The organism is Arenimonas fontis, from assembly GCF_008386465.1.
Taxonomy (GTDB): Bacteria; Pseudomonadota; Gammaproteobacteria; order Xanthomonadales; family Xanthomonadaceae; genus Arenimonas; species Arenimonas fontis.
Genome location: NZ_VUOD01000005.1, coordinates 167,575 through 224,206 on the forward strand (window position 1 = coordinate 167,575; position 56,632 = coordinate 224,206).

General features: G+C 69.0%; 46 protein-coding genes and 2 pseudogenes (2 of these 48 running past the window's edge). 18 read left to right on the forward strand and 30 right to left on the reverse strand.

The genetic code is table 11. From position 1 onward, the window contains the following. From F0415_RS08420 to acs, 4 genes are all read right to left on the reverse strand, one after another. Nucleotides 1-89, reverse strand: the beginning of a protein-coding gene (locus F0415_RS08420; RefSeq protein ID WP_149860771.1) for an ArsR/SmtB family transcription factor. Its footprint begins 295 nt before the window's first position; only the first 89 of its 384 coding nucleotides appear in the window; it begins with the start codon at nt 87-89; the stop codon falls past the left edge of the window. Nucleotides 90-264: 175 nt separating this feature from the next. Further along, on the reverse strand, nt 265-1,461 hold the full coding sequence (locus tag F0415_RS08425; RefSeq protein WP_188310340.1) for a S1 family peptidase: 1,197 nt from the start codon (nt 1,459-1,461) through the stop codon (nt 265-267). 175 nt (nt 1,462-1,636) lie between these two features. Further along, nucleotides 1,637-2,305, reverse strand: coding sequence for a response regulator (locus F0415_RS08430; protein WP_149860773.1), 669 nt, complete (start codon nt 2,303-2,305; stop codon nt 1,637-1,639). A gap of 2 nt (nt 2,306-2,307) precedes the next feature. Next, the gene (gene acs / locus F0415_RS08435) at nt 2,308-4,269 is read right to left on the reverse strand and encodes an acetate--CoA ligase (protein ID WP_149860774.1); all 1,962 of its coding nucleotides are present in this window, start codon (nt 4,267-4,269) and stop codon (nt 2,308-2,310) included. Between the two features lie 201 nt (nt 4,270-4,470). Between acs and F0415_RS08440 the strand changes: the two genes are divergently transcribed. The 4 genes from F0415_RS08440 to F0415_RS08455 all read left to right on the forward strand — a co-directional run bounded on the left by F0415_RS08440 (nt 4,471) and on the right by F0415_RS08455 (nt 8,260). Continuing rightward, nucleotides 4,471-5,805: a DcaP family trimeric outer membrane transporter gene (locus F0415_RS08440; RefSeq protein ID WP_149860775.1), complete on the forward strand. Its 1,335-nt coding sequence runs from the start codon at nt 4,471-4,473 to the stop codon at nt 5,803-5,805. A 13-nt stretch (nt 5,806-5,818) separates the two neighbouring features. Next, nucleotides 5,819-6,088: a DUF4212 domain-containing protein gene (locus tag F0415_RS08445; RefSeq protein WP_149860776.1), complete on the forward strand. Its 270-nt coding sequence runs from the start codon at nt 5,819-5,821 to the stop codon at nt 6,086-6,088. Nucleotides 6,089-6,091: 3 nt separating this feature from the next. Beyond that, nucleotides 6,092-7,861, forward strand: a complete 1,770-nt coding sequence (locus F0415_RS08450) for a sodium:solute symporter family protein (RefSeq protein ID WP_210244174.1) — start codon at nt 6,092-6,094, stop codon at nt 7,859-7,861. Between the two features lie 96 nt (nt 7,862-7,957). Continuing rightward, nucleotides 7,958-8,260, forward strand: coding sequence for a hypothetical protein (locus F0415_RS08455; protein WP_149860777.1), 303 nt, complete (start codon nt 7,958-7,960; stop codon nt 8,258-8,260). A gap of 28 nt (nt 8,261-8,288) precedes the next feature. Here the strand turns inward: F0415_RS08455 and F0415_RS08460 are convergent, their stop codons facing one another. Then, the gene (locus F0415_RS08460; RefSeq protein WP_149860778.1) at nt 8,289-9,473 is read right to left on the reverse strand and encodes a DesA family fatty acid desaturase; all 1,185 of its coding nucleotides are present in this window, start codon (nt 9,471-9,473) and stop codon (nt 8,289-8,291) included. A 161-nt stretch (nt 9,474-9,634) separates the two neighbouring features. On the opposite strand from F0415_RS08460, the gene mutM reads away from it, so the two are divergent. Further along, complete coding sequence (gene mutM / locus F0415_RS08465; RefSeq protein ID WP_149860843.1) at nt 9,635-10,447, forward strand: bifunctional DNA-formamidopyrimidine glycosylase/DNA-(apurinic or apyrimidinic site) lyase; 813 nt, start codon at nt 9,635-9,637, stop codon at nt 10,445-10,447. Between the two features lie 245 nt (nt 10,448-10,692). On the opposite strand, the pseudogene F0415_RS12700 reads toward mutM, so the two are convergent. Next, nucleotides 10,693-12,008, reverse strand: a pseudogene (locus tag F0415_RS12700) (IS3 family transposase); the annotation flags it as partial. 497 nt (nt 12,009-12,505) lie between these two features. On the opposite strand from F0415_RS12700, the pseudogene F0415_RS08480 reads away from it, so the two are divergent. Then, a pseudogene (locus F0415_RS08480) lies at nt 12,506-13,659 on the forward strand (IS3 family transposase); the annotation flags it as partial. A gap of 298 nt (nt 13,660-13,957) precedes the next feature. Here F0415_RS08480 and F0415_RS08485 read toward each other — a convergent pair. Both F0415_RS08485 and F0415_RS08490 read right to left on the reverse strand, forming a co-directional pair. Beyond that, entirely contained in the window at nt 13,958-14,395 is a 438-nt protein-coding gene (locus tag F0415_RS08485) for a hypothetical protein (protein WP_149860781.1), read from the reverse strand. Continuing rightward, nucleotides 14,392-19,167 (reverse strand): RHS repeat domain-containing protein, encoded by a 4,776-nt coding sequence (locus tag F0415_RS08490; RefSeq protein ID WP_149860782.1) that lies wholly within the window; start codon nt 19,165-19,167, stop codon nt 14,392-14,394. The genes F0415_RS08485 and F0415_RS08490 overlap by 4 nt, the downstream gene beginning before the upstream one ends. A gap of 279 nt (nt 19,168-19,446) precedes the next feature. Here F0415_RS08490 and F0415_RS08495 point away from each other — a divergent pair, with 279 nt between their 5' ends. Next, nucleotides 19,447-20,010 (forward strand): ECF-type sigma factor, encoded by a 564-nt coding sequence (locus F0415_RS08495; RefSeq protein ID WP_149860783.1) that lies wholly within the window; start codon nt 19,447-19,449, stop codon nt 20,008-20,010. A gap of 16 nt (nt 20,011-20,026) precedes the next feature. Next, the gene (locus F0415_RS08500) at nt 20,027-22,831 is read left to right on the forward strand and encodes a serine/threonine-protein kinase (protein ID WP_149860784.1); all 2,805 of its coding nucleotides are present in this window, start codon (nt 20,027-20,029) and stop codon (nt 22,829-22,831) included. A 9-nt stretch (nt 22,832-22,840) separates the two neighbouring features. Here the strand turns inward: F0415_RS08500 and F0415_RS08505 are convergent, their stop codons facing one another. The 8 genes from F0415_RS08505 to F0415_RS08540 form a co-directional block, all read right to left on the reverse strand. Further along, nucleotides 22,841-23,485 (reverse strand): thymidine kinase, encoded by a 645-nt coding sequence (locus F0415_RS08505; RefSeq protein ID WP_149860785.1) that lies wholly within the window; start codon nt 23,483-23,485, stop codon nt 22,841-22,843. A gap of 92 nt (nt 23,486-23,577) precedes the next feature. After that, nucleotides 23,578-24,390, reverse strand: coding sequence for an SEL1-like repeat protein (locus F0415_RS08510; RefSeq protein WP_149860786.1), 813 nt, complete (start codon nt 24,388-24,390; stop codon nt 23,578-23,580). Nucleotides 24,391-24,461: 71 nt separating this feature from the next. Beyond that, nucleotides 24,462-25,190 carry a pseudouridine synthase gene (locus tag F0415_RS08515; RefSeq protein WP_246149924.1) on the reverse strand — a complete coding sequence of 243 codons (729 nt, stop codon included), beginning with the start codon at nt 25,188-25,190 and terminating at the stop codon, nt 24,462-24,464. Between the two features lie 17 nt (nt 25,191-25,207). After that, nucleotides 25,208-26,860: a ubiquinone biosynthesis regulatory protein kinase UbiB gene (gene ubiB, locus F0415_RS08520; RefSeq protein ID WP_149860845.1), complete on the reverse strand. Its 1,653-nt coding sequence runs from the start codon at nt 26,858-26,860 to the stop codon at nt 25,208-25,210. Nucleotides 26,861-26,865: 5 nt separating this feature from the next. Continuing rightward, entirely contained in the window at nt 26,866-27,501 is a 636-nt protein-coding gene (locus tag F0415_RS08525) for a ubiquinone biosynthesis accessory factor UbiJ (RefSeq protein ID WP_149860787.1), read from the reverse strand. 87 nt (nt 27,502-27,588) lie between these two features. Beyond that, on the reverse strand, nt 27,589-28,590 hold the full coding sequence (oleD, locus tag F0415_RS08530; protein WP_149860788.1) for a 2-alkyl-3-oxoalkanoate reductase: 1,002 nt from the start codon (nt 28,588-28,590) through the stop codon (nt 27,589-27,591). Further along, nucleotides 28,587-30,248: an olefin beta-lactone synthetase gene (oleC, locus tag F0415_RS08535; protein ID WP_149860789.1), complete on the reverse strand. Its 1,662-nt coding sequence runs from the start codon at nt 30,246-30,248 to the stop codon at nt 28,587-28,589. Before oleC ends, oleD begins: the two co-directional genes overlap by 4 nt. A gap of 32 nt (nt 30,249-30,280) precedes the next feature. Beyond that, complete coding sequence (locus F0415_RS08540; RefSeq protein WP_149860790.1) at nt 30,281-31,210, reverse strand: alpha/beta fold hydrolase; 930 nt, start codon at nt 31,208-31,210, stop codon at nt 30,281-30,283. A gap of 225 nt (nt 31,211-31,435) precedes the next feature. Between F0415_RS08540 and F0415_RS08545 the strand changes: the two genes are divergently transcribed. After that, entirely contained in the window at nt 31,436-32,203 is a 768-nt protein-coding gene (locus tag F0415_RS08545; protein ID WP_149860791.1) for a nuclease-related domain-containing protein, read from the forward strand. Here the strand turns inward: F0415_RS08545 and F0415_RS08550 are convergent. The 6 genes from F0415_RS08550 to F0415_RS08575 form a co-directional block, all read right to left on the reverse strand. After that, entirely contained in the window at nt 32,200-33,900 is a 1,701-nt protein-coding gene (locus F0415_RS08550) for a DUF262 domain-containing protein (protein ID WP_149860792.1), read from the reverse strand. The genes F0415_RS08545 and F0415_RS08550 overlap by 4 nt on opposite strands. A 2-nt stretch (nt 33,901-33,902) precedes the next feature. Next, nucleotides 33,903-36,698 carry a class I SAM-dependent DNA methyltransferase gene (locus F0415_RS08555; protein ID WP_149860793.1) on the reverse strand — a complete coding sequence of 932 codons (2,796 nt, stop codon included), beginning with the start codon at nt 36,696-36,698 and terminating at the stop codon, nt 33,903-33,905. A 54-nt stretch (nt 36,699-36,752) separates the two neighbouring features. After that, nucleotides 36,753-37,913, reverse strand: a complete 1,161-nt coding sequence (locus F0415_RS08560) for a Fic family protein (protein WP_149860794.1) — start codon at nt 37,911-37,913, stop codon at nt 36,753-36,755. Between the two features lie 273 nt (nt 37,914-38,186). After that, nucleotides 38,187-39,203, reverse strand: a complete 1,017-nt coding sequence (locus tag F0415_RS08565; protein ID WP_149860795.1) for a 3-oxoacyl-ACP synthase III — start codon at nt 39,201-39,203, stop codon at nt 38,187-38,189. 100 nt (nt 39,204-39,303) lie between these two features. Then, a complete protein-coding gene (locus F0415_RS08570; RefSeq protein ID WP_149860796.1) occupies nt 39,304-39,702 on the reverse strand; it encodes a DUF4156 domain-containing protein in 399 nt (132 codons plus the stop codon). A 79-nt stretch (nt 39,703-39,781) separates the two neighbouring features. Continuing rightward, nucleotides 39,782-42,652 (reverse strand): M16 family metallopeptidase, encoded by a 2,871-nt coding sequence (locus F0415_RS08575; RefSeq protein WP_149860797.1) that lies wholly within the window; start codon nt 42,650-42,652, stop codon nt 39,782-39,784. A gap of 260 nt (nt 42,653-42,912) precedes the next feature. Between F0415_RS08575 and F0415_RS08580 the strand changes: the two genes are divergently transcribed. The 3 genes from F0415_RS08580 to F0415_RS08590 all read left to right on the forward strand — a co-directional run bounded on the left by F0415_RS08580 (nt 42,913) and on the right by F0415_RS08590 (nt 44,379). Then, a complete protein-coding gene (locus tag F0415_RS08580) occupies nt 42,913-43,137 on the forward strand; it encodes a hypothetical protein (RefSeq protein WP_149860798.1) in 225 nt (74 codons plus the stop codon). Between the two features lie 109 nt (nt 43,138-43,246). Beyond that, nucleotides 43,247-43,720 (forward strand): tRNA (cytidine(34)-2'-O)-methyltransferase, encoded by a 474-nt coding sequence (locus tag F0415_RS08585; RefSeq protein WP_149860799.1) that lies wholly within the window; start codon nt 43,247-43,249, stop codon nt 43,718-43,720. Between the two features lie 110 nt (nt 43,721-43,830). Beyond that, nucleotides 43,831-44,379: a porin gene (locus tag F0415_RS08590; protein ID WP_149860800.1), complete on the forward strand. Its 549-nt coding sequence runs from the start codon at nt 43,831-43,833 to the stop codon at nt 44,377-44,379. 138 nt (nt 44,380-44,517) lie between these two features. Here F0415_RS08590 and F0415_RS08595 read toward each other — a convergent pair whose 3' ends face one another. From F0415_RS08595 to F0415_RS08615, 5 genes are all read right to left on the reverse strand, one after another. After that, nucleotides 44,518-45,543, reverse strand: coding sequence for an NAD(P)H-dependent glycerol-3-phosphate dehydrogenase (locus F0415_RS08595; RefSeq protein WP_149860801.1), 1,026 nt, complete (start codon nt 45,541-45,543; stop codon nt 44,518-44,520). Between the two features lie 12 nt (nt 45,544-45,555). Further along, complete coding sequence (secB, locus tag F0415_RS08600) at nt 45,556-46,053, reverse strand: protein-export chaperone SecB (protein WP_149860802.1); 498 nt, start codon at nt 46,051-46,053, stop codon at nt 45,556-45,558. 58 nt (nt 46,054-46,111) lie between these two features. After that, nucleotides 46,112-46,543, reverse strand: coding sequence for a rhodanese-like domain-containing protein (locus tag F0415_RS08605; RefSeq protein ID WP_149860803.1), 432 nt, complete (start codon nt 46,541-46,543; stop codon nt 46,112-46,114). Nucleotides 46,544-46,606: 63 nt separating this feature from the next. Then, nucleotides 46,607-47,029 (reverse strand): hypothetical protein, encoded by a 423-nt coding sequence (locus F0415_RS08610; protein WP_149860804.1) that lies wholly within the window; start codon nt 47,027-47,029, stop codon nt 46,607-46,609. Between the two features lie 150 nt (nt 47,030-47,179). Continuing rightward, nucleotides 47,180-47,629 (reverse strand): YiiD C-terminal domain-containing protein, encoded by a 450-nt coding sequence (locus F0415_RS08615; protein WP_149860805.1) that lies wholly within the window; start codon nt 47,627-47,629, stop codon nt 47,180-47,182. A 38-nt stretch (nt 47,630-47,667) separates the two neighbouring features. On the opposite strand from F0415_RS08615, the gene F0415_RS08620 reads away from it, so the two are divergent. Genes F0415_RS08620 through F0415_RS08630 form a run of 3 tightly spaced genes read left to right on the forward strand, consistent with a single transcriptional unit; the run spans nt 47,668 to nt 50,735 of the window. Continuing rightward, nucleotides 47,668-48,447 (forward strand): uroporphyrinogen-III synthase, encoded by a 780-nt coding sequence (locus F0415_RS08620; RefSeq protein ID WP_149860806.1) that lies wholly within the window; start codon nt 47,668-47,670, stop codon nt 48,445-48,447. Between the two features lie 33 nt (nt 48,448-48,480). Next, nucleotides 48,481-49,491: a uroporphyrinogen-III C-methyltransferase gene (locus tag F0415_RS08625; protein ID WP_149860807.1), complete on the forward strand. Its 1,011-nt coding sequence runs from the start codon at nt 48,481-48,483 to the stop codon at nt 49,489-49,491. Further along, complete coding sequence (locus tag F0415_RS08630) at nt 49,488-50,735, forward strand: heme biosynthesis protein HemY (protein ID WP_149860808.1); 1,248 nt, start codon at nt 49,488-49,490, stop codon at nt 50,733-50,735. The genes F0415_RS08625 and F0415_RS08630 overlap by 4 nt, the downstream gene beginning before the upstream one ends. Nucleotides 50,736-50,873: 138 nt before the next feature. Here the strand turns inward: F0415_RS08630 and F0415_RS08635 are convergent, their stop codons facing one another. After that, complete coding sequence (locus F0415_RS08635; RefSeq protein WP_149860809.1) at nt 50,874-52,151, reverse strand: acetyl-CoA C-acetyltransferase; 1,278 nt, start codon at nt 52,149-52,151, stop codon at nt 50,874-50,876. A gap of 101 nt (nt 52,152-52,252) precedes the next feature. Here F0415_RS08635 and F0415_RS08640 point away from each other — a divergent pair, with 101 nt between their 5' ends. The 3 genes from F0415_RS08640 (at nt 52,253) to F0415_RS08650 (ending at nt 55,080) form a co-directional block, all read left to right on the forward strand. Beyond that, nucleotides 52,253-53,128, forward strand: coding sequence for a hypothetical protein (locus F0415_RS08640; RefSeq protein ID WP_149860810.1), 876 nt, complete (start codon nt 52,253-52,255; stop codon nt 53,126-53,128). Between the two features lie 102 nt (nt 53,129-53,230). Then, on the forward strand, nt 53,231-54,046 hold the full coding sequence (locus tag F0415_RS08645; protein WP_149860811.1) for a glycosyltransferase family 2 protein: 816 nt from the start codon (nt 53,231-53,233) through the stop codon (nt 54,044-54,046). Beyond that, a complete protein-coding gene (locus F0415_RS08650) occupies nt 54,046-55,080 on the forward strand; it encodes a CDP-glycerol glycerophosphotransferase family protein (protein WP_149860812.1) in 1,035 nt (344 codons plus the stop codon). Before F0415_RS08645 ends, F0415_RS08650 begins: the two co-directional genes overlap by 1 nt. A gap of 16 nt (nt 55,081-55,096) precedes the next feature. Here F0415_RS08650 and F0415_RS08655 read toward each other — a convergent pair whose 3' ends face one another. Then, a complete protein-coding gene (locus tag F0415_RS08655) occupies nt 55,097-55,558 on the reverse strand; it encodes a GNAT family N-acetyltransferase (protein ID WP_149860813.1) in 462 nt (153 codons plus the stop codon). Between the two features lie 129 nt (nt 55,559-55,687). After that, nucleotides 55,688-56,632: the 3' portion of a nitrogen regulation protein NR(I) gene (gene ntrC / locus F0415_RS08660; protein WP_149860814.1), read on the reverse strand. The gene runs 471 nt beyond the window's last position; 945 of the gene's 1,416 nt are visible here — the last part of the coding sequence; its start codon lies off the right edge, out of view; it ends in the stop codon at nt 55,688-55,690.

A 56,632-nucleotide genomic window follows, 5' to 3' on the forward strand; every position in this document is an offset into this window, starting at 1 on the left:
TCGCCGCGGGCCAGGCGGGCCAGGATCTGCCGACGGGTGGGGTCGGCCAGGGCGGCGAAAGCGGCATCGAGCGGGGCGGCGCGGGACATGCGCCTTATTTAACTACATGGTTAAACAATGTCAAACCGCCCCTTGGCTGGGCTCCGGCCCGGTCACGGGACGGGCGATGCGCAGGCGTGCGGTGGTGTGGCCAGCTCGCCCCCCCCCCCGAAAACAAACGCCCCGGGGTGGCCGGGGCGTTCGCCTGTCGCGGAAGGGTGCCGGTCAGGGGCTGAGCTTCAGACTCAGCCCATAGGCCTGCAGCAAGGGGTTGAGCGGCTGGAAATAGCTGGTGGCCAGCTTGGCCTGCTTGCCCTTGCAGCTGTAGTTGCCGCCGGAAAGCACGCCCTGGGCCTGGCCGGGCGTGGTGATGAAGGACCCGCCGGAATCTCCGCCCTCTGCGCAGACCTTCACCTGGGTAAGGCCGTTCACGGTGGCGTCCGGGTATTGCACGGTGACGTTCTTGGCCTCGATCACGCCGCAATGCAGGCCGGTGGTACGGCCGGAACGGCACACCGCGGCGCCGATCGGCGCCTCGGTATTGCCGCGCACCGGAATGTCGCCGTCGCCGTAGCCGTTCACCACGGGCTGCAGGGTATGGCCATTGTCCACCTGCACCCAGGCGCGATCGGCACCAGGGAAGTCCGAGGCGGCGAAGGCGCCGATCTGGCTGACGGTGCGGCGCCGCACCAGCACGAAGGCGCCGTCGCCGGCCGCTCCGCAATGGCCGGCCGTGGCGAAGCCCTGGGCGCCGTTGCGGGTCACCGCGAAGCCGACCGAACAGTAGTAGTAGTTGCTGCCGTCGCTGGAAAGGTACTCGCTGCCGCCCATCAGGGTCGCCAGCGGCCTGGGCGCCGAGGCCATGGTGCGCAGGCGGATGGTGTCGGAATCGGCGCCGCTGGCGGCGATGAAGTCGATGGCCGCCTTGCGCGCGCCCGGGGCCACGTTGATGGTGACGCTGTTTTCGCGCACGTCCACGAACCAGCCGTACACGCCTTCGGGCACCCTGGCGCCGCGCGCCACCATGTCGTCCATGTCCTGCTTGGCCGCTTCGAGCCGGGCAAGGCTGTGCCGGACGTTCCTGATCTCGGTCCCGGCCGGCCCGCGCTGCGGCCGAATGGATGTGGTGGCGACGACGAGCTGGTACTGGCCGTCGGGCTTGCGCTCCAGCCAGCTGCCCGCGAAGCGGTCGCCCTGCGCCTTGGCCAGACGCTGGCCCTGCTGCGCGGCCAGGCGCTCGATCTTCAGGTACTGGCTCAGCTGGGCCGGCGACAGGCCGAGGTCGCGCTGCATGGCCGCCCGCATGGCAGGAGCGACATCGCGGTCGGACGGTCCGGCGGCGGAGACCGCCAAGGCCACGAAGAAGACAAGGGGGGAAACAGCCAGCAGGCCACGTTTGGCCCAGTTCACGAACTTGCGCATCTGCATTCTCCTGTCGGATGGACGTGGATGGCGCAGGCCTGCCGTGGGGGGCACGGACAGCAGGCGGGGCGGGCCCGGCGCGCCGATACTGGCACAGGCCCCCGTCGAGGTCGAACCCGGCGCCGCAATCGGCGCTGCGGCGCAACAGCCTGGGGCCGGACGCCGCGCCTTGGCCTCACCCGCGGGCGCTTGCGTCGGTGCCCGGATCCACCGCCAGCTTCCCCGCCATCAGCACCGCCTGGGTGCGGTTGCTGGCGCCGAGCTTGCGCAGGATGGCGGTCATGTGCGCCTTCACGGTGGCCTCGGACACGCCCAGGGCGTGGGCGATCTGCTTGTTGAGCAGGCCGCTGGAAAGCATGGAGAGCACGCGGAACTGCTGCGGCGTCAGCTCGCGCAGGCGGGCGGCGATCTCGGCCTCGTCCGGGCGCAGGCCCTCGCCGGCCTCGGCCTGGGGCGGCGCCCAGGTGTCGCCGGCAAGTACGGTGCTGATGGCCTCGCCGATGGTGGCCGGGTCGGCCGATTTGGGAATGAAGCCGGCGGCGCCGTAGTCCAATGCCCGGCGCACCACGCCGGGCTCCTCGCGGGCCGAGACCACCACCACCGGCAGCTGCGGCTGGCTGCCGCGCAGGTGCACCAGGGCGCTGAAGCCGTGCGCGCCGGGCATGTTCAGGTCCAACAGCAGCAGGTCGGCGTCGGGGTTGGCCTCGGCGGCGGCGAACAGGGCGTCGGCGCTGTCGGCCTCGACCAGACGGGCGGCCGGCAGCAGCCGGCCGACGGCGCCCTTCAGGGCTTCGCGGAACAGCGGATGGTCGTCCGCGACCAGGATGGTGGGCGCGGCCGTCACGCTCAGCGCGCCTGCCGTTCCCGCACCAGGCTGTCCACCACCGCCGGGTCGGCCAGGGTGGAGGTGTCGCCCAGCGAACTGCGGTCCACGCCCTCGGGGCCGGCCTCGGCGATCTTGCGCAGGATGCGGCGCATGATCTTGCCGCTGCGGGTCTTGGGCAGGCCCGGCGCCCACTGCAGCCAGTCGGGCGCGGCGATGGGGCCTATCTCCTTGCGCACGTGCGCGACGAGCTCCTTGCGCAGCGCCTCGCTGGGTTCGACCCCCGCCTTCAGCGTCACGTAGGCATAGATGCCCTGGCCCTTGATGTCGTGCGGCGCGCCCACCACCGCCGCCTCGGCCACGGCCGGGTGCGCCACCAGGGCGCTCTCGACCTCGGCGGTGCCCATGCGATGGCCGGAGACATTGATCACATCGTCCACCCGGCCGGTGATCCAGTAATAGCCGTCGGCGTCGCGGCGGCAGCCGTCGCCGGTGAAGTACATGCCCGGGTAGGTCTTGAAATAGGTGTCGATGAAGCGCTGGTGGTCGCCGAAGACGCTGCGCATCTGCCCCGGCCAGGAATCCAGCAGCACCAGATTGCCTTCGGCGGCGCCCTCGAGCAGGCGGCCTTCCGCGTCCACCAGGGCCGGTCGCACGCCGGGCAGCGGCCGGGTGGCCGAGCCGGGCTTGGTCGGGGTGGCGCCGGGGATGGGCGAGATCAGGATGCCGCCGGTCTCGGTCTGCCACCAGGTGTCCACGATCGGGCAGCGGCCCTCGCCGACCACGCGGTGGTACCACTCCCAGGCCTCGGGATTGATCGGCTCGCCGACGGTGCCCAGCAGGCGCAGGCTGCGCCGCGAGTGTTTCCGCACCGGCGCCTCGCCCTCGCGCATCAGGGCGCGGATGGCGGTGGGCGCGGTGTAGAACACGGTGACGCCGTGGCGGTCGCAGACCTGCCAGAAGCGGCCCGGGTCCGGATAGGTCGGCACGCCCTCGAACATCAGCGAGGTGGCGCCGTTGGCCAGCGGCCCGTAGACCACGTAGCTGTGGCCGGTGACCCAGCCGACGTCGGCGGTGCACCAGTAGATGTCGCCGGGCTTGAGGTCGAACACCAGCTCGTGCGTGTAGGCGGCCCAGACCAGGTAGCCGCCGGTGGTGTGCAGCACGCCCTTGGGCTTGCCGGTGCTGCCGGAGGTGTAAAGGATGAACAGCGGATCCTCCGCGTCCATCGGCACCGCCTCGTGCGTGTCCGGCTGGCTGTCGACCACGGCGTCGAACCAGCGGTCGCGCGGCATCTGCATGGGCACGCCGGCGCCGGTGTGGCGCACCACCAGCACGGTCTCGACGCTGTGGGTGCCGGGCTTCTTCAGCGCCTCGTCGACATTGGCCTTCAGCGGGATGGCCTTGCCGCCGCGCAGGCCCTCGTCGGCGGTGATCACCAGCTTGCTGCTGCAGTCGGCGATGCGGTTGGCGATGGAATCCGGCGAAAAGCCGCCGAACACCACCGAGTGGATGGCGCCGATGCGGGCGCAGGCCAGCATGGCCACCGCCGCCTCGGGAATCATCGGCAGGTAGATGGTGACGCGGTCGCCCTTGACCACGCCCAGCGAGGTCAGCGCATTGGCCAGCTGGCAAACGCGGGCGTGCAGCTGCCGGTAGGTGATGCGGCGCGGCTCGGCGTTCGGATCATCCGGCTCCCAGATGATGGCGACCTGGTCGCCGCGCTCGGCCAGGTGCCGGTCCAGGCAGTTGACGCTGGCATTGAGCTGACCGTCGGCGTACCAGCGGATGTGGAAGTCCTCCAGCCGGTAGCTGGTGTCCTTGGCCCGGGTGTAGGGCCGCGACCAGAGCAGGCGCTGGCCCAGGCGGGCGAAGAAGGCCTCGGGATCACGCACGGACTCGTCGTAGTCGCGCTCGTAGTCGGCGGCCCGGTAGTTGGCGGCGGCCTCGAAATCGGCTGGAACGGGATGGATGCGGTCGGACATGGCAACTCCTGCGGGCCGGCGTGTCGGCCGGCCGGTCCGCGAAGATTAACCCCGCTGCCGAGCGATGCGGCCCCGCTCCGGCCATTAGACATTGGTCTAGCCGCGCGCCGGTTTCGACCAATTGGGAATGGCCGCCCGCGCACGGCCCTCCACAGACTCGGCCGGCCGCTTTGGCCATGGCCCGAATTCCGGGAGGGGAACATGAAGCAGACGAAAACCACGCAGCGCCGGCCGCTGGCCCTGTGCCTGGCGCTGGCCCTGGCCGCGCCGGGCGTCGCGCCGGCCCAGGAAACCGCGGATGGCGACGCCGGCCTCGAGGCCCGCATCGCCCAGCTGGAACGGATGGTGGCCGCCCTGAAGGGCGAGCTGGAGGCGCAAAAGGCCGCCCAGGCCGAGCAGGCCGCCAAGGCGCCCGATCCGGCCAAGGGCATCCAGCAGACGCCGATCATGCCCGCCGCCAACCCGGGCACCCGCTTCAGCTTCGGCGGCTTCATCAAGCTCGACAGCCTGTACACCCGCAGCAACGGCGGCGAGATCCCGGACGGCAGCGCCGGCCGGCTGTTCTACCTGCCCGGCGCGATTCCGGTGGGCGGCGCCGACGAAGGCACCGACCTGGACGTGCACGCGCAGTTCTCGCGCCTGTGGTTCGGCGCCGACACCGACCTGGACGGGTACAAGCTGCGCGCCTACCTGGAGATGGACCTGTTCGGCGGCGCCCTGGGCAACGAGATAGCCACGAACACCTATGGCGTGACCATCCGTCATGCCTACGTGGCCTGGGACAAGTGGCTGGCCGGCCAGACCTGGTCGAACTTCCAGGACGTGGCGGCGCTGCCCGACGCCGTGGACTTCATCGGCCCGACCGAGGGCACGATCTTCGTCCGCCAGGCCCAGCTGCGCTACAGCAACGGACCCTGGTCGGTATCGCTGGAGAACCCCGAAACCACCTTCACCGGCCATCTCAACGGCGTGCGCGGCAACAGCGACGACAACAACGTGCCCGACCTGAGCCTGCGCTACACCCACAAGGCCGACTGGGGCCACTTCGGCATCGCCGGCCTGGTCCGCCAGCTGAAGGTGGAGACGCCAGCGGCCAGCGAGTCGGAAACCGCCTTCGGCCTGAGCCTGTCGGGCAAGGTCAACATCGGCCGCAACGACGACCTGCGCTTCATGCTCAGCGGCGGCAGCGGCCTGGGCCGCTACCTCGGCCTGGGCCTGGGCCCGGACGCCATGGTCGCCGCCGACGGCTCGCTGGAGGCGCTGGATGCCTACGGCGGCTTCATCGCCTGGCGGCACGTGTTCTCGCCGAAGCTGCGCGGCAACCTGTTCTACTCGGCCGCCAGCTACGACAACGACACCGCCCTCACCGGCCTGGGCGTCACCAAGTCCTCGCAGTCCATCCACGCCAACCTGATCTGGACGGTGCTGCCCAAGCTGGAGATCGGCGCCGAGCTGATCCACGGCACCCGCGAGCTCGAAAGCGGCGCCGAGGGCGACCTCGACCGCCTGCACATGCACGTCAAGTACAGCTTCTGACCGGGGAGGTCACATGAGCGCACCTGTCACCGAAGAGCGGCGCAAGGAGTACTGGCGCCGCACCCTGCGGATCACGGCAATCCTGCTGGCGATCTGGTTCCTCGTCACCTACGTGGTGATCTTCTTCGCGGTACCGCTGAACCAGATCACTTTCCTGGGCTTCCCGTTCGCCTTCTACATGGGCGCACAGGGAGCACTGATCGTCTATGTCGCCCTGATCGTGTTCTACGCCAGGTACATGAACAAGCTGGACCGCGAGTTCGGCGTGGCGGAGGAGGGCTGAGCCATGAGCGATTTCGTCAGCCGTCTTCCCAAGATCTACGGGATGTACACCGGAGGCTTCATCGCCTTCGTGGTCATCCTGGCCATCGCCGAGCAGATGGGGCTTCCCAACGTCTGGATCGGCTACGTCTTCATGGCGGCCACCATCGGCCTGTACGCCATGATCGGCATCATGAGCCGCACCGCCGAGACCGACGAGTACTACGTCGCCGGCCGGCGCGTGCCGGCGGTGTTCAACGGCATGGCCACCGGCGCCGACTGGATGAGCGCGGCCAGCTTCATCGGCATGGCCGGCACCCTGTACGCGCAGGGTTACGACGGCCTGGCCTTCGTGATGGGCTGGACCGGCGGTTACGTGCTGGTGGCGCTGTTCCTGGCGCCCTACCTGCGCAAGTTCGGCCAGTACACCATCCCCGACTTCCTGGGCACCCGCTACGGCGGCAACCTGCCGCGCAGCATCGGCATCATCTGCGCCATCACCGCCAGCTTCACCTACGTGATCGCGCAGATCTACGGCGCCGGCATCATCACCAGCCGCTTCCTCGGCATAGACCTGGCCACCGGCGTCTGGGTCGGCCTGGCCGGCGTGCTGGTGTGTTCGCTGCTCGGCGGCATGCGGGCGGTGACCTGGACCCAGGTGGCGCAGTACATCGTGCTGATCATCGCCTACCTGGTACCGGTGGTCTGGCTGTCCATCAAGGTGACCGGCAATCCGGTGCCGCAGATCGCCTACGGCGAGGTGCTGCAGCAGATCGGCGGCCTGGAGCAGCAGCTTGGCGTGACCGCCGGACATGCCACGCCGTTCGTCAAGAACGACATGGTGAACTTCATCGCCCTGACCTTCTGCCTGATGGTGGGCACGGCGGCGCTGCCGCACATCCTGATGCGCTTCTTCACCACCCCCAGCGTGAAGGAGGCGCGCAAGTCGGTGGGCTGGAGCCTGTTCTTCATCTTCCTGCTGTACTTCACCGCGCCGGCCTACGCGGCCTTCGCCAAGTTCGAGGTCTACAGCAACGTGATCGGGCAGTCGATCGCCACGCTGCCGGCCTGGGTGGCGTCCTGGTCGAAGGTGGGGCTGGTGTCGGTGTGCGACGCCGTCAACGCCATGGAGACGGTGAAAGGCTGCGCCGCCAACGGCAACGGCGACGGCATCCTGCAGCTGACCGAGCTGGTGCTCAATGCCGACGCGATCGTGCTGGCGACGCCGGAGATCGCCGGCCTGCCCTACGTGATCGCCGGCCTGGTGGCCGCCGGCGGCCTGGCGGCGGCGCTGTCCACCGCCGACGGCCTGCTGCTGACCATCTCCAACGCGCTTTCGCACGACATGTACTACAAGATGATCAACCCGAACGCTTCGACGAAGAAGCGCCTGATCGTCGCTCGTGTCATCCTGCTGGGCGTGGCGGCGGTGGCGGCCTACGCGGCATCGCACGCGCCGGCCACCATACTGGCCATCGTCGCCTGGGCCTTCTCGATCGCGGCGGCCGCCTTCTTCCCTGCCCTGGTGCTGGGCATCTTCTGGAAGCGGGCGAACAAGGCCGGCGCGGTCGCGGGCATGATCGTGGGCTTCGGCATCACGCTGTACTACCTGATCAACGTGAAGTTCTTCGGGATGCAGCCCTGGTTCGGCATCAAGGACGTGTCGGCCGGCATCTTCGGCATCCCGCTGGGCTTCCTGACGATCTGGATCGTCAGCCTGATGACCAGGGAGCCGGCGCAGGAGATCAAGGACCTGGTCGAGGACCTGCGCTACCCGCGGCTGGTGCGCAGCTAGTCTCTCTCCGCCGCGGCCCGGCGCTCCCCGGGCCGCGGTCTCCCCGACGCCGATGTGCGAACATCGGCGTCTTCTTTTGGGTGCCGGTAACCGACCATGCTGACGGCTTACACCATCATCCAGTTCGTGCTGGCAGTGCTGATGTGGACCCTGGTGGGGCGCGGCGTGCTGCGCCTGCTGATCCCGGGCGACCCGATGGCCAACCCGGTCTACCGGATCTTCACCTGGGTGCTGTGGCCGGTGCTGGCGCCGCTGAAGGCGACGCTGGGGCGGCTGGTGCCGCACTCGCACCTGGGCTGGTACGCGCTGTTCCTGCTGCTGACGCTGCGCGTGGGGCTGTACATGCTGTTCTACAGCCAGGGCTGGCTGGTGCTGCCAGCCCCTGTCGCCGGCGCCTGAGCGGCGCCGGCCCTGCTGCCGGCCGGGCTCAGGCCCTGGCCGGCGCCATCGCGTAGCCCTTGAGGCAGGCCGAGAACTCTTCCAGGGCGCGGATGCCCGAAGCCTCGGCCTCGGCGCACCAGGCGCGCAGGGCTTCCAGCTTGGCCTCGGCCTCGGCGCTGCGCAGCTCGTAGATCGCCAGCAGGCGCTGGCGGAACTCGATCAGGCGGTGGATCTGCGGCCGCTCGTTGATCCAGGCGGTGAAACGGGCGCGCTGCTCCTCGCTCAGCCAGCGGCCCTCGCTGCGGAAGGCGCGGCGCAGGCGACCCGGCAGGTCACGCGCCTCGGCCTGCAGGTGCGGCTTGAGCACCATGCGGTAGTAGTCGGTGGCCACCTGCCAGCGGTGCGCCATCATGGCCTTGAGGGTCTCGGCATCGGGCACCTGGATGTTCGGGCGCAGGTCCAGCTCCGGGGCCACGCGCAGCACCTTGGCCAGGCCGACCGCCTGCAGGCCGCGGATCATTGCCCAGCCGATGTCGAACTCGTAGCGGCGCAGGGCGAAGCGGGCCGAGCTCGGGAAGGCGTGGTGGTTGTTGTGCAGCTCCTCGCCACCGATCCACACGCCCCAGGGGGTGAGGTTGGTGGAGGTGTCGGCGGTGTCGAAGTTGCGGTAACCCCACCAGTGGCCCAGGCCGTTGACGACGCCGGCGGCCCAGAACGGGATCCAGGCCATCTGCAGGGCCCAGATCGCCACGCCCGGGATGCCGAACAGGGCGAGGTTGATGAACAGCATCAGCACCGGGCCCATGGTGGCGTGCGGGGTGTAAACGTGGCGCTCGATCCAGTCGTCGGGCGTGCCCTTGCCGTACTTCTCCAGCATGTCCTTGTCCAGGCGCGCCTGCTGGTAGAGCTCGACACCGCGCCAGAGCACCCGGTTGATGCCGGCGAAGCGCGGGCTGTGCGGGTCTTCCTCGGTCTCACACTTGGCGTGGTGCTTGCGGTGCACTGCCGTCCACTCCTTGGTGACCATGGCGGTGGTCAGCCAGGCCCAGAAGCGGAAGAAATGGGTCAGCACCGGGTGGAAGTCGACGCCACGATGGGCCGCGCTGCGATGCAGGTAGAGGGTGACGGTGAAGATGGTGGTCTGCACCACCACCAGGAAATAGACGGCCATCTGCCAATAGCTGGCCTGCGTCAGGCCGCGGGACAGCCAATCGTAGAGCGCGGGGGACATGGTGACTCCGGAGCGGGCGCGGGGCCCGGTGTTGCGTTGGGGAAGCCGCATCATGCCCCCCGGCGGGCCCCCCGTCACCCTGCGAGGGGGTACGGAATGGGGCCGGGATTCAGGTTCGGCGGGTGATTGAGCCCATCGCACGGGCGGGCGACACTGCCGCCATGCCCGAACTGCCCGAAGTCGAAACCACCCGCCGCGGCATCGCCCCGCACCTGGAAGGCCGGAAGATTGCCGGCGTGACCCTGCGCCGGCCGGACCTGCGCTGGCCCATCCCGCCCGAGATCCGCCGCCTGTTGCCCGGCCAGCGCCTGTTGGCGGTGCGGCGGCGGGCCAAGTATCTGCTGCTGGACACCGAGCCCGGCGCCGCCCTGGTGCACTTGGGCATGAGCGGCGTGCTGCGGGTGCTGCCCGGACGCACCCCGCCGGCTGCCCACGACCACGTGGACATCCGCCTGGATTCCGGCCGGGTGCTGCGCTTCACCGACCCGCGCCGCTTCGGCTGCCTGCTCTGGCAGCCGGCCGGCGAGACGCACGAGCTGCTGGCCGGCCTCGGCCCCGAGCCGCTGTCGGACGCCTTCGACGGCGACTACCTGTTCGAGCTCAGCCGCGGCCGCAAGGCGCCGGTCAAGACCTTCCTGATGGACCAGGCCGTGGTGGTGGGCGTGGGCAACATCTACGCCGCCGAGAGCCTGTTCGAGGCCGGCATCGCCCCGCACCGGGCGGCGGGCTCGATCAGCCGCGAACGCTACGCGCGGCTGGCGGCGGCGGTGAAGCGGATCCTCGGGCACGCGATCACGCGTGGCGGCACCACCCTGCGCGACTTCCTGTCACCGGATGGGCTGCCGGGGTATTTCGAGCAGGAGCTGCGAGTGTATGGGCGGGAGGGCGAGCCCTGCCTGGTGTGCGGGCGGAAGATTCGCGAGAGCCGGCTTGGTGGAAGGGCTACGGCGTGGTGTGGAGGGTGTCAGAGGTAGCTGAATCGCCCGGGCTTCCCGGAGGCGATCGGTTCAAGCTGATCGTGGCGCTGCCGCTGGCGAAGCGGCGCGCCACCGCTCAGGAACTTGGCTCGGTGATCACGGCACATCACTAGCGCCGTCCTGCTTGAGCACGGCAATGATCCGGTCGCGGTAAACCTCGACTTCTTCATGCAACCTCCTGGCGGGGAAAAGATGCCAGAAAGTTCCACTTATCGGCTGTCTACCGACCGGGGAAGCTTACGGTTGTACCAGTCGACGAACGCCCGCGCCCAGCGCCGCGCCTGATCGAGGTCGGCAAATCCCTTGGCCGGAAAGCCCGGGCGGTACTTGGCGGTGCGGAACAGCGATTCGACAAAGGCGTTGTCGTCACTCACCCGTGGGCGCGAATAGGACGGGGTCACGCCCAGCCACTGCAGCATCGCCAGCACCGTGGTGGCCTTGAGCGTCTGCCCGTTGTCGCCATGCAGCACTGGTTTGGTCGGGGTCGCATGAAGGCCCTCGGCCAGCGCGGTGCGCTTGAGCAGATGGGCCGCGTGCTCGCCGGTGTCGGACGCGTGCACCTCGTAACCGACAATCTTGCGGCTGTAGAGGTCGAGGATCAGGTAGAGATAGAACCACTGCCCGCTGACCGTCCGCGGCAGCCAGGTCACGTCCCAGCACCAGACCTGGCCCGGCGCCTGGGCGACATGGGTGGTCGGTGCACGCCCCGCCTCGGGCGCCTTGGCGCGTCCGCGGTGCGCTACCTGCGCGGCCGCGTGCATGACCCGGTAGAACGTCCGCTCGCTGGCCAGATACACCCCTTCATCGGCCAGGCGCGGCACGATCTGGGCCGGCGGCAACGCAGCAAACCGGTCCTCGTTGACCACGCGCAGGATCGCGGCGCGCTCGGCCTCGCTCAGGGCGTGGGCCGACCGGGGGCGAACGGCCTGGGGGCGGCGATCCGCCCGGATCCCGCCGGCCTCGTCCTGCCAGCGCTGAACGGTGCGGGGGTCGATGCCGACCACCTCGCAGGCCGGTGCCAGCCGGGCGCCTTTGGTACGGGCTTGTTCGATGTCGCGGACCAGTGCCTGGCGATCTTCCAGCGCAATCATGCGTCCGCGTCCTTTCGGAAGATCGCCTCGGCTTTTTTTGCCAGCACCAGGAGCGCCGCCGCTTCCGCCAGCGCCTTGTCCTTGCGCCGCAGCTCGCGCTCCAGCTCACGCACACGGCGCCGCTCTGCCTTGGCATCGGACGCGACAGCGGCACCCGCAGGATCCGCCAGCGCACCAACGGCGGCCTCGCGCCACTCATCCAGCTCGCTCGGGAACAACCCGTGCGCGCGGCACCAGGCGTTGCGATCCTCCGCACTCATCGAGGCCGTCGTCAGCACCGCCTCGAACCGGGCCGCCGCCGTCCAGCCGCCAGGCTTCGGCCCGGACGCCAGAGCCGCCGCGCGCCAACGCTCCAGCGTCGCCACCGACACACCCATCTCCCGCGACACCACCGCCAGATCGGCACTCTCAGGCGGCAACAGCCTGGCTACCGCCTTGTCCTTGAACGCTTGTCCGTATCGAGCCACTTGCCATTTCCTCTCGCCCCCAAACATGGTCCTATCGGGGCGGCAACTAGTCTGACACTGGGGGCACCGGCCAAGGCAATGCTGACCAAGCCGTTCCTGGAAATGTCCACGCTCTCGACACGTCTCCCGATAGCATTGAGCAATAGCCTCGGGAAGTCCGGATCGCCGAACACCGCGTTCGATTTGGCATCGGTCGCATGAGCCTTCCCAAGCAGCCGCAAGACCGGGCCATCAAAACTTAGCTCGATGTAATCCCGAACAAAGCAAACACCGCTCACCTCTTCTCCTACGATGCTTTCAATCGCAGATCCTGAAGAAGACGAAGAAATCATGGCTTTTTATCCAAGTAGTGGTGTGCCGCAGGATCATTGTTGGAGACAGTGCGCCCAGTTGCAGGGTTGACGGTCTGCCGCCCCTCGTTCATGTAAACCGCCCTGGCACCTTGGAGTTGACCCGGTTTAGTGGACACCTCATCGTTGGATTTGGAGGAGTTCACCATGGCAGACAAGACGGTTCGATACGCGCCGGAGTTTAGGCGGCAGATGGTGGCGTTGGTCGGCACGGGCCGGACGCCGGCATCGCTGTCCAAGGAGTTCGGGCCTTCGGCCTGGACGATTGGGCTTTGGGTCAAGCAAGCCCAGCGTGATGCGGGCAGCGGCGACGGCGGGCTGACGAGCGCTGAGCGCGAAGAGCTGCAGCGCTTGCGGCGCGAGAATCGGCGGCTGAAGGAGGAGCGCGACATCCTCTCAAAAGCCGCGGCCTGGGTCGCCACGGAGAACGGCCCCTCGAAGCGCTCTTCGGGTTCGTGAAGGCGAATCAGGCCACCCATTCGGTCGAGGTCATGTGCCGATTGCTTGGCGTGTCCAGGAGCGGGTTTTACGCCTGGTTGAAACGCCCGATGTGCCAGCGGCAGCGGCGGGATCTGGAACTGACGGGCACGATCTGCGCGATCCACCGCCGCTCGCGGGAGACCTACGGGGCCCCGAGCATCCACGCCGAGCTGGCGGACGATCACGGCATTCACATCGGCCGCAAGCGCGTGGCCCGGCTGATGCGCCAGAACGGCCTGCGGGGCGCCACGCTGCGCAAGTACGTGGTGACCACGCAGAGCGATCCGGAGGCGGCCAAGCCCATCGATCTGGTGGAGCGCCGGTTCTTCGCCGACGCGCCCGACCAGCTGTGGGTGGCGGACATGACCTATGTCCCGACTTGGTCGGGCTGGCTGTATCTGGCGATGGTGCTGGACGTGTACTCGCGCAAAGTCGTCGGCTGGGCCATGGACACGAACATGCGCACCGAGCTGATCCTCGACGCGCTGCAGATGGCGGTGACGCAGCGTCAGCCGAGCGGCGTCATCCACCATTCGGACCGGGGGTCCCAGTACACGAGCTATGCTTTCGGCAAGCGCTGCCGGGAAGCCGGCATCATGCCGTCGATGGGCTCGGTGGGCGATGCCTACGACAACGCGATGGCCGAGAGCTTCTTCGCCACGCTCGAACGCGAGGTGCTCAACCGTCGGCGGTTCAAAAGCCAGGCCGAAGCCAGGATGGCGATCTTCGAGTGGATCGAGGGCTGGTACAACCCGCATCGTCGTCACTCGGGTCTGGGTTACCGATCGCCGGTCAACTACGAGCGCGCACATCACCAAGCAAGGGTCCGGATGGCAGAGCTTCCGCCACCTGCAGCAGCGGAACCGACGTCGGGTAAGATCCCGGAGGCAGCATGAAGGAAAGAGCGCAGGACTGAGACATCAACCTGTCCACGAAAGCGGGTCAACTCCAGAACACCCGATCAGGCGCTGCGCGAAGCGCTGCAGATCAACGCGCTGCCGCCCATCGTTCCCGACCTCGAGGAGACAACCGAAACCCAAGCTGAGAAACTCGTCGCCTGACCGCCGCTACCAGTGGCCCAGTGTCGGGTAATTACCCAACTTGTACACGATAGTGCAATCAGTCAGCGAAGGAGTAATGGCAAACTTCTTCAAGATCCAAGACAAACTCGCCGGACATCAAACTAATTGTGCCTAGCACCTCAACATCCGCTGATATGTTGCACAAGTAGTTGGCACCTCGTTCTGAGCAGATCTTCTTTCGTTCAGCATAAAACTTCGCTACAGATTCGGAAGTGCCACGCCTGCCAATGTCGATTATGCGGCGCCCTCCGACGCATGATGCGTCCTCGACAACTTCCTCGTGCTTTCCATCAGACACATAACGCGCGCTGAGTTTGACCTTAGCGCCATGGTACAGCTGAAGATTCCAGGCAACCTCGCAAAATGAAGGTTGCTTTGCTTCAACGTCTCTTACGTTGACAGACGTTGACGAGACACAGCCTGCCAAAAAGAAGGCCACGTAAAAAGCTGCTAATCGCTGCGGACGCGTAGTCACTTCTTCTCCTCCGGCGGCTTTTGTCGAGCTTCCCAATTCCTTACCGATCCTTCTACGCCTTTTGCTTGCTCTTGCTTGCTAATGTTGACCCCAAGCCCTTTACCAATAATTGCTTCAGTAGCATATGCCCTAGTTTCAGTGGCTCGCACCTCATCGCTCGTATTCGCTGGTCGCCCCCTAGCCTGAGCATCCATGTCATGACTGGCCTCATGACCGATAACCATGGCGCCAGTCGTAGAGTTATCCACCTTGCTGATATCGATAGTGGTAGTCCCTCTCTGGTCTGTATGGGCGACCGTGTCGCCCTTCAATTCACCAGGCTTATAGTGCGGCCCGCCCGATCCTTCAGTGCCGATATATTTCAATACCTGATCTACGCGCCTTCGCTCGTGCCGAGCTTCAAGACTGTTGCGTGATTCTCGCATAGCTGCAACGTATGTCTTAATGGCAGCGCAGACCGAAACGTCACAGCTATATCTCCCGTCGGGATCAGTGAAGCGATATGAGTTGTTGTTGCCGTACCAATAGCGGTTGAAGTTGGTGCCGTTGACTGAGCTGGCCGCCACCGGATCCACCGACAGGAACCGCCCGGTCACCGGATCGTAGTACCGCTGCTGCATGTACACCAGCCGGCTGGCCGCATCCATCCGGTGCCCCGTGAAACCCGGGCCGTTGATCCAGGTGCCGTCCGCCGGCTCGCCCCAGGCCGTCAGCCGCTCGCGGCGCACCACCTGACCGGACTCATCCGTCTCCGCCACCGGACTGCCCAGGGCGTCGGTGTGCTGGTAGCGGATGTAGCTGGTGGCGCCATCGAACGAGACCGTCCGCATCGCCACCAGGCTGCCACCCAGGTAGATGTGGTTGTGCCGCAACTGGGTCTTGACGTCGTTGGTGTATAGCAGCTTGCCGTCCTGACTGTACTGGAAGTAGGTTGACTCCCCGGTCACTTCCCGCACGCGACGGCCCAAGCCGTCATAGACATAGGTGCTGGACAGGCCACCGACCGTACTGGCCGTCAGCCGGTTGGCGCGGTCAAAGGTGAAGGTATCAGTCGGACCGCCCGCCCACTGGCGCTGGACCAGGTTGCCGCGGGTGTCGTAGGCCTGGGTGAACACCGTGGCCCCGGCGTCATTCCTGACCTGGTGGTTGCGGTTGGCCGCGTCATACTCCATCCGGTAATCCCGGCTGCCCTGGGCCAGCCGGCGGATGTTGTCGAGCGCGTCATAGGCAAAGGTGCCGTTGCCGCCCTGGGCGCTGCCCGCAGTCACCGACAGCAGGCGGTCCAGGGCGTCGTAGCTCATGTCCCGGTTGCCCGGCTGGCCGGTCAGGCCGTCGGAGATGGCCAGGACATTGCCGTTCTTGTCGTAGTCATAGCTGTCGTCCAGTACCACTGTCGCGCCCAGCGCATCCCGGCTGCGCTCCGGCAGGCCGCGGGCGTTCTGGGTCAGGGTGTGGACAATGCCGTTTCCGTAGGTGAACTGCTTGATTGCCCCGTTCGGATGGTAGGTAACGCCCGTGGCATAGGTGCCCGCCTGGGTCGGCTGGCCCAAGGCATTGGGTGCGTAGCTCACCTGATGGCCGTCTCGGTAGGTCAGGGTCGCCAGGTGACCCAGCGGCGTGTAGCCATACTGGGTCAGCCAGTTCAAGCTCCCGTATTGCAGTCGCTCGCTGGTCAGTAGGCCCAGGCGGTTGTAGCCATAGGTCAGCGTGACGTCCCCCGAGATCACCTTATGCACGGCGCCATCGGGGTGATAGCTGGTGCTCACATCCGGCGTACTGTCCGGATAATCCACGAGGATCAGGCGGTTGCGGGCGTCATAGCTGTGCAGCACCTTGTCGGCAGCGGCCACGCTGCCACGGTTGCAGCTCAACGTCGTCAGGTTCGTACCCTCGGCACTCCAGGCCAGGTTGCCGGCGGCGTCGTAGGCGAACAAGGTGGCGCCCGTCTCCGGCTCGATCCGCTTGCACAGCCGCTGCTGGGCGTCATACACGTACTGCCGCACCACCGACTGGGCGCTGCCGTCGTAGCTGCCCGAGCGGGTGAGGCGGGTCGGGTGGCCGAAGGCATTGCGGGCGATCTCCGTCGTTTGCTGCACGGCCTGGCCCTCGGCCTGCACGATCCTCACCGGCCAGTCGGTACCGGGCGTGTCCCAGGCCAGGTACTCGGTCAGGGTCGTGAAGCCGCGCGGATGGGTGACCCGGGTCCTGAACCCGCTCAGGTAGGCCGTGCTGGTCACCAGGGGGCCCAGCTCGCTGTCCTGGCTGACCCGGGTCACCCGGCCCAGGGCGTCGTAGGTAGTGCCCACGCCCTCGGTAAAGGAGGCGATGCTGCTGGCACTGGCCCGCGGGTAGCCCTCGAACACCACCCGCCCGTAGGCGTCGTGCCGCCAGCCGCGGAAGTGCTGCGTGCCCGTCGGGTCGGCCGCGTCGTACTCCCGCGCGATCACCGGCCGCCACAGGCCGTCGTAATAGGTCGCCTTGCGGTAGTCCCCCCGGCTCTCCACCACCCGCCAGTGCCCGGCCGCAAGGCCGTACTCGCTGCTGGCCACCTGCGCGTAGGCATAGCCGGTCGGCGCCCAGGCGCTGGCATCGCACACCCCCGCCTGGCTCCCCGACGGCCAGGTCACCCCGCTCACCCGGCCCATCCCGTCATAGCCGTAGCAGGTCCGCGACCCCCGCTCGTCCTCCCGCCAGACGATCCAGCCCTGATCGTTCACCCCCGCCTTCACCACCGTCCCGTCCGCCTGGCCGATCGTCTGCGGAATGCCCCGCTTCCAGTCCGTCAGCGTCGTCGCCTGGCCCCGCCCGTCCGTCACCGTCCGCACCGTGCCGTCGGCGTGGTAGGACAGCGATTGCTCGAGCAGACCGAAGGCTTTTCGCCAGACTGGCCGCGCCAGGCTGTCGAAACCCACTTCCCGCACCACCACTCCCGCCACGGTTTCCGACGCCAGCTGGCCCAGCACCCACAAGGGCAAATGGTCGTGGTAGGCGTACTGCTCGCTCCGCTGGTAGCCCAGAGTGCTCGAGCGGGTGACCGCCGTCGGCCGGGCAAAGGCGTCGAACGCGGTGATGTCCCGGCTGAACGTCACGCCGTCCTGGACAATCCGCAGCCGCCGCAGCGGCCGCAGCCGCTCGTTCCAGAACACGTCGCTGTACCAGCTCGGGTCCACCCCCACCCGGTCCGGGAAGGGCTGACCGGTCGGGTCCGAAACGTACTCGTGCACCTCCTGCCGCACCCGCACGTCCCCGAACCAGGTCTCCTGCGACAGCAACTGTCCCTCGTCCCGCTCGTAGCGGTTGCCGAAGGTATATACCTCCCGGATCCCTTCCGGCCCGGCGACCGTCACCGACCGCGTCTGCGGACCATAATCGCCCGCCGCCACCGGCCCGTTGCCGTAACTGAACGTCCACTGCGCAACCGGCAGGCCCGGACCGCTGACCTGCTTGCCCACGATCCCCACCACGTCGAAGCTGCGCGGCGTCCAGCTCTCGAAATCCCAGGGCTGATCCGGCTCCCCGGTGGTGTTGGGCATGCCCGACGGCGCCGTGATCGTGCCGTAGCTGCAATGCGAATCCGGCACTCCTGCCCGGACATGACGCAGCCAGCGGAACGTGAACGTGGCGGTCGCGCCGGCCGGATGGGTGATGCTGCCCGTCGCCGTCTGCGGCGACAGCACGCGGCGGAATCCGCACCAGGGCGACGCCCAGTCCCAATCGTCGCCCGACCCGTCACCCCCCCAATGCGGCGGGTAGATGCCCGCCATCTGCAGCGTCCACTTCGATCCGTCCGGCAACGTGACCGTGGACAGCTCGCCGCCACCGCCGTAGCCATAAGCCACCGTCCGGCCCCCGCTGGACACACTCGCCACCCGACCGTCCGCGCGCCACGACACCGCAATCGCGCGGCCGTCGCTGGCCGTGATGCCGGTCAGCCGCGAGCCCGACCAGTGATAGCTCACCCAGTTGCCGAAGCGGTCCTCGACCCGCGTGGCGTAAAGGCGGGCCCGCGAGCGCGGTTCGTAAAACCACACCCACCGCCCGTTGCCCCACTGCTCCTGATTCAGCTCGCTTCGGCCAATGGTCTTCTCCGGCATCAGCACCAGCCAGTCGAACCAGTACTTCGTGCCATCCGGCGCCACCGCCAGAAACCCTTCGCCTCCTTGCCCGCTGGCCAGGGATGGCAGGCAGCCGACCTGCCAGAAATCCTTGGTCAGCCACGGATACGGACCTCCTGCCGGAGTCGGCAGAGCCGCTTCCCGAAACAACAGCTGCCGACCGCCTTCACCCGGCACGAACAGTTCAAACCCCCGCCAGTAGTGGTAAGCCATGAACCCGTTGTATCCGGGCGGCGCCGCCTCCAGCCGTGTCTGCGGTGAACTGCAGCGGGCCATCGGATTGGACGTGCTGACCTTCCAGCCGACATCCGCCAGCACGCTGGCCCCGATGTGCGGCACCTCCAGATCCCAGTCGCCGAAGGCGAAACCGCGGGGCGATCCCTTCTCTCCCTCCACATCCAGCCGGCGGGATATGGCCACCGTCAGTCCGCTGTTGCCCGGGATGCTCAGATCGGTATGGCGGAATGCCGTCGTGCCCTTGTACAGGTTGACCTGCTCGCCGAACGCCTCGTCACCAATGCTGCCGACCACGCTGGCCGACTGGATACGCTTGTGGTGGTCATCGGCGTAGTACTGTCCCCACCCTGCCTGCGGCGCCAACAGCGCCAGCAGCGCCACGGCCATCACCCGAATGCCTGTCATCCGCATCGTCTCCATGCCTGGAATCGCCCCGGGGCGTCGGATTCCCGCCGTCTCCCCACCCTCCGATCCACGGCGGCACGGGCCCGCACAGGACAGGAAAAATGTGACGAGCGTCACGAATCAGACTCTCGGTCGGCATCGCCCGCCCCTACACCCCCGCCGCCCGCCACCAGAGCCCCCGCACCACCGGCGGCAGCCGGCCGGCCAGGCCCAGCCCGTACCCGCCCCGGCCCCGGCCGGGGGGACTTTGGCTATAGTGTCGCCAGCCCGCGCCAAGACGGGCCCCGGGGAACCATGAACGAGTCCGCAGAAATCACCCAGTGGCTGGCCGCCGCCCGGCAAGGGGACAAATCGGCGCTGGACCGCGTGCTGGCCACCCTGTACCGGGAGCTGCACGGCATGGCCCGGCGCCAGCTGGGCGGCCAGCAGCAGGGCCATACCCTGGACACCACCGCCCTGGTGCACGAGGCCTACCTGAAGCTGGCCGGCCGCGCCGAGGCCGAGTTCGAGGACCGCGCCCACTTCTTCGCCTACGCCGCCAGCGCCATGCGCTCGGTGGTGGTGGACTACGCCCGCCAGCGCATGGCGGTGAAGCGTGGCGGCGATCTGCACCGGGTCACCGACCTGCCCGAGGACGCCGGCGGCGGCATGCGCCTGGACGAGGACATGCTGGGCCTGGACGTGGCCCTGAACAAGCTGCACGCCCTGGACCCGCGCCTGGCCCAGGTGGTGGAGATGCGTTATTTCGCCGGCCTGTCGGAGAGCGAGATCGCCGGCCTGCTCAAGCGCTCGGAACGCAGCGTGCGGCGCGACTGGCAGAAGGCGCGCATGTTCCTGCTGGCCGCCCTGCAGGGCTGAGCCCGGGAGTCCCGGCATGGACTCCGAACGCTGGGCCACCCTGTCCCCCCTGCTGGACGAGCTGCTGGAGCTCGACCCCGAATTCCGCCCGCGCCGCCTGGCCGAGATCCGCGCCGCCGATGCCGCCATGGCCGACGAGCTCGAGCGCCTGCTGGCCCTGGAGGACCAACGCCCGGATTTCCTCAGCGGATCGGTGGTGGACGCCGCCGTGTTCGCGCCCCAGCCCGGCCAGGTCATCGGCCCCTACAAGCTGGAACGGCTGCTGGGCGAAGGCGGCATGGGCCAGGTGTGGCTGGCCATCCGCAATGACGGCCTCTACCAGCGCCGGGTCGCGCTGAAACTGCTGCGTCCCGGCCTGGGCGATACCGGCCTGCGCCAACGCTTCAACCGCGAGCGGCAGATCCTGGCCCGGCTCGGCCACGCCCATATCGCCCGCCTGCTCGACGCCGGCGTCAGCAAGGACGGCCAGCCCTATCTGGCCCTGGACTACGTGCAGGGCGAGCCGATCACCCACTACGCCTGGAACCTGGACCTGCCGGTGGCCGAGCGCCTGCAGCTGTTCCTGCAGGTCTGCGCCGCGGTGAGCCACGCGCACGCCAACCTGGTGGTGCACCGCGATCTCAAGCCCTCGAACATCCTGGTGACGCCGGCCGGCGAGGTCTGCCTGCTCGACTTCGGCATCGCCAAGCTGCTGGACGAGGAAGCCAGCGGCGAGCAGGAACTCACCGGCACCGGCGCCCGCACCTTCACCCTGCACTACGCCGCGCCCGAGCAGCTGCGCCACGGCGCCGTCACCACCATGACCGACGTGTACTCGCTGGGCATGGTGCTGTACGAGCTGCTCACCGGCCGCAAGCCCTACGAGACCGACCGCGCCACCGACGCCGCCTGGGAAGAGGCCATCCTGCACGCCGACCCGGTGCGGCCCTCGCAGGCGGCGCTGCGCCAGGCCCGCGAGGACGGCCGCCCGCACGCCCGCAAGCGCGCCCGCGAGCTGGCCGGCGACCTCGACAACATCCTGCTCAAGGCCCTGGCCAAGCTGCCGGACGAGCGTTACGTCTCGGCCGAAGCCCTGGCCCAGGACATCCGCCGCCACCTCGAAGGCGAGCCGGTGCTGGCAAGACCGCAGAGCCTGGCCTACCGCACCGGCAAGTTCCTGCGGCGCAACTCCCTGCCGGTGGCAGGCGTGTCGGTGGTGGGCATGATGCTGGTGGCGGCCCTGGTGTTCGTCACCTGGCAGGCGCGGCGCGCCATCGAGGAAGCGCAGCGGGCGCAAGCCATGCAGGATTTCGTGGTGGCCCTGTTCGAGGACACCGAGCAGACCGGCAGCGGCGACGCCGTGGACGTGCGCAGCCTGCTGGATGCCGGTGCCCGCCGCGCCGATACCGACCTGCATGGCCAGCCGCGCGCCCGCGCCGAACTGCTGGGCCTGCTGGCACGGCTGCGCCAGGGGCTGGGCGACGACCGGGAGGCGCTGGCCCTGCTGGATCGCCAGGCGCGGCTGTTCGCGGCCATGCCCGAGGACGATCGCGAGCGCCTGCAGGTGGAGGCGGCTGCCTTGCGCGGCCGCAGCCTGCGTGCCCTCGGCCAGGCCGATGCCTGCGTGGCTGAACTCAAGCCGCTGCTCTCGCTCAGCCAGCAGTTGGCAGTGCGCTGGCCGCGCGCCTCGGCCGAGTTCCTGTCACAACTGGGGCGCTGCCACCGTGCGCTCGGCGGCCGGGCCGTGGCCCGCGACCTGTTCGGCCAGGCACTGCAGCTGCGCGGCGCCGGCGGCGAGCTCAGCAAACCCCTGCAGGCGGAAAGCCAGGCCGATCTGGCCGGCCTGCTGATGGACGAAGGCCGGTATGCCGAGGCGCTGGACGGCATGTACCGGGCGCTGGGCCTGCTGCGCGAAAGCGTCGGCGACCGCAATGCCCTGGGCGTGGAAGTGTGGCGCGAGCTGGGCCAATTGCAGCGCGCGCTGGGCGATCGCCGCGAGGCCGAGGCGTCCTATCGGCAGGGCCTGCAGATCGCCCTGGACCGGTTCGGCGTCGGCCATCCGCTGACCATCGGTGTGCAGCGGGCCTTGGGCGATCTGTTGATCGAGGTGGGCAAACTGGAGGAAGCCGGCCGCCTGCTAGGCATGGCGCATCAGCGTCTGAGCGACCGGTTGGGCCCGGATCACGGGGAACTGGCGCGGTCCTGGCGCCAGCTCGGCCGCCTGGCCTACGAGCAGGGCCGCCTGCCGCAGGCGGCCGATGCACTGCAACGCAGCCTCGACCTGCATCGCCGGCACGGAATGCTGGCGGCCGATCCCGCCCTGCTTTGCGACCTGGCCCGCGTCCAGTCGGCCCAGGGCCTGCACGCCGCGGCGGAGGCCCTGGCCCGCGAATGCCTGCAACTGGCCCAGGCCGCCAGCCCGACCATGGCTGCCGAGGCCGAGCGCCTGATGGTATGGCTGGCCCTGGCCCGGCAGGACGGCACCGCCGCCCGCGACTGGCTGGCCCTGGCCGAGCGCCGCGGCGATGGCGGCGAGCCCCGCGTGCAAGGCGAGTTGGCCCGGCTGCGCATCAAGCTGGCCCTGGCGGACGACGACCTGCCCGCCGCCGAGGCGGCCCTGGCAACCTTGCGCGCGCTGCCGCTGCCGCAGGGCACAGACATCGCCCTGCGCACCTGGCGCAGCGACGCCCTGCTGGCCGAGTTGCACTGCCGGGCCGGCCGCGCCGGCACCGGCCGCGAGCTGATCGAAGCCACCCTGGCCGCGGTCGGCCGGCAGGCCCCGGAGCGCCAGCGCCTGCTGGACGAACTGGCCGCCGATGCCGGCAGCTGCGGCCGGCGCTGAGCCGGACGCTCAGTTTTCCTCGCCTTCCGGCCGGCCCAGCGGCAGCTGCGGCTGCTGCAGGTCTATGACGCCCTCGCCGGCCATCACCTTCTTGAACTCGCCGCGGCTGACCGACACGTAGCGCTCGTTGCCGCCGATCTCCACCTGCGGGCCATCGGAAACGGCGCGGCCATGTTCGTCCACGCGCAGCACCATGGTGGCCTTGCGGCCGCTATGGCAGATGGTCTTGATCTCGACCAGATTGTCGGCCCAGGCCAGCAGGTACTGGCTGCCCTCGAACAGCTCGCCGCGGAAATCGGTGCGCAGGCCGTAGGCCAGCACCGGCACGTGCATGCGGTCCACGATCTCGGTCAACTGCCAGACCTGGCGCTTGCTCAGGAACTGCGCCTCGTCCACCAGGACACAGTGCAACGGCCCGTGCGTCTCGCGGTCGGCACGGGCCAGGGCTTCCAGGTCGTCGTCGGGCGTGAACACCGTGCCGCGGGCCTTCAGGCCGATGCGTGAAGCCACCACGCCCTCGCCGGCCCGGTCATCCAGGCGCGGCGTCAGGATGAGCGTGCGCATGCCGCGCTCGTGGTAGTTGTGCGCGCTCTGCAGCAGGGTGGTGGTCTTCCCGGCGTTCATCGCCGAGTAGTAGAAGTACAGCTTGGCCAATGTCGCGGTCCGGCGCGGGTGGAGGCGTCATTATCGCCGCGCCGCCGCCGCTTGTCCGGCGGGTGACCGCAGCCGGCGGGGCGCCGGGGTGCTCAGTCCTGTGTCGCGTCCCGTGCTTCGTCCCGCGCTTCGTCCTGCGCTTCGTCCTGTGCCTCGTCCTGCGCTGCGCGGTCTGTTCTGTTCCGGGCCCGGTCGGCGGCGTCCTCGCCTGCCTGCAACAGCTCGCCCACGGTCACGGTGCCTTCCAGCGGCCGGTCCCAGCTTTCGTCCTGCCAGCGGAAGTAGGCTTCGGGCACCCAGAAGCGGTCGTCGTAGAAGGTCTCGCCGTCTATCACCTGGATGCCGCTGGGGGTCGGAATGACCACCCGCAGGAAGCCCTTGAAACCCACCCGGCTGCCGGTCATGCGGCTGCGTTCGCGCCGCAACACGGTGGCCAGGCGCGGCTTGGCGACCTCGTCGCCGTACTCGGCGTAGAAGGTCTGGCCTTCGGTGACGGCACGGGCGCGCTGTTCCTGGTCCAGCTGCGCCCAGTAATGCTCGCGCTTGGCCAGCATCAACGGATAGCCGCGCTCGGCGGCCAGGTCCATCCAGATGTAGGCCAGGACGGGGTCGCGCGGCACGCCGCGGCCGTCCCAGTACATCTCGGCCAGGAGTGCCTGCGAGGGCTTGTCGGCGTAACGTGCGGCGCGGCGGAAGGCGTTGGCCGCCTCCGTGTACCGGCCTTCGCGCAAGGCCTTGTGGCCGATATCGCGATGCCTGAGGTCCGGATGCGCCGACATGAAGGCATCGGACTGCACGATCAGCGCCTCGTCCGAGGAGCGGCGGGGGGCATTCACCTGGGCGATCGCGGCCTGGGCGGCCAGGCAGAGCAGCAGGGGGGCGGTCAGGACGAAAACGCGGCGCATGGTCGTCTCCCGGCAATCGGCTCCATGCAGAACCTTGCCACCCCGACAGCCCGACGGGAAGCGGCCGACACTCAGCAGGGGGTCGGAATGTTCAGCAAGGCCAGCGCTTGCCGGAATCCGGCGTCGGGCGGGGCCGCGACCTCCAGCCGCCGGCCGTGGACCGGATGCGGAAAGCCCAGCTTCCAGGCATGCAGCAGCATCCGGTGCACGCCGCGCATGCGGAAGGCCAGGTTGTGCCGGCCGTCGCCATGGCTGGTGTCGCCAACCAGGTGATGGCGCAGGTGCTTGAGGTGGCGGCGGATCTGCCGGAAGCGCCCGGTCAGCGGGCTGCAGCACAGCAGGGCGTAGCGCGCGCTCGGATGTGCGCGATCGGGCCAGGGCGCCTCGGCCCGGGCCAGGGTTTCGTAGGCGGTGCGGGCTGGCTTCTTCGCCGGCTTGCCGGGGCCGCCATCCAGCGGATGGTCGATCAGGCCGGCCGGCGGGTCCGGCCAGCCGCGGCAGACGGCGAGGTAGTGCTTGTCGAAACCCTCCGCCATCAGCGCCTTGCCCAGCGCCGAGGCGGTGTCGCGGTCGAAGGCCAGCAGCAGACAGCCGCTGGTGGCGCGGTCCAGGCGGTGCGCCAGGAGTACCGGACGGCCAAACTGCCCGCGCAGGCGGTCGGCGGCGAAGTCGGTCTCGCCGCGGGCCAGGGCGCTGTCGTGCACCATCAGGCCGGCGGGTTTGTTGACGACGGCCAGGTACTGGTCGGCGTACAGGACCTCCAGGTCCTCGCACCTGTCGGGCCTGTCGGTCACGGGCAGCCCCCGAAAGCCGCGCTTCAGCGCCGCGGCCAGGCCGCCAGGAAGGCGCCAGCCGCGCCCAGGCCGGCGATCAGTGCCGCCGCCGGCACGCCCCACAGGCGCGGGCCGCCGGCTTCCAGCGCGAACAGCACCGCCGCCACGATCATCAGGCCGGCGCCGAGAATGGCGTACACGGTCTGACGCTGGCCAGCGCGGGAAATGCGCGCCAGCTCCTCCAGATCGCGGCTGCGCATGTGCAGGGCGTGGTCGCCGCGTACCTGCTGGGCCAGCCAGTCGTGCAACAGGCGCGGCATGTCCGGCGCCTGGGTCACCAGCTCGGGCAGGCGCTTGCGGAACTCCGCTGCCAGATGGCCGGCGCTGTAGCGCTCGCGCAGGATCGCCTCCAGCACCGGCCTGGCTTCGGCCCAGATGTCCAGCTTCGGGTCCAGCAGCCTGCCCACGCCCTCGATGTTCAGCAGGGTCTTCTGCAACAGGATCAGCTGCGGTTGCAGGGTCAGCTCGTAGCGCTGGGCGGTCTTGAACAGCTTGACCAGCACCTCGCCCAGGGAAATCTCGCTCAGGGGCCGGGTGAAGTAAGGCTCGCAGACGGCGCGGGTGGCGGCTTCCAGCTCGTCCAGGCGGATGTGCGAAGGCATCCAGCCGGCTTCCAGGTGCAGCTCGGCGATGCGCCGGTAGTCGCGCTGGAAGATCGCCATGAAATTTTCGGCCAGGTAGTACTGGTCGCGCCGGGTCAGCTGGCCGACGATGCCGAAATCGATGGCGACGAAACGCGGATTGGCCTTGCGGGCCGGGTCGGTATCCACCCAGATGTTGCCGGCGTGGGCGTCGGCGTGAAAGAAGTTGTCGCGGAAGACCTGGGTGTAGAACACGCGCACGCCCTTGGCGGCCAAGGCCTTGCGATCGATGCCGGCGGCGTCCAGGGCTTCGACGTCGTCGGCCGGAATGCCGGCCACCCGTTCCATGGTCAGCACCGAGGCCGTGCTCAGCGGCCAGAACACCTCGGGCACGTACAGGTCGTTGCTGTCCTGCCAGGTGCGGCGCATCAGGCTGGCGTTGGCACCCTCACGCTGCAGGTCCAGCTCGGCCATCAGGGTGGATTCGATTTCCGACACCACTTCCTGCGGGCGGATCCGGTCGGCACTGGGATGGTGACGATCCGCCAGCGCAGCCAGCGCGCGCAGCAGGGCGATATCGTCGGCGATGCGGGCGTGGATGCCCGGGCGCAGCACCTTCACCACCACCTCGCGTCCGTCGTGCAGACGGGCCGGATGCACCTGGGCGATCGAGGCCGAGGCCAGCGGCTCCAGGCCGAACTCGGCGAACAGCTCGGACACCGGCTTGCCCAGCTCGGCCTCGATGCGGGCGCGCGCCTGCTCGCCCGGGAAGGGCGCGACGCGATCCTGCAGCAGCGACAACTCCTCGGCGATGTCCGGCGGCAGCAGGTCGCGGCGGGTGGAGAGGATCTGCCCGAACTTCACGAAGATCGGGCCCAGCTCCTGCAGGGCCAGGCGCAGGCGCTCGCCGCGCGGGCGGTCGGCGCCGGCGCGGCGGCCGGTCAGCGGCTTGAGCAGCCACAGCCAGCCACCGACGGCGGTGTCTTCGAGCAGGGCGTCCAGGCGGTGCTTCAGCAGCACCCGGACGATGCCCAGCGCGCGCAGGCTGCCGCGCAGGCCGCTCACGGGCGCTCCGCCTGTTCGAGCCGGGCGATGCGCGCGGCCAGGCGCTCGGCGCGGTCGCGCACGGCGTCCACGTCGTCGAGGAAGGCGGAGAGTTCGGCCTTGCCAACCAGGTCGCGCGATTCCTCGGTGAGGTATTCGACGGCGTCGCGTCCCAGGCCACGGGCAAGCCGGGCACCGGCCTTCAGGGCCTCGCGCAGCGTCCGCGCCACCTGCGGGCCGACGATCGGGCCCAGCAGCTCGGCGAAGGGCTGGTCCCAGTCGGGATCGAAGCGCCTGGCCAGCCCCTGCAGACGGCGCGCCAATTCGGCATCGCCGTTGACGCGCACCCGGCCCACCGGCGGCGCATCCGGCGCGCGCAGGAAAGGCAGCTGCGAGAGCACACCCGACAGGGTGGCGCGAATGCCCAGGTCGGGCTCCTGCGTGGGCGGGCCGACCTCCAGGCGGCCGCCGGCGACGCGGATGTCCAGCGCCACCGGCGGTGCCTCCAGGGCCAGGCCGATGCGCCGGCCCTCCAGCGTGGCCAGGGCGGCGGCGGTGTCCGGATCGAGTGCCAACAGGCGGTTCAGGGCCTCGCCCAGGGCGCGACCGGCCAGGGGCTTGAGGGCGTCGAGCGGGGAAACGGGCTCATCCATGCCGCCATTCTACGGGTCTGATCTGACCCTTTGTTCTGACCCTAGGGTCAGAACAAAGGGTCAGATCAGGGTGGAGGGATGGGCAGGTCAGCGGGGGGTGGTGCGCCACCAGTCGGCCAGGCGCTGGAGACCCTCGTCGATGCTGACCGTGGGACGGTAGCCGAAGTCGCGCGCCGCGGCCGAAATGTCGTACCAGTGCGGCGTGCTCAGCTGCTCGGCCAGGAAGCGGGTCATGGGCGGCTCGCCGCGCAGGCGCAGCACGGTCCAGGCGGCTTCCAGCACGGCACCGGCTGCATAGGCCAGGCCGTAGGGAATGCTGCCCTCGACTGGCGGCACGCCGGCGGCCTGCAGCAAGTCGTTGACGATGCGGCGCACCGGCCGCGGTTCGCCGTTCGAGATGAAATAGGCCTTGCCGGCGCAGGCCGCGCCCGGCGTCAGCGCCTGCAGGGCCAGCACGTGGGCACGGGCGGCATTGTCCACGTAGGTGGTGTCCATCAGGTTGTGGCCGCCGGCGATGAAACGCAGCCGGCCAGCCCTGGCGCGCTCGACCAGGCGCGGCAGCAGCTGGCTGTCGTCCGGGCCCCAGATCAGGCGCGGACGCAACGCCACCGTGGCCAGCTCCGGCCCGTTGGCCGCCAGCACCTCGTTCTCGGCAATCAGCTTGGTGGCCGGGTACGGCGCCTTGAACTTCGTGCCCAGCGGCGTGTCGAGCTCGTTGCCTCCCTCCACCGGCGTGCGCCCGCTGTGGGTGACGCTGGGCGTGGAGGTGTAGACCAGCCGCTTGATGTCATGCGCGCGCATCGCCGCCAGCACGTTGCGGGTGCCGGTGACATTGGCGGCGAAGTAGTCGGCGTAAGCGCCCCAGGCGCCCGCCTTGGCGGCATTGTGCAGCACGGCGTCCTGGCCGGCGCAGGCGGAGCGCACGGCGGCGGCATCGGCCAGGTCGCCGCGGATCTGCCGCACGCCCATGGCCTCCAGTTCCGGCGAATGGCTGCGCTGGAAGCTGGTCACCTCGTGTCCCTCGGCCAGCAGCGCCCGGCACAGGGCCCGGCCCAGGAAACCGGCGCCGCCGGTCACCAGCACCTTCATGCCCGCACCCGCAGCTTCTTCGCCGCCCAGCGCGCCAGCCGCTCGCGGCCGATCTTGGCGTTGTGGCGGATGTCCACCGGGAAGCCGGGATGCTCGAGGAAATCGCGGATGCGCGCCGTGTGGGCGAAACCCTCGGCCAGGCGCGCCAGGTCATCCAGTACCTGCCGACGCTGCGCCTTGCCCAGCACGCCCGACATCTCCACGCAGAGCACTGGCCGCTGCTCGCCGGGCTCGCCTACGCCGACCAGGGCGGTGCGCCGCACCAGCGGATGCTGGTTGAAGATCGGCTCGACCTGCTCGGTGAACAGGGTGCCCTCGGCGGTGCGCACGCGCTGCGACTTGCGCCCGCAGAACCATAGCCGCCCCTGCTCGTCGAAGCGGCCGATGTCGCCCATGCGGTGCACGATACGGACGCTGCCGTCGGGTAGGGTCTCGCGGATCTTGGCCAGGGCGGTGGCCTCCGGCCGGTTCCAGTAGGTGTCGGTGGCGGTGGGGCCGGCCACGGTGATCTCGCCGATCATGCCCGGCTCCAGCACCACCACCTTCGACCAGTCTTCGATCGGATCGTCGCTGATGCCGATGATGCGCACCTCGTTGGGCGGCACCGGCCGGCCGACGCAGGTACCGGCGCCGTGCTCGGTATCGGCGCGGGTGGATTGCAGCTCGCGCGCCTCGATCACGGCAACGGGCAGGCATTCGGTGGCGCCGTATGGCGTCCAGAACTGCGCCTGCTCCGGCAGCAGCTCGCGCATGCGCGCCACCACGTCGGCCGGCACCGGCGCACCGGCGCTGGTGACCCGGCGCAGGCCCGGCAGCGGCCGGCCATCGTTGGCCAGCACCCGCATCAGCGCCGGCGAGCCGAACAGCTGGTCCACGCCGAAGCGCTGCAGCGCGTGGTGCAGCCTGCGCGGGTCCGCCCGGGCCGGCCGGGTCGGATCCATGTCGGGAATGATCGAGCTCAGGCCCAGGGCCGGATCGAACAGGGCGAAGGGCGGGAAGGTCGGCAGGTCCACGCCGCCGGGCTGCAGGTCGAAGGCCTGGCGCAGCATGTCCACCTGGGCGACGAAATGCCGGTGCCGGTACACCACGCCCTTGGGCACGCCGGTGGAGCCGGAGGTGAACAGGATGGCGGCCATGTCGTCCGGCGCGGTATCGGCCAGCTGCGGACCTGCCCCGGCACCGGCGGCCTCGACCGCGGCCAGGGTGTGGCCGCCCCAGAACAGCCGGCGGCCGACCGTCACCAGGATGCGCGCGCTGCGCGCCCAGCCCAGCAGCGCGCGCGCCGCCATCGCCAGCGGGATGCCGATGAAGGCCTGCGCCTCGGCCTCGTCCAGACACTGCTTCAGCGCCCGCTTGTCAATGCCCGGGTCCACCAGCACCGGCACGGCACCGGCCTTGAACAGGGCGAACATCAGCAGGAAGAACTCCGGCGAAGGCCGCACCATCACCACGGTGCGGGTGCCGCGCACGATGCCCAGCGACGCGAGGCCGGCCGCGATCGCGTCAGAGCGGCGGTCGAGTTCGCCGTAACTCAGCGTCAGGTCGTAGCGGGCGAAACCGTCGGCGCCGCGCTTGCCCGGGCAGCGCATGGCGATGCGCTCGGGCGCCTCGGCGGCCAGCCCGGGCAGGACGGCGGCGATGTTGCAGGGGCGGTTCATCGGGAACTGCGGGCGGCGCGGCGACGCCGCATTCAGATCAGGTTGCGGTCGAGGAAATCGCGGATGCGCGGCACCAGGTGCTCGTGCTTGTCTTCCAGCACGTAGTGGCCGGCGTCCTCGTAGACCTGCTGCTGGGCCTTGGGCAACGCCTGGGCGAAGCCCTTGAGGAAGTGGTGGTCGAAGACGAAATCGCGCAGGCCCCAGCCGATGAAGGCCGGCCGGTCGGCGAAGGACGGCAGGCGCTTGGCCGCCTCTTCCAGCAGATCCCAGGCCAGGTCGCCCGGCGCCAGCGGAATGTCCTGCACGAAGCGGGCGACGGCGCGGCGGTTGGCCCAGCTGTCGTAGGGCGCCACCAGGGCATCGCGCACTGCCGGCGCCAGCGGCCGCACCACGCCCTGCTTCGCCGCGCCGGCGGCAAAGGCGTTGAAGCCACGCACCGCCCACTCGCCGATGGCGAAATCGCGGCACAGCTTCAGCTGCCAGGGCATGGGCTTGGCCGGCGGCAGCGGGAAGGCGGCGGTGTTGAGGATGATCAGGCGCTTGATGCGGTGCGCGTGCTTGAGCGCCCAGCCGAAGCCGATCATGCCGCCCCAGTCGTGCACGGCCAGGGTGAGGTCGTCACCCAGGCCCAGGTGCTCGACCAGCCGGTCCAGGTCCTGGATGCGGCTGCGCAGGGTGTAGCGGTAGGCCTCGTCATTGGGCTTGTCCGACAGGCCCATGCCGATGTGGTCGGGCACGATGCAGCGGTAGCCGTCGCGCAGGCCCAGCACCAGGTGCCGCCAGTAGTAGGACCAGGAGGGATTGCCGTGCAGCATCAGCACGGGATCGCCCTCGCCCTCGTCCAGATAGCTCTGGGCGAGGCCATTGGGGTGCACCAGGTGCTTCGGCTGGAAGGGGTAATCCGGGAACGGCCCCTTGGCCAGGATGCGGGACTGCTCGGCGGTGAGGGCGGCTTCGTTCATAGGGCCCGGATTGTACCGGCTTAGGGCCCTCCCCTCTCCCCTGCCCCGCTCCCGCTGGGGGAGCGGGGTTTCGCGCCATTTCCCCTCACCCCTTGCGGGAGAGGGAGTCGGGAGAGAGGGGGTTGCCCGCACGTCGCCCGGATTGCCCGGCCACACCAGGCCAAGCTTTACTTGGCGTGTCAGCTCCGACCTGGATCCTGTAGTCCATCACAGTTTTCGCTCCACATGCCCGTGCTCGAATCCGTGCTTTCCGTGGCGGTGTCGTTCTGGTGGCTCTGGCTGATCGCCCTGCTGATCCTGCTATTGCGGGTACCGGCGATCAAGGGCTGGTTCGGCGAACGGCTGGTGGAGGTTTCGCTGCGGCTTTCGCTGCCATCGGACGTTTACCAGGTGTGCCACGACATCACCCTGCCAACTCAGGATGGAAGCACACAGGTGGACCACGTCGTGGTTTCGCCCTACGGCGTGTTCGTCGTAGAGACCAAAAACATGCGGGGCTGGATCTTCGGCAGCGAACGGGATGCCTGGTGGACGCAGAAGATCTATCGCCGCAGCCACCGCTTCCAGAACCCGCTGCGGCAGAGTTTCAAGCATGTCGCCGTGCTGCGCGAGTTGCTGGAGCTGCCGGAGAATGCGGTGATCTCCGTGGTCGTGTTCGTCGGCGGCAGCGAGTTCAAGACGCCGATGCCGCCCAACGTCACCTACGGTCTGGGCCTGGTGCGCTTCATCAAGTCGCACACGACGCCGGTACTGTCCGCACAACAGGTTCCGGATATCCTGCAGCGACTGGACGCTGCAGCCCTTGCACCCGGCCGGGAAACGCGGAAGCAGCACGTCGCCCGCCTGCGGGAGCGCTTAGATGGCGATGCCTGCCCCCGCTGCGGCAAAGCGCTGGTCGAAAGGACGGCGCGCAAGGGCATGCGTGCCGGGCAGCGCTTCTTGGGCTGTTCCGGTTACCCCGCGTGCCGATACACGCGACAGATCGCGTCCTAGCTGCCGAAGAAGGCGTTCAGCCTCACCGCCAGCATTTCCCGACGGGTCTTCAGGAAATCCTGGTAGGCCGAGACCTCCAGCAGCTCAGGTGCCGTCGGGATGGCCTGGGCGGTGAATACCGCCTCGCCCGCATCGGCAATGTACTTGGGCAGGTATTCGGCGGGCGCCCGGTCGCTGATCTTGCGGTTGGTTTTGCCGGAAACGAAGGCAAGGTTGGCGATGTCATTGATCTCGCGCGGCCGAAGCCCGGCTTCACGCAGCACCTTCTTCGGGAAGATGTGGTGGAACTGCAGGCGGTGCTGCGAACCTTTGTGGTCAATCGCAATCTTCAGTCGCGACTGCCAGTCCACCGCTCCGGCCTCATGGAAGGCCAGGAACATGGATTTGAACAGCGCACTGCGCTGGTTGCGACCTTCGAGCTCCTCCGGCGTGATGTCCAGGCGACCGAACTGCAGGCGCAAGCGGTCAATCAGTGCCGCCACCCCTGCACCCTGGCTGATGGATGCCAGGTCCTGGTCCAGGATGGACTCACTGGAGCCCCGGGAGAAGCGCCCCTTGGCGTTCGCCACCAGCGTCCAGTAGCGCAACCGGTCGGCCTCCTCTTCCTTCAGCTTGTAGCTGCGTTGGTGGCCATAATAGGCCAGCACGATAAGGATGAAGGGCGAGGACAGCAGCACCGGGCTGCGAATACCGACGTTGCTGCGCAGGAAGTTCAGTGCGAACTCCATACCTTCGCAGCTGCGGGACCAGCCTTCCTGCAAGCGCTCCAGAGAGATGCTGCCGACGGTCTTGAAACGCGACTGGCCGGTGGCGAAGGCCACCATGGCCTTGAGGAAGATGCCCAAGTCGAGATCGAAGTCGTCGTCCGCGCAGCGCTTCTGGAACGCCTGGAACTTCTCCAGCGAGTTGCGCCACATGGCCGTGATCTGCGCCAGGGCCAGGTCGGAGCTGCGCAGCTTGGCGCCCAGCGAGTTGACCCGGACGAAGATCTCGGTCACCTCGTCATAGCTCATGCTGCTTTCCAGCACGTCCATCCGGTAGACATAGCGACGGATAGCCCGCAGCCTGGCCAGGCGCTTGGCGTACTTCTCGGCGCGTGGGTCGTCCAGGCTGGTTACCCCGGCCTTCTTGAGGAAGTCACGGTCGCTCTGGGTCTTGAACACGTCGGTGACCCTGACCCAATGCGGCAGCTGTTCCAGCTTCCTGGTCGCCACCACGAAGGCCATCTGGTTGAACCTGGCCATCAACTCGTCTTCGCTGGAGTCGCCATCTTCGTCGTCATCCAGCTCGTCGTCGAAGTCGTCGCCGTCCTCGTTCACCTCGGTGACGACCGAAAGCTCATCCGGATGCTCGAGATTGAAGAGGATGTCGATGGGGCGTTGCCTTCCCCGCACCTTCACCGGCTCGCCGCGGATCACTGCCGACAGCGACGTCAGCCGCTGCTGCCCATCCAGGAGCAGGAGGGTGGACTGGAAGGGGTTGGCCTTCTGCCCCACCGAGAACTCCTGTAGCGGAACATCCTCTGAAGACTCCCACAGCAGGATGGCGCCGGAAGGATAGCCGCGATAAAGGGAGTCCAGCAGGTCGCGCACCCGCGGTGCACGCCAGACATAGCGCCGCTGCATCTCCGGCAGCCGCAGCTTGCCGTGCTCGATCATGCTGACCAGTTCTTCGACGGTGGCTTCGGCCCGCGCCATTCTCAGTACTCCTCGGCTTTGGCAGCCCGCTTCCGGCGGGCAGGCTTCTTCGCGGCTGACAGCAGGCTGGTCAAGGCCTGGTAGCGTTCGAACAGGAAGGCGACCCGCTCGGCATCGGTGCCCAGCTTCGGCGGCTTGCGGCCTGCTGCCTTCTCGGCGGCGATGTAGGCCGTGTCCACGGCCTTGTCCAGGGCCTTGTGCGCCTTGAGCAGGGCGGGCGGCATCGTCAGCGGGTCGTAGAGGTCGGCCAGGGTGCTGTTCGGGAAGGCGGCGCGGGCATCCAGCACGCCCTGGGCGGCCTGCTCGATGTCGGCCCGGTACTTCTCCTCGATGATCTCCGGCCAGGGGAAGTTGTTGTAGACGATACCGGCGGAGTAGCGGTACCGGCTCTCAAGACGGCCGCAGACCTGGCGGACCCAGGCCATGTGCATCTCCGACACGAGCACGCCCAACTCGTACTTCGAAGCCCCTGGAATTATCAGGCAGAGATTGCTCGCGATGACGTCCTTCGGCAGGAATCCCATGGGGATGTACTTCCGCCTCTCCGACGAAACGCTCGGGACAACAACGTAGTCGCACTCCTCATGGGAGACGAATGCGAACTCGGCGGGCCGATCTGCCAGTTCCCTGGTTGCCTGCCGCTTGCTCGACAGGCGGAACGCCTGGACAGCATTCACCCGATCTAGCACCGGCTTGCACCCCTTTAGCGAAGATGGCTCTGCTCCCTTCAGCCAAAGACAGTAGCGCATACCGCCGTTGATGTATTCATCGGCTCCCAGGAAAGGCCTTATCCAACTGCTCGCAGCCGGGCACTCCGAAACAATCTTCTCCCGCTCATCCTCCATCAGCACCAGGTTGCCACCATCTATCGGCTGATTGCCGAACTTCATGATGGGAACATTGCAGATGGGTGCCGTTCTGTTGGGAAGCAGAATGTCGTCTGCGTCAACAAGATAGGGGTTCAGGCGCGAAACCCACCGCTCAAGGGCATCACCTCTTGGACTCTCATACTCAAACAAGCGAATCCCGCTTGCGGCTCCGGTTCCAAATCCGATGATTACGCAGTGGACTGCGGCAATACCCCTTGCTTCATTGGTCCACTGGAAGGTGCGATGTGCGAAGTGAATGTGTATTCCCTTCCCAAGAAGGGATTTCCACAACACCCCAACCTGTTCGCCCTGGGCGATGGAGTTGGTGGATACGAAGGCGCAGCGGATGCCGGTTCCCTGCATGTAGTCCGCCGCCTTCAGGTACCAGGCGGCCACCAGGTCCAGCAGGCCGGCGCCCTTGAGGTCTCCTGCCACGCCCAGCAGGTCCTGGCGTTGCTCGGGACTCATCAGCTTGGCGCCGACGAAGGGCGGGTTGCCGAGGATGTAGTCGAGCTTGTCGGCCGGCACCACCTTGTCCCAGTCCAGGCGCAGGGCATTGCCGTGGACGATGGTCGGGCTCTTGGTCAGCGGCAGGCGGGCGAAGTACTCGCCGAACTGCTCGGCCACCCGCTGGTTCATCTGGTGGTCCATCAGCCACAGCGCCACCTGGGCGATCTGGGCCGGGAACTCCTCGATCTCGATGCCGTAGAACTGGTCCACGTCCACGGCCACGTGCTCGGAGACCTTGGTCAGCACGCTGGCCTGGGTGGAGTACAGGCGCTTGAGGATCTCCAGCTCCAGCAGGCGCAGCTCGCGGTAGGCGATGACAAGGAAGTTGCCGCAGCCGCAGGCCGGGTCGAGGAGGCGCAGGTTGGCCAGGCGCAGGTGCAGGGCCTTGAGCTTGCCGTCATTGTTGCCGGCCTTTTCCAGCTCGGCTTTCAGCTCGTCCAGGAACAGCGGGCCGATCAGCTTGAGGATGTTCTTCTCGCTGGTGTAGTGCGCGCCGAGGTTGCGGCGCGCCTTTTCGTCCATTACCGACTGGAACATGGAGCCGAAGATGGCCGGGCTGATCCGGCTCCAGTCCAGGGCGGAGGCATCCAGCAGCATCTGCCGCATCTTCGCGTTGAAGGCGGCCAGCGGCAGGATCTCCTCGAACAGGCGGCCATTGACGTAAGGCAGCGCGGCCAACTGCTCGTCCAGGGTTTTCTGGCGCTTTTCTTCCGGCGTGTTGAGGGTCTGGAAGATCTGCGCCAGCCACATGCCCAGGTCGGAGCCGTCCGGCGAGGTGCGGGTGCGGATCAGCTCGTGGAAGTACTGGCGTTCGCCGAAGATGCCGGTGTCATCGGCAAACAGGCAGAACAGCAGCCGCACCAGGAACACTTCCAGGGCGTGGCCCTCGTAACCGGCCTCGCGCAGGGCATCGTGCAGGCGACCCATGCGCTCGGCGGCCTGCACGTTCACCGGATCCTCTTCCTTGAAGCGGTGGGTCTGGTAGCCGGCGATGAAGCCGAAGCCGTGGACGTGCTTGTACAGTTCCTCGAGCGGAAATTCGAGCGGCGCTTCCTCGCCTTCCAGGTCGTACAGGCGGAAACGGGCGAAATCGGACACCAGCAGGTAGCGTGGCAGCTCGGCGTCGCTCAGGCCGTGGAAGTAGTCGCGGGCCTGGGCGTGGGCGCGGTCCAGGTCCTTGCCGCGGGACTTGTGCTCGACCAGCAGCACACCCTTCCAGAGCAGGTCAATGTAGCCATCCTTGCCATCAATCTTCTTGACCCGCTTCTCGAAGCTGGCGACGCGCTTGCGGCTGACGCCGAAGATGTCGAAGAACTGGTCCCAGAAGGTCTTGGCCTCGGCATCCTCCGAGGCCACATCGGCCCATTCCTGCGAGAAGCGCAGGGCCCGATCCTTGATCTCGTTCCAGCTCAGCGGCACGGCGGCTGTCCGGTTTGGCGGTGGAAGGATTGGCTGAGCATACCGACCCCTGTCTCAGCCGGCGCGACGGTTGCCGACAAAGCCCGGCCTTAGGCGCCCGTCGGCACCTGGGCCCAGGAAGCCCGTGTCCAGCAGCCCACGCAGATCCCGCTGCCGGGTCTTTTCGGTCAGGTGGGCGTACATGGTCTGGTACCAGGGCTCCAGCCGCAGTTCCGCCGGCGACAGGGCGCGGCCGCTGTCCATCAGATGCCGGACGATGGCGTACTGGCGCGGATTGATCTTCCCCGTCTCCAGCTCTCGCCGTAGCACCGCGTCGAACAGAAGCACGGTCACCAGCTCGTTCACACGGCCATGCAGCCGCTCGATCACCACGCGCAGGCCTTCCAGGGTGAAGGTCACGAAGTCCTGATTGGGGAACGGCTCATCCCGGCCTGCTGCCTTGCGGCAGTGATTGAACAGCGCGAAGTAGCGGTGGATCTGCTCCTGGTAGAACTTGGCCAGGGCAAAGGGTGCGTAGCGGTAGCCGGCCTGGCGCAGCAGCGTCGCCTCGAGCACTCGCCCCACGCGGCCGTTGCCGTCCCAGAACGGGTGGATCAGCTCGAAGTACAGGTGCACCAGCGGCGCCCGCAGCAGGGGCGAGATGCCGGCGTCCATCAGGCCTTGGTGCCAATCGACCAGGCCGTCCATCAGCCGGTCGATGTCGCGCCGGTACTGCGGTGGCCTGTAGATGCCGCCATGGTCCTGGTCGCCCACGACGGTGGGCCGCTCCTTCGGGTTGTCGCGGAACAGGCCGGGGCGGTTGTCCGGGTGCGGCAAATCCCGGCAGATTTCCGCGTGCACGGCCCGGATGTAATCCACATCCAAGCGCCATCCATCCGTCTCGGCGGACCTGACCGCCAGGTCGTAGGCTGCCTTGATGTTGCGGACCCGGACCTCCTGCTCCGCCTGCACCTTGCCGGGGTCCGCATCCAGGGCACGCCTCGTCTCCTCTTCGGTAAGCGTGGCGCCCTCGATGGTGTTGGTGCCGAACACCGACTGCACCAGCACCTCGCGCTGCAACTGGTTGGCCACCTGAGCCAGGGGCGAGGCGCTGAACATCTTCCAGGCATCCTCCACCCGGGCCAGGGGCAGGGCGAGGGCACCCGGGTCCAGCCCCAATCGGAAGGTGAAGGGGCCGAACCGGTCGGTCTCCAGGCGCAGGTCCAGGGCGGTCATGGCGCTTAGGATGTGCCCAGAAATGTCCAAATGCAACAACCCTATATATGCATGTAAATCAATATGTTAGGAGATACTGTAGTAATCTTGTGTCTCCTGAGATGTCGCCTTCGAAGGGGCATCGGAGGGCCTTCGAAAGGACTTTGGTGGGGCCAGAAAGGGGCTTGGCGGGGCCGCCAAGGCGAACGCGGGGCCGAAAAGCAGAAAGGCCGCCCTGCGGCGGCCTTTCCCCTCTCCCCCGCCCTCTCCCGCAAGGGGAGAAGGGGAGCTGGTTTACCACTCGACCTCGGCCATGGAGCAGTTCAGGCCGGAGCCGATGCCGAGCAGGGCGACGCGCTTGCCCTTCTTCAGGCGGCCCATTTCCTTGAGCTTGCTCAGCACGATCGGCACCGAAGCCGGGCCGATGTTGCCGTGCTCGTGGAAGATGGTCATGACCTTCTGCGGGTCGATGCCGAAGGCCTTGATGAAGGCCTGGGTGTGCACCTGGCTGACCTGGTGGATGACGAACTCGTCCAGCTCGTCCACCACCCAGCCCAGGGCCTGGCGGGCCGCCGCGAAGGTGGCCTGGGCCAGCTTCAGGCCCTCGATCAGCAGCATCCGGGTGTCGGTGACCATGCGGTCGAGGTTGCCGCGGCACAGGGTGTTCCACTGGGTGGCGGCGCGGGTGACGCCGCCCTTGTAACGCGGCGCGTCCGGCGTCAGCTCGCTGCGCGAGAGCACCATGGCGGCAGCGCCGCAGCCCAGGGTCAGGGTGGCCAGCTCCTGACGGAATTGCTCCTCGGTGACGCCCGGCGCGGTCATGCGCTCCAGGGTTTTCTCGTAGGCCAGGTTGGCGGTTTCGCCATCCACCACCAGGGCGTATTCGATCTCGCCGCGCTCGATCATGCGGCTGGCGATGTCCATGCCGTTCAGGAAGGCCAGGCAGGCGTTGGCGACGTCGAAGTTCTGGCAGTTCTCGCCCAGGCCAAGATTGCCGGCGACGATGGAAGCCGTGGACGGTTCCAGAAAATCGCGGCTGACCGAGGTGTTGACCAGCAGGCCGATCTTCTCGCGGGCCACGCCGGAGTCGGCCAGGGCCTTTTCGGCGGCCAGGGTGGCGGCGTCGGAGGCCTGCACGCCGTCGTCCCAGAGCCGGCGGGCGTAGATGCCGGCGATGTCCTGCAGGACGTCCGTGCGGATGCCTAGCCGTTCCATGGTCGGCTTGAGGCGGGCGTTGATCTCGTCGGAGCTCAGTCGGCGCGGGGCGTCGACATGGGCCAGGCCGGCGATGGAGACGTGTTGGAACAGCATGGCAGGGTCGCCGTAGGGGAAAACCTGTGCACGTTACCCGGTTCGCCCCCGCGGCTCAACTTTGGCCGCCGTGCGGCGGCCGCGCCGCGTGAGGGCCGTCTCAGTCCTCGATGGGGAAGGTTTCGGCCTCGCCCGCGGCCTGCGCGGCCGCCCGGGCCGGGGCCTGGCCGGGACGGGCGGCGCCGCAGCGGAAGGCGAGGAAGCGCTGCTCCCCGTCCCTGGGTTCGGCCTTGGGTTGTACCGTGTCGGCGCCCAGACCCGGGGCCTCGTTGCGGGCCAGCACCTCGAGTTCGTCGCGTACCCGGATGTCGTTGCGCTCGTAGGGGCCCAGCCGGTCCTTCACCGAAACCGCGATCTCGCCGCGGCGCTCGCAGGCCGACATGTCCTGGCCCGCGCGGACCACCCGCACGTTCTCGGCGCCGGGCGCCATCTTCACCCAGGTGCAGGCGCCCAGCAGGGCGCCCAGGCCGAAGGCAAGGAAAAACCGCGTCGCGCGCATCCGGAGACTCCGCAGGAGTGAAAGGAACACGGCCGGGATTGTCGCCCCGGCCGTGCTGAACGGGCAATGAGGCGTGGCTTCAATCCGCCCCGGCCACCGGATTGCCGTCGGCATCGATCACCTGCACCTCGCCCAGGCCAAGGCCGCGCACGGCATCCTCGATCTTGCCGAGGTCGCCCACCACCACCCAGGTCAGGGCCTCGGGCTTGATGGTGGCGGCGGCAGCCTGCACCTGCTCCGGGGTCAGCGACTCGACCCTGGCCTTGCGCTGCAGGACGTAGTCGTCGGGGCGCTGGTAGCGGACGATGCCGGAGATCGCCGAGAGCACGGCGTTGGCGGTCTCGTAGCTGCCAGGCAGGCTGCGGATCTCGCTGGCCTGCACCTTGGCCACTTCCTCGGGCCGCGCCGGCGCCTTGCCGGTGGCGTAGTCGCCGATTTCGCGCCGCAGCTCGGCCAGGGCGTCGGCGGTCCGGTCGATCTGTACCGGCGCGAAGGCCAGCCAGGGGCGCTGGCCCTTGGCCGCCTGCACGAAGCTGTAGCTGCCGTAGGCCCAGTGCTTGTCCTCGCGCAGGTTCATGTTCAGGCGCGAGCTGAACTCGCCGCCCAGCACCGCGTTGGCGATCTCGAACTCCACCGCCTTCGGGTCCATGGTCGAGGGCACCAGCTGGCCGACGAAGATGTTGGCCTGGATGGCGCCCGGCTGGTCCACCAGGAACACGCGCGGCTTCTCCGGCAGCGGCACTGCCGGCACCTCGACGGTGTCCGGGGCCTCGGTCCCGACCTTCCACTGGCCCAGGTGCTTCTCCAGCACCGGCACGATCTCCTCCAGGGTGGTGTCGCCGACGACCACCAGGGTGGCGCCTTCCGGGCGCACCCAGGTGCGGTGGTAGTTCAGCAGGTCATCGCGGGTCAGCGAGGCGATGGATTCCTCGTTGCCGGTGCCCGAGAACGGGATGCCGTAGGGGTGGTCCTGGCCGTACAGCAGCGGCGGCAGCACGCGCAGCGCCGCGGCGTTCGGGCGGGCCTTCTCCTGCTTGATGCCGGCGATCCAGCTCTGGCGGACGCGCTCGATGTCCTTATCGTCGAAGCGCGGCTGGGTCAGCATGGTGGCCAGCAGCTCGACCGAGGGCTCGAGGTTCTTCTTCAGGGCCGAAACGTAGACGCTGGCGTCGTCCAGGCTGGCGCCGGTGCCCCACTGCATGCCCAGGCGGTCGGCGGCATCGGCGAAGGTCAGCGCGTCGTATTCGCCGGCGCCTTCGTCCAGCATGCCCATGCTGAAGCTGGCGGTGCCCAGCTTGCCGCCCTGGTCGGTGATGTAGCCGCCCTTCATCAGCAGGCTCATCTGCACCACCGGCACGCCGTGGCGCTCGGCCAGCACCACCTTGATGCCGTTGGAAAGCTCGGCGCGTTCCAGGGCCGGAAAGCTCAGCTCGGGGAACTCGCTGGTCCGCGGCACGCCCTGGCTGCGGTCCACGTCGGTCTCGACGGTACGGTACTTCGGGTCGGCGGGCGGCACCTCGGCCATGGGCGGATGCTCGGCGGCCGGCTCCTCGACGGTGGCCACGCGCTCGCCGGGCAGCACCACCAGGGTGTGGTCGCCACGGCTCAGCCAGCGCCGGCCGGCCTCGCGCACGTCGCGCACCGAGGCACGGGCGAGATTGCGCAGCTGTTCGCGGAAACAACCAGGATCACCGGTGTAGACGGCGCATTCGGCCAGGGTGTCGGCCTTGCCGCCGAAACCGCCGATGCGTTCGATGCCACGGATCACCCCGGCCTCGATGGCAGTGCGGGCCTGCTCCAGCTCGGCCCTGGTCGGGCCGTCCTGCAGCAGTTTCGCCAGTTCTTCGTCCAGGGCCTGCTCGACCCTGGCGGGCTCGACGCCCTGCTTCACGTCCACCTGGATGTAGAAGAAGCCACCCAGCAGGTTCGGCCAGGAACCGGCGACGACGTTGTCGGCCAGCTTATCCTCGTGCACCAGGCGCTTGTCCAGGCGCGAGCTGCGCGAACCGCCCAGCACCCGCGACAGCAGCTGCAGGCGTTCGACGTCGGCGTGGCCGTACTCGGCGGTGTTCCAGACGCGGTAGACGCGCGCCTGCGGCACGTTGTCGGTCATCTCCTCGCGGGTGGACTCGGTGCGCGGCGCCGGATCCACCTTCGGCTGGGCCATGGTCGGACCGGCCGGGATGTCGCCGAAATACCTGGTCACCTTTTCCTTCGCCGTCTCGACGTCTATGTCGCCGGCCAGCACCAGCACGGCATTGTTCGGGCCGTACCAGGTCCTGAACCAGCGCCGCACGTCCTCGAGGGTGGCGGCATTGAGATCGGCCATCGAGCCGATGGTGGTCCAGCGGTAGGGATGGCCTTCCGGATAGCTGGCCTTGAGCAGACGCTCGTAGACCTGGCCGTAGGGCTGGTTCTCACCCTGGCGCTTCTCGTTCTGGACGACGCCGCGCTGTTCGTCCAGCAGCTCCTGGGTCACCGCGCCGAGGAAATGGCCCATGCGGTCGGATTCCATCCACAGCGCCATGTCCAGGGCGGTGGTCGGCACGTTCTGGAAGTAGTTGGTGCGGTCGGAGTTGGTGGTGCCGTTCTGGTCGGTGGCGCCGACCAGCTCGAAGGGCTCGAAGAACTCGCCCTGGTAGTTCTCGCTGCCCTGGAACATCAGGTGCTCGAACAGGTGGGCGAAGCCGGTGCGGCCGGGCAGCTCGTTCTTGGAACCGACGTGGTACCAGATGTTCACCGCCACGATCGGCGCCTTGCGGTCGGTGTGCACGATCACCCGCAGGCCGTTGGGCAGGGTGAACTGTTCGTAGGGGATGTCCGCCACCAGTCCGGCTTTCGCCGACTGGCGCGCCAGCGCATCGGGGGCATGGAAAGGCGCCAGGCTGGCGAGGGCCAGGCCAGCGGCCAGGGCGAGCGCGCGCATGCGCGGACGGCGTTCGACGGACATCAGCACTCCTCGTGGATTTTTCGTATCGGTCTGGGTGAGCCGGTTTCCCGGAACCGGCAATCCTAGCCGTCCCGGTCCGACCGGACACTAGGCCGAAGGCCATGCGCGGCCGAGGAAAATCGCCCGCCGGCTGTCCGCCGCCTTGTCCGGCGCCCGGAAACGGACAGCCGGACGCCGCCAAACCATTGATCGGGAAAGGCTGCAACCATTGGCATGGGTTCTGCATCCATGGCGGCATGGACCTGTCGAAGGAGCCGGCCATGAACCTCCGCAACCCCCTGCGCCGCGGCCTGTTCGCCCTTCCCCTGGTGGCATTGGCCCTGGTCGCCGCCATCGCTGCCGAACCGCCCGAACTCGGCGAACGGATCCAGCGCGGGCTGGCCGCCCGCCTGGCCGGCGAATGCGACGTACCGGCGCCCGGCCTGCTCGGCCTGGCCCGCGTTCCCGGCCATCTCGTATTGCCGCCGGCGGACTGCGCCGGCTGATCCCTCCCGGCCCCGGCGGGAGCAAGCCCAGGGCGGTACGCCGCCCGTCGCTCCCGTTTCTCTTCCGCGGCCGGCCGGGGCGGGAGCGGCCGGAGGCGATAATGCGGGAATGCTGCACGTCATCCTGCACCAGCCCGAGATTCCGCCGAATACCGGCAACGTCATCCGCCTGTGCGCCAACACCGGTGCCCGCCTGCACCTGGTGGAGCCGCTGGGTTTCGAGCTCGAGGACGCGAAACTGCGCCGCGCTGGCCTCGACTACCACGAATGGGCCCGCCTGCAGGTCCATCCTTCACTGGGCGATTGCCTGGCCGCGATCGGCACCGCCCGCGTGTTCGCGTTCAGCGCGCGTTCGTCCAGGCGCTTCGACCGCGTGGCATTCCGCGAGGGCGACGCACTGTTGTTCGGTTGCGAAACCCGCGGTCTGCCCGCCGACGTGCTGGAAGGATTTCCGGCGGATCGGCGGCTTCGCCTGCCGATGCGGCCGGGTCAGCGCAGCCTGAACCTGTCCAACGCGGTGGCGGTGGCGGTGTTCGAAGCCTGGCGGCAGCTGGGATACCCCGGCGCGGATGCGTGTGACTGATGGCAGGGTGAGGCGAAAACCCGCATTCCGTTAATCCTTGGTTACGGCGCGATTCCGATACTCGGCGACGCCCCTCACGGGCAACCCCCACAAGATAAGGAATCACCGACATGAAGCGTTCCCTGATTGCCCTGTCCCTGGCTGCCCTGCTGCCGCTGGCAGCCCAGGCCGACGACAAGCTGAGCTACACCTACGTCGAGGGCGGCTACATCAACATCGACAACGATGCCGACGGTTTCGGCGTGCGCGGCTCGTTCGAGTTCGGTAACTCCGGCTTCTACGGTTTCGGCGCCTACTCCTGGCTGGAGACCGACGTTGGCAGCACGGACATCGACGCCAGCGAGCTCGGCTTCGGTTATGCGCACGGCCTGACCGACAATCTCGACCTGATCGGCGAGGCCGCCTGGCAGAACGTGGACGTGGATGGCGCCGGCAGCGCCGACGGCTACCGCGCGTCGGTCGGCCTGCGCGGCTCGTTCACCGAGAACTTCGAGGGCCTGATCAAGGCCAACTATGTGGACGGCGACGACATCGACAGCGACTTCACCGGGACCATCGGCGCCCAGTACAAGTTCAACAAGACCTGGGGCATCACCGGCGAGGTCGAGTTCGCCGACAATGCCGAAACCTACCTGGTCGGCCTGCGCGCCAGCTTCTGATCGCCACGATCAGTCGCAACTGCCGTAAGGAAGAAGCCCGGCCAGGCCGGGCTTCTTCTTTGTGCCTTGCCGCGGATGGACAAGGACAGGGCTTTACGAGTCGTTCCTGTCTCTTGCAGGTGAATCCGCGGCGAAAACTCAGAACAACCCCGGCGGGAACTCCGGCTTCTGTTCCCGGGCCAACAGCATGCGCAGGCCTTCCACCGGGGTGATGCGCTCGTGCAGGACTTCGCGCACCAGGGCGGAGATCGGCAGTTCGATGCCGAGCCGTTCGGCCAGGCGCATCACCTCGTCGGCGGTCTGCACCGACTCGACCACCTGGCCGATCTCGGCCACCGCCTCGCGCAGCGACTGACCCCGGCCCAGGGCCAGGCCCAGCCGGCGATTGCGGGAGAGGTCGCCGGTACAGGTCAAGACCAGGTCACCCAGCCCGGCCAGGCCCATCAGGGTTTCGACCCGACCGCCCAGAGCCAGGTTCAGGCGCAGCATCTCGTTCAGGCCGCGGGTGATCAGGCCGGCGCGCGCGTTCAGGCCCAGCTGCATGCCGTCGGCCACGCCGGTGGCCACGGCCAGCACATTTTTCATGGCACCGCCCAGTTCGGCGCCCTGCACGTCGTTGCCGGTGTAGGCGCGGAAGGTCGGGCCATGCAGCACGTTGGCCACCGTCTGGGCGAAGTCCTCGTCGTCGGAATGGACGGTCACCGCGGTCGGCAGCCCCAGGGCCACTTCCCTGGCGAAAGACGGGCCGGTGACCACCGCCAGCGGCACGTCCGGCCCCATCAGATCGGCAGCGACTTCATGCAGGAAGCGGCCCGAGCCGGGCTCGAAGCCCTTGGTAGCCCAGGCCAGGCCGGCATCGGCGCGCCGGTGCGGGGCCAGCGCGCGCAGGGTTTCGGTGAAGGCGTGGCTGGGCGTGACCACCAGCACCAAGTCGGCCTCGGCCACGGCCTCGGCCAGATCGGGAGTCGCCGCCAGGGATTCCGGCAGCGGCGTGCCTGGCAGGTAGCGCGGGTTCTCGTGCCGCTGCGCCACCGCCTCCACCTGGCCGCGGTCGCGGCCCCACAGGATGGTGGTGTGGCCATTGCGGGCGATCAGCGCCGCCAGCGCCGTGCCCCAGGAACCGCTCCCCAGGACGGCGACCGCCGGTTTATCTGCCGAAGCCATCGGCGGCCGGGATCAGGCCTGACCGCCCTCGGCGGGCACGCCGTCGCCCTGCTGGGCCTGGGCGGCGCGGCGACGCAGACCCTCGGCGTACAGCGCCTCGAAATTGATCGGCTGCAGATAGAAGGGCGGGAAACCGCCCGCGGCCACCAGCTCGCCCACCTGCTGGCGGGCATAGGGGAACAGCACGTTCGGGCAGTAGGTGCCCAGCATCATGTCCAGGGTGCGATCGTCGAAGCCGGACAACTGGAACAGGCCGGCCTGGGCCACTTCGGCCAGGTAGATGGTCTTCTCGCCCACTTTGCAGGTCAGGGTGACGCCCAACACCACCTCGAACAGGCCGTCGGCGACGCGCGCCACCTTCTGATTGAGGTTGAGGTCCAGTTGCGGCTGGCCGGCTTCGCTGAAGACCTGCGGCGCGCCGGGCACCTCGAAGGACACGTCCTTCACGTAGATCCTCTGGATGATGAACTGCGCCTGCTCGGCGGCGGCGCCATTGTTCTGCTCGGCCATGTCGGCAACTCCGGGTGAATGCGTGGGAAAGGGCGGGATTATCGCATGTCCGGCCGGTTCAGGCCCGACCCTTGGCCAGCGGCAGGCCGGCGCCGGTCCAGGCGTTGATGCCGCCTTCGAGCACGGCCACCCGCTTGAAACCGGCCTTGACCAGCTTTTCGGCCACCCCGCCGGCGGTCACGCCCATGTTGCACACCAGCACCACCGGCGCCTCCCTGGATTTGGCCAGCAGCCTGGACTCCGGGTCCACCTGGCTGGGCAGCAGGTGCTTGCTGCCGAGGATGTGCCCCTTCTCGAACTCTGCCTGGCCGCGCAGGTCCAGCACCAGGGCGTTCTCGCGGTTGATGAGTTCGGTCAGCTGCACCGGGCTGACGCCCTTGAAGCCGCGGAACAGCCGGCGCACCTCGGTGACCACCAGGGCCACGGTCAGGCCGGCGAAGATCAGGACGAGGAAAAGGTTGTCTTGGGCAAAGCTGGTCAGGCGGTCCATCGTGCGGGGTCCGGCGGGCGGGGGCGGCATTATCGGCCGCCCGGGGCCCCGGGCAAAGCCCGCTCAACGCTGGCGGATGTCGGGCAGGCCGCTGACCAGCCACCAGCGCTTGGCCTCGCCGTCCCAACGCCAGCGCTGGCGATCGGTGACCACGCGTTCGGTCTGGGTATGGCGGTTGACCAGGCGGATCAGCACGACCTGCTCGTAGACGCCTTCCTCCGGCGTGTTCTTGCTGCGCACCTCGTAGCCGGACACCTGGTACTGCTTGTAACGCTCCATGTCCAGCTCGCCGGGCCGGTCACGTTCCAGCACCTGCGGATCCACGAAGGCCAGGGCCTTGTCGAACTCGCTCCAGCGGATGGCGCTGGTGTAGTGGTAGAGGGTCTGCTCCAGCGGGCTGCGCTTGGTGGCGCCGCCGCAGGCGGCGAGCAGGGCACACAGCGCGGCGGCGAAGAGGACGGCAAGGACTCGGGCAGGCGTGTTCATGCCCGCATTATGCACACCCCAGCCGTGTTCTGACCCTTTGATCTGACCCTTTGATCTGACCCTTTGATCTGACCCTTTGATCTGACCCTTTGATCTGACCCTTTGATCTGACCCCGGCGTTCGCTGATGCCGGCAGGGATGGATGGGGGTTCAGAGGCGGAAGGCGGCGAAGCGGCCGCTCAGCTCGGCCACGGTGGCGCCATCCGGCCCGCGCACGCACGCCTGCAGCATGGCCCGGGCCCGGCCGCGTTCGGCGAAGGCTCGCAGGAAGGCCGCCAGGTCGCTCTCCGGCGCCAGCCAGGCCTCGGCGGCCAGGTCGGCATACAGCGGCTTGAGGTAGCGCAGCTGGCTGTCGGCGACGTAGACCTCGGCGTGCGGGTAACCGGCCCGGGCCAGTTCCAGGCTGAGCAGGCCCCAGCCGGCCAGGGTCATCAGCCCGGCCAGGCTGCCGCCGAAGGCGCAGCCCTTGTCGTTGACGTTGGCGGCCAGGGGCGCGTGCAGGTGCAGCACGCCGTCTTCCAGGCGCACCGCGCGCGCCTGCATCGCGGCCACCGGCGGCATCGCCCGGTAGTGGGCGTTGAGGGTTTCGATCGGGTCCATGCACTGCTTTATGCGGTGGGCTGTGCCAAGCTGGGGCCATGCACGCTCAGCGCGAAGATGGCCCACTGGCCGGATGGTACGTCATCTCCCTGCGCCCTTCGGGCGGGCACGCGCCGGTGCGCCGTGCCGCCTCGGCACTGGGGGCGCGCACCTTGCCGGTGTCCACGCTGGCCCTGCGCGCGCTCGATCCCGGGCCGTCGCTGGCCGCGGCCCTGGCCTGCCCGGCGGTGGTGTTCACCAGTCCGGCGGCGGTGCGTTTCGCCCGCGCCCGGCAACCGCTGCAGCCGGCGCCGGGGCAGCGATGGTACGCGGTGGGTCGCGGTACCGCGGCAGCCCTGCTGCGCGCGGGCGTCACCGGTGTGCTGGCGCCTGCGGGGCGCGGCGAATCGGAAACCCTGCTGGCCCTGCCGGGACTGGAAGCCGGCGGCGGCCGCGATGTCGGGGTGGTGACGGCGCCTGGCGGACGCGGCCTGATCGCCGAAGAACTGGGCCGGCGAGGCTTCCTGGTGCACCGTGCCGAGGTCTACCAGCGCGTGCCGGTGCGACCGCGCGCCGACCGGCTGGCGGCTCTCGCGGCCCTGCCGGAGAGCTCCGCCCTGCTGGTGAGCAGTCGGGAAGCCTTCGACGGATTCTGGTCGCGGCTGGAGGCGCCGGTGAAGGAGACGCTGCAGCGACGGCCGGCCGTCGCCAGCAGTCCGCGCCTGGCCGCTTACCTCGCGGCATCGGGCTTCCGGCGCCTCGTGATGGCCGATGGGGCAATGCCGACGCAGATGCTGCGGGCGCTGGCAGCCGATGTGGGCGCGGGACGCTTCCGGTAGGATGTCTTCGCCTTCCTCATCGCCCACCGGGCCATGAATTCCGTGCTCGACGAGACTTCCGATACGCCGCGTCCCAGGCACCGTTTCGGCGCGCTGGGATGGTTGCTGGTGCTGCTGGTGCTGGCCGCGATCATGGCCGGCGGCTGGCGATGGTGGTCTTCCCGCGCGCCGGCCAACGCCGGCCCCGATCTGAGTCCGGAAGCGCTGGACGCGCGCCTGCTCGAGGTCGAGCAGGCGGTCGCCAGCCTGCGTCGCACCCAGCAGGGCCTGGAACAACGGGTCGCCGATGCCCAGGCGCGGGCCGGGCTGCTGCGCGACGAGGTGCTGGCGGTGGGCGAACGCGCCGCCATCCTGGAGGACAGCCTGCGTGAACTCGGCGCCCAGGCCAGCGAGGGCACGGAAAGCCTTCGCCTGGACGAGGCGGAGCTGCTGCTGAGCCTGGCCCAGTCGCGCCTGGCCGTGGCCGGCGATCTCGAGGGCGCCATCCGCGCCACCGCCCTGGCCCAGCAGGCCCTGGCCCCGCTGACCTCGCCCGAGTACCTCAACCTGCGCCAGACCGTGGCCCGCGAGCTGGCCGCGCTGCAGGCCCTGCCCGACGACCCCCGCAGCCGCGCCGCCGGCGAACTGGACGCCCTGCAGGCGGCCCTGCCCGGCCTGGCCAGCCGCGCCCCGGGGGCCGATGCCGACACCCCCGCCGACACTTCGACCTGGCGTCGCCTGGCCGACGCCGTGATCCAGGTCCGGCCCAGCCACGCCCAGGACCTGATTTCCCCCGACGACCGCGCTGCCGGCGAAGCCGCGCTCGGCCTGGAGCTGGCTCTGGCCCGTACCGCCCTTGAACGCCGCGACGAAACCGCCTTTCGCGCCGCGCTGCAGCGGGTGGAGCAGTGGCTGCTGCGGCTCTACGCCGAGGACGAGGCCCTGCGCGCCGAGCGCGAACGGCTGGCCCGGCTCGGCCGCCTGAACCTGATGCCCGACCTGCCGGCCCGCGGCGTCGCCCTGCGGCAGCTGCGCGACCTGCGTCGAGGCAGGAGCGACCCATGAAGCTCTACCGCAGCCTTCTGCTGGGGCTGGTTCTGGCCCTGCTGGGCGCGCTGGCCTGGCATTGGTTCTCGCAGGACCTGGGCGACGTGGTGGTGCGCTTCCGCGGCTTCACCTACAGCACCACCCTGGCCTTCGCGCTGACGGCCTGGCTGCTGCTGTGGTTCCTGCTGTGGGCCTTGTGGTGGCTGGTGCGCTTGCCGATCCGGGCCTGGCGCCGGCATGCGCGGGCGCAGGCCCGCAACCGCCTGGTCAATGGCCTGGAAGCCCTGCACCAGGGACGCTGGGCGCGCGCCGCCAGCCTGCTCGAACGCGCAGCCGCCGAGCGTCCGGAACGCGGCCTGGCCCTGCTGGGCGCGCGTCGCGCCGCCGCCGAAGCCGGCGACATGGAGGCTGCCGCCCGCCACCAGGCCGCGCTGCTCAAGCACGATCCCGGCGCCGCGGCGCTCGACCAGGCCGAACGGCTGCTGGCCCAGGGGCGCGCGGACGAAGCGCTGGCGGCACTGGCGAGCTGTCCCGCGCTGCCACCGCGCGGCCTGCGCCTGCAGGCCGAGGCCCTGGTCGCCGCCGGCCGCGCCGACGAAGCCCTGGCCCTGCTGCCGGCCCTGCGCCGGGAACAGGCCCTTGGTCACGCCGCCCTGGCCGAAGCGGAACTGCGTTACACGGCCGCCTCGCTAGGCCAAGCGCCGCAGTCGAACACCCTGATGCAGCGCTGGCGCGCCGTGCCCCCGAAGCTGGCGAACGAAGCCGAGGTGGTCGCCGCCTTCGCCCGGCGCGCGGCCCGGCTTGGCCTGGAAGAGGAAGGCGCCGAGGCCCTGGCCGCGGCGCTGGACACCCGCTGGGACGAAGGCCTGGCCGCCCTTTACGGCGAACTGCCCGGCGGCCGCGGCGACGGCGCCAAGCGGTTGGCGCGCGCCGAAGCCTGGCTGGCGCAGCATCCGGACAGTCCCGGCCTGCTGTGCGGCCTGGCCCGCCTGTACATGGAGCAGGGCCAGTGGGCCCGCGCCGAGGACCACCTGCACCGTGCCCTCGCCCAGGGCGCCGGCGCCGAGGCCTGGGAGCTGCTGGGCCACGTGTTCGCCCACCACAACGACCCGCGCGCCGCCATCGCTTACGCCAACGCGCTGCGCGCCGGCCGCGGCGAGACGCCCTTGACCCTGGATGGCCGCAGCCTGCGGGAACAGATCGCCGACCAGGCCGTCGCCGAACTCCGCAACGAACACGGCCTCCCCCTGCTTCCCCGCTGATCTGACCCTTTGATCTGACCCTTTGATCTGACCCTTTGATCTGACCCTTTGATCTGACCCTTTGATCTGACCCTTTGATCTGACCCTTTGATCTGACCCTAGGGTCAGAACAAAGGGTCGGAACAGGCCGGGATGGGGTCAGCGTTCGAGGATGGCGGCGACGCCCATGCCGCCGGCGGTGCAGATGCTGATGAGGGCGCGGCCGCTGCCCTTCTCCTTCAGCAGCTTGGCGGCGGTGGCGACAATGCGGGCGCCAGTGGCGGCGAAGGGGTGGCCGAGGGCCAGGGAGCTGCCGACCACGTTGAGCTTCGAGCGGTCGATGCTGCCCAGCGGCGCCTCCAGGCCCAGCTTCTCCTTGCAGAACACCGGATCCTCCCAGGCCTTGAGCGTGCACAGCACCTGTGCGGCGAAGGCCTCGTGGATCTCGTAGAAATCGAAGTCCTGCAGCTTCAGCCCGTTGCGCTGGAGCAGCTGCGCCACCGCCCAGCACGGCGCCATCAGCAGGCCCTCGCCGTGCACGAAGTCCACCGCCGCCACCTGCGCGTCCACGAACCAGGCCTGCACCTCCCGGCCATGCGCTGCCGCCCATTCCTCGCTGGCCAGCAGCGCCGCCGAGGCGCCGTCGGTGAGCGGGGTGGAATTGCCGGCGGTCAGCGTGCCCTGGCCGGAAGTCTTGTCGAAAGCCGGCTTCAGCGTCGCCAGTTTCTCCGGAGTGGTGTCGGGGCGCAGGATGTTGTCGCGCTCGACGCCGCGAAAGGGCACCACCAGGTCCTGATAGAAGCCGCGCTCATAGGCCAGCGCCGCCTTGCTGTGCGATTCGTAGGCCAACTGGTCCTGGGCCTCGCGGCTGATCTTCCACTCCCTGGCCATCATCTCGCAGTGCTCGCCCATGGATTTGCCGGTGCGCGGCTCGCCCACGCCGGGGAATTCCGGCTTGAGCTCGGAGAAGGAAAAGCCCTTGAAGGCACGCAGCCGCTGCCCGAAGGTCCTGGCCATGTTGGCGTCGAGCAGGCGCCGGCGCAGGCGCTTGTTCACCGCGATCGGCACGTCGGAGGTGGTGTCGCTGCCGCCGCCGATGCCGGCCTCGATCTGGCCCAGGGCGATCTTGTTGGCGACGTGGATGACGGTGTCCAGCGAGGTGCCGCAGGCGCGTTGCATGGTGATGCCCGGCGTCTGCGGCGACAGGCCCGAGCTGAGCGCCGCCTCGCGGCCGATGTTCCAGTCGCTGCTGTGCTTGAGCACCGCGCCCATGGCCACTTCGCCCAGGGTCTCGCCGTGCAGCCCGAACTTCTCCACCAGCGCGCCCAGTGCCTTGATGGACATGCCCAGGTTGCCGACGTCGTGGTAGGCGGTGTTGTTGCGGCAGAAGGGAATGCGAACGCCGCCGAGAACGGCGACACGACGGGCGGACGGCATCTGGCTCACTCCTTGGGGCTCGACTGGAATGCGACGGAAAGGCCCGGGCGACGGGCGCCACGGTTAGAATCGCGATCATAACCCGACGCCACCGTATGCTCATGGCCGATTCCGTGATCTGCTGCCTCGGCGCGCTCGCCCTGGAACTGACGCCGGGCACCCGCGCCGGCCGCGAGGCCCTGCCTGCCGAGGCCGCCGGTCGGCTGGCCGCGCTGGTGGCACGCGACCTAGGCGACATCGCCCCCGGCGCCGCCGCGCTCGACCTGGGCCTGGTGGCGGCGCTGTTCGATCCGGTGGAACTGCTGCGCCCCGGCTACCCGCTGCACGGCGAGCTGGAACGCCTGGTGGCACGCGCGCCCGGCGCCGCCGGCGGCCGGGTGATCGGCTTCGGCACCGGTGCCGAGGGCTTGCCCGGCCCGCTCAGGCCCAACCCCGACTACGCTGGCGGCCCGCTGCGCCTGCTGCCCTTCCTGCTGCGCGGCCCGGCCGACGCGCTGGCGCCGGTGGCCGAACGCCTCGAACAAACCCTGCTGGACACCGGCATGGCCGGCGCGGAAACGGCCCTGGCGGCCCAGGACGGCTTTGCCGCCAAAATCGAGCACGCCCGCCTGATGACCCTGGACGACCTGGCCGCCATGACCGCCCTGCAGTACGAACACGCCGGCCTGGCACCGCTGTGGCCGCTGCTGGAAACGGCGCTGTTCACCCCCGAACGCGAGGTCTGGCTGGACGCCCCGCCCGAACCCCTGCTGCGCCTGGCCGGCGGCGAGGCGCGCATGGCCCTGCTGGACATCGACGCCTGGTCGGAAGGCGGCTTTGCCCCCACCGGCCTGGACGCCGCCGCCCTGGGCCGCAGCTACGAGCACTTCCAGCGCCGGCAGCGGCAACTGGCGGCGGTGCTGGAAGCGCATGGCATCCCGGTCACCTTCGACCACTGCCCGGCGGGGCGCGACCCACGCGAGATCCTGCGCGCCTGAGCGCACGCCCCTGGACGCCGAGGTCCGGCGGCGCGCATCCAGGCCGGCCCGCGCCCGCCCGCATCCCTGGGTTTCCCCCGCCCTCGGCTAGAATCGCCGGTCATGGCAGCGCTCCCCCTCACCCTGGCGGTCATCACCCACAACGAGGCCGACTGCATCGGGCGCTGCCTGGACAGCGTGCCCTTCGCGGCCGAGAAACTGGTGGTGGACAGCCTCAGCGACGACGACACGGTGGCGGTGGCGCGCGCCCACGGCGCCCGCGTGGTCGAACAGGCCTGGCTGGGCTTCGGCCCGCAGCGCAACTTCGCCAGCACCCAGGCCAGCCACGACTGGATCCTGGTGCTGGATGCCGACGAATACCTCTCGCCAGAACTGGCGAAGGAACTGCAGGAAGGCCTGCCCGCCCTGATGGCCGGCGACGCGCCCGCCGCCATCCTTCGCCGGCGCACGCTCTACATGGGCAAGCCGATGCGCTGGTACCGCCCGGCCGTCGGCGAGCGCCTGGCCCGGCTCTACCACCGCGGCCGCGCCCGCTGGACCGAGGCCCGCGTGCATGAATCGCTGCGCTACGAAGGCCGCGCCGCCGAGTTCCGCGCCCCGTTCGAGCACGTCAACAACCCGACCCTGGCGCACAAGCAGCTCAAGGTGCTGCGCTACGCCGAACTGAAGTGCCGCGACTGGCTGGACAAGGGCAAGCCGGCGCGCATGTGGCAGGCGCCGCTGGTATACCCGGCCGCCTTCCTCAAGGACTACCTGCTGCGCCTGGGCTGCCTGGACGGCTGGCGCGGCTTCGTCATCTCGCACACCGCGGCCAGCTACGCGCTGTACAAGCGCCTGCGCTACTACGAGATGAAGGCCAACCCCGACTCGGTCGCGCAGGCAGCCCGGGTCCTGAAGCGCCACGGAGTGGACCGCTGATGAGCGGCAAGCGATACCTGCTGTACGGGTCGGAACGTTACGCCCTGGCGATCCTGCGGCCGCTGCAGGAGGCGATCCGCGCCCGCGGTGGCGAGGCCGCCTGGTTCTTCGACGGCCCCGGCGCCGAGGATCTGCGCCCGGACGAGCGCCTGCTGACGGTGCAGGACGTTCGGCAATGGCGGCCACTGGCGGTGATCACCTCCAGCAACGCCGTGCCGCATTTCTTTCCCGGCGTGAAGGTGGAAACCTTCCACGGTTTCGACGCCGGCAAGCCGCGGCACATCTACATCCGCGGCTTCTTCGACCTTTACTGCACGACCGGCCCGGGCGACACCGCCAGGTTCCAGGTCCTGGCCGACAGGCTGGGGCATTTTTCGGTGGCGGAAACCGGCTGGCCCAAGCTCGACCCCTTCATGCGCGAGATCGCCGGGCCGCTGCCGCCGGTGCGCGAGCGGCCGGTGATCCTTTACCACTCGACTTTCTCGCCCTCCTGGAGTGCCGCCGAGACGCTGTACGGGGAAGTGAAGCGGCTTTCCCGCGACGGGCGCTGGCGCTGGATCGTCAGCTTCCACCCGAAGATGAACCGGGCCACCCGCGAGAAGTTCATCGCCCTGCAGAACGAGCACCTGCGCTTCGCCGACAACGACAACATCCTGGAGCTGTTCCCGCAGGTGGACATGATGTGCTCGGACACCTCGTCCGCGCTAAACGAGTTCCTGCTGACCGGCAAGCCGGTCGTGACCTTCCGCAACCGGCGGCCGGGGCCGCAGCTGATAGACATCGCCGACCCGGCCCAGTTCGAGCCGGCCATCGAGCAGGCGCTGTCGCGGCCGCCGGTGCTGATGCGGGCCATCCGCGAGTACGCCGACTCCATCCACCCTTACCGCGACGGCCGTTCCAGCGAGCGGGTGCTGGAGGCGATAGACGCCTTCGTCGCCGCCGGCGGCCGCAACCGCCGGCCCAAGCCGGCGAACCTGTGGCGCAAGTTCAAGATCCGCCGCCGGATCGGCTACTGGGGGCCGGCACGGTGGTGAAGGCGCGGCGCGGCGATCAGCGCCCGCGCGGCAGGGCGGCTTCGTACATGCGGTAACCGGCGTCCACCATGCCCAGGGATTCATAGGTGCGCTGGGCGCCTTCGTTGTGGCGCTCCACGTACAGGCGCAGCCCGCAGACGCCGGGCATCGCTTTGGCCAGCTCCCACACATGGCGGTAGAGCGCCCGGAACACGCCCTGGCGCCGATGCTCCGGCGGGACGTAGACGCTCTGGATCCACCACCAGTCGCCATTGCGCCAGTCGCTCCACTCGTAGGTGAGCATCAGCGTGCCGACCGGCTGACCGTCGCGCTCGGCGATGAAGTAGGCGCCGCGGGTGGGGTTTTCGAAGATGCCGCGGACGCCGGCTTCTACGGCGGCGGGGTCGAGGCGCTTTTGCTCGGTTTCCCAGGCCATGGCCTGGGCCCAATCGGCCAGTAGCGCTGATTCGGTCGAACTTGCGGGACGGCATCTAAACATGGATCACCCGGCATCAATTGCGCGCCCGATGGAACGCGCGTCAGGCACTGCTTCAAGAATCGATTGCGCTCTGGTTGCAAGTCGCGCGTCGCTGGCAGTTGCGCTCGGCATTGGCGCTGTGGTCGATTGCTAGCCTGTTCCGCGACCCAGCTTCCGGGTCACTGTGTTCCTTCCCACCCCCAACACCCCCGCCGCCCGCTGCCGATGCCCGTTCGTATGCTCCAACGCAGCCTCCAGCAGCACCTGGTCAAACGTTTCCCGGTAGGCGGGGTATAGGCCGGTTTCGCCGCGGGCCAGGGCATCGCGCACGGCCTGGGCGAGGTGGCGGGTCCAGTCGGCGCTGGCGGCGGCGGCGGGGCGCAGGCTGCCGGCCAGGTCGCGGGGGCCGATGCTCTCGCCCGGGGCCAGGGCGGCGAGGCGCCAGCACAGGTTTTCCAGTTCGCGCACGTTGCCGGGCCAGTCGTGCTGCTGCAGGCGCTTGAGGGCCTCGGCGTTCAGGCGCTTGGCCGGGCTGCCCAGGCGGGCCGCGGCCTGGGCCAGGAAGCGGGCGGCCAGGGCGGGAATGTCGGCCTTGCGCTCGCGCAGCGGCGGCAGGCGCAGGCGCACCACGTCCAGGCGGTGCAGCAGGTCGGCGCGGAAGCTGCCGTCGCGCACCTTGGCCTCCAGGTCCTGATGGGTGGCGGCGATGACGCGCACGTCCACCCGGATCAGCTCGCGGCCGCCGACGCGGAAGAACTCGCCCTCGGCCAGCACGCGCAGCAGGCGGGTCTGCAGGCCGGCCGGCATGTCGCCGATCTCGTCCAGGAACAGGGTGCCGCCGTCGGCCTGTTCGAAGCGGCCGGTGTGCCGCTTCTGGGCGCCGGTGAAGGCGCCGGCCTCGTGGCCGAACAGCTCGCTTTCCAGTAGCTCGGCCGGAATGGCGGCGGTGTTGAGGGCGACGAAGGGCTTGTGCGCCCGCGGCGATTCCCGGTGCAGGGCACGGGCCACCAGCTCCTTGCCGGTGCCGGTTTCGCCGGTGATCAGCACGTTCAGCGGCGTCTGCGCCACCCGGCCGATGGCGCGGAACAGCTCGCG

Excerpts from the sequence above, each read along its gene's own strand:
- F0415_RS08425 (WP_188310340.1), bottom strand. The coding sequence starts at position 1,461 with ATGCGCAAGTTCGTGAACTGGGCCAAACGTGGCCTGCTGGCTGTTTCC.
- acs (WP_149860774.1), bottom strand. The coding sequence starts at position 4,269 with ATGTCCGACCGCATCCATCCCGTTCCAGCCGATTTCGAGGCCGCCGCC.
- F0415_RS08440 (WP_149860775.1), top strand. The coding sequence starts at position 4,471 with ATGAAGCAGACGAAAACCACGCAGCGCCGGCCGCTGGCCCTGTGCCTG.
- F0415_RS08445 (WP_149860776.1), top strand. The coding sequence starts at position 5,819 with ATGAGCGCACCTGTCACCGAAGAGCGGCGCAAGGAGTACTGGCGCCGC.
- F0415_RS08450 (WP_210244174.1), top strand. The coding sequence starts at position 6,092 with ATGAGCGATTTCGTCAGCCGTCTTCCCAAGATCTACGGGATGTACACC.
- F0415_RS08455 (WP_149860777.1), top strand. The coding sequence starts at position 7,958 with ATGCTGACGGCTTACACCATCATCCAGTTCGTGCTGGCAGTGCTGATG.
- F0415_RS08460 (WP_149860778.1), bottom strand. The coding sequence starts at position 9,473 with ATGTCCCCCGCGCTCTACGATTGGCTGTCCCGCGGCCTGACGCAGGCC.
- mutM (WP_149860843.1), top strand. The coding sequence starts at position 9,635 with ATGCCCGAACTGCCCGAAGTCGAAACCACCCGCCGCGGCATCGCCCCG.
- F0415_RS08490 (WP_149860782.1), bottom strand. The coding sequence starts at position 19,167 with ATGGAGACGATGCGGATGACAGGCATTCGGGTGATGGCCGTGGCGCTG.
- F0415_RS08495 (WP_149860783.1), top strand. The coding sequence starts at position 19,447 with ATGAACGAGTCCGCAGAAATCACCCAGTGGCTGGCCGCCGCCCGGCAA.
- F0415_RS08500 (WP_149860784.1), top strand. The coding sequence starts at position 20,027 with ATGGACTCCGAACGCTGGGCCACCCTGTCCCCCCTGCTGGACGAGCTG.
- F0415_RS08510 (WP_149860786.1), bottom strand. The coding sequence starts at position 24,390 with ATGCGCCGCGTTTTCGTCCTGACCGCCCCCCTGCTGCTCTGCCTGGCC.
- F0415_RS08525 (WP_149860787.1), bottom strand. The coding sequence starts at position 27,501 with ATGGATGAGCCCGTTTCCCCGCTCGACGCCCTCAAGCCCCTGGCCGGT.
- oleD (WP_149860788.1), bottom strand. The coding sequence starts at position 28,590 with ATGAAGGTGCTGGTGACCGGCGGCGCCGGTTTCCTGGGCCGGGCCCTG.
- oleC (WP_149860789.1), bottom strand. The coding sequence starts at position 30,248 with ATGAACCGCCCCTGCAACATCGCCGCCGTCCTGCCCGGGCTGGCCGCC.
- F0415_RS08540 (WP_149860790.1), bottom strand. The coding sequence starts at position 31,210 with ATGAACGAAGCCGCCCTCACCGCCGAGCAGTCCCGCATCCTGGCCAAG.
- F0415_RS08545 (WP_149860791.1), top strand. The coding sequence starts at position 31,436 with ATGCCCGTGCTCGAATCCGTGCTTTCCGTGGCGGTGTCGTTCTGGTGG.
- F0415_RS08550 (WP_149860792.1), bottom strand. The coding sequence starts at position 33,900 with ATGGCGCGGGCCGAAGCCACCGTCGAAGAACTGGTCAGCATGATCGAG.
- F0415_RS08560 (WP_149860794.1), bottom strand. The coding sequence starts at position 37,913 with ATGACCGCCCTGGACCTGCGCCTGGAGACCGACCGGTTCGGCCCCTTC.
- F0415_RS08565 (WP_149860795.1), bottom strand. The coding sequence starts at position 39,203 with ATGCTGTTCCAACACGTCTCCATCGCCGGCCTGGCCCATGTCGACGCC.
- F0415_RS08570 (WP_149860796.1), bottom strand. The coding sequence starts at position 39,702 with ATGCGCGCGACGCGGTTTTTCCTTGCCTTCGGCCTGGGCGCCCTGCTG.
- F0415_RS08575 (WP_149860797.1), bottom strand. The coding sequence starts at position 42,652 with ATGTCCGTCGAACGCCGTCCGCGCATGCGCGCGCTCGCCCTGGCCGCT.
- F0415_RS08580 (WP_149860798.1), top strand. The coding sequence starts at position 42,913 with ATGAACCTCCGCAACCCCCTGCGCCGCGGCCTGTTCGCCCTTCCCCTG.
- F0415_RS08585 (WP_149860799.1), top strand. The coding sequence starts at position 43,247 with ATGCTGCACGTCATCCTGCACCAGCCCGAGATTCCGCCGAATACCGGC.
- F0415_RS08590 (WP_149860800.1), top strand. The coding sequence starts at position 43,831 with ATGAAGCGTTCCCTGATTGCCCTGTCCCTGGCTGCCCTGCTGCCGCTG.
- F0415_RS08595 (WP_149860801.1), bottom strand. The coding sequence starts at position 45,543 with ATGGCTTCGGCAGATAAACCGGCGGTCGCCGTCCTGGGGAGCGGTTCC.
- secB (WP_149860802.1), bottom strand. The coding sequence starts at position 46,053 with ATGGCCGAGCAGAACAATGGCGCCGCCGCCGAGCAGGCGCAGTTCATC.
- F0415_RS08605 (WP_149860803.1), bottom strand. The coding sequence starts at position 46,543 with ATGGACCGCCTGACCAGCTTTGCCCAAGACAACCTTTTCCTCGTCCTG.
- F0415_RS08610 (WP_149860804.1), bottom strand. The coding sequence starts at position 47,029 with ATGAACACGCCTGCCCGAGTCCTTGCCGTCCTCTTCGCCGCCGCGCTG.
- F0415_RS08615 (WP_149860805.1), bottom strand. The coding sequence starts at position 47,629 with ATGGACCCGATCGAAACCCTCAACGCCCACTACCGGGCGATGCCGCCG.
- F0415_RS08620 (WP_149860806.1), top strand. The coding sequence starts at position 47,668 with ATGCACGCTCAGCGCGAAGATGGCCCACTGGCCGGATGGTACGTCATC.
- F0415_RS08625 (WP_149860807.1), top strand. The coding sequence starts at position 48,481 with ATGAATTCCGTGCTCGACGAGACTTCCGATACGCCGCGTCCCAGGCAC.
- F0415_RS08630 (WP_149860808.1), top strand. The coding sequence starts at position 49,488 with ATGAAGCTCTACCGCAGCCTTCTGCTGGGGCTGGTTCTGGCCCTGCTG.
- F0415_RS08635 (WP_149860809.1), bottom strand. The coding sequence starts at position 52,151 with ATGCCGTCCGCCCGTCGTGTCGCCGTTCTCGGCGGCGTTCGCATTCCC.
- F0415_RS08640 (WP_149860810.1), top strand. The coding sequence starts at position 52,253 with ATGGCCGATTCCGTGATCTGCTGCCTCGGCGCGCTCGCCCTGGAACTG.
- F0415_RS08645 (WP_149860811.1), top strand. The coding sequence starts at position 53,231 with ATGGCAGCGCTCCCCCTCACCCTGGCGGTCATCACCCACAACGAGGCC.
- F0415_RS08650 (WP_149860812.1), top strand. The coding sequence starts at position 54,046 with ATGAGCGGCAAGCGATACCTGCTGTACGGGTCGGAACGTTACGCCCTG.
- F0415_RS08655 (WP_149860813.1), bottom strand. The coding sequence starts at position 55,558 with ATGTTTAGATGCCGTCCCGCAAGTTCGACCGAATCAGCGCTACTGGCC.